Genomic DNA, 55,524 nt, shown 5'->3' with positions numbered 1-55,524 from the left:
GCGGCAGGTGCCGGCGCCGAAGGACCCCTACGAGTACTGAGGCGCGGGGTCCGGCGTGCAATGAAGGGGCCTTTCATAGCAAAATTTGCTATGAAAGGCCCCTTCATTGCATGGGGGTGCTGGCCATGACACTCGTCAGTGGTTCGAGCAGGTCCCGACGATCTCCACGGTGTGGCTGATGTCCGAAAACCCGTGCTCGGAAGCGATCTTCTCGGCCCAGCGCTCGACGGCGGGCCCCTCCACCTCGACGGTGCTCCCGCAGAGGCGGCACACCAGGTGATGGTGGTGGTGCGACGAGCAGCGCCGGTAGATGGCCTCGCCGGTGTCGGTGCGCAGGACGTCGATCTCGCCGGCCTCCGAGAGCGATTGCAGCGTCCGGTACACCGTGGTGAGCCCGATGCCGTCGCCGCGTTTGCGCAGCTCGTCGTGCAATTCCTGGGCGGAACGGAAGTCGTCGATCTCCTTGAGCAGCTCGACCACGGCGGCCCGCTGTTTCGTCGACCGGCGTCCCGGCACTGGCGCGGAACTGTTGACCGTCGTCGGACTCATGCTCACTTCCCCTCCTGAACGTGGGCTACGGCGTCCACCACGATATGCGCAAGGTGATCGTCGACCAGCCGGTACACCACCTCGCGGCCGCGTCGCTCACCCTGTACGACACCCGCCGTCTTGAGCACCCGCAGGTGCTGGCTGATCAGCGGCTGCGCGACATCGAGTGTGTCCACCAATTCGTGTACGCACCTGTCCGCGTTACGCAGCTGCAGGACGATGGCGATGCGCACGGGTGCGGCGAGGGCTCTGAGCAGGTCGCCGGCGTCCGCGAGAGCGGCGGCCGAGGCCGACGCGGCGGGTTCGGCCGGGGGACGGGCCGCCGAATGCGGGCCGGGGTCTTCCGTGAAGCCCGGGGCGGCAGAGTCCGGGGTCACCGTAGCCATCGCCGCCTCCAAGTCCATCATGATTTCCGAAGTCATTGCCAGTAACAGTCCAGCCCATCTTAGTGTTCCCGCCCGACGTGGTCTGTTCGCCGACCGGGCGACCACTTGGCGGCCACGTTACTGCTCCATTCGGGTGACTTAGCGAATAAATGACCATTCCACTTCGCATGTTGTCGCCAACGGTGCAAGGTTGTCGCGAGGGTCGAGGGAGGCAGTGGGGAGAAATGACTCGTTTCGTGACGAAGCTGGCCGCCGCCACGGCGGCCGTCGCTTTGGCGTCGATCCCGGGGCTCGCCTCGGCGCAGACGACGCAGGCCGTCGATGAGAAGACCGGTCCCGTGTCGTTCGCGAACGTGGCCTCGGTACGCATCGGGAACCCGGGATCGCTGATCACCGAGACCCAGCGCTCGCCGCTGACGCCCGGCCAGTCCAAACTCTCCCCGGACCGCACCGTCGTCCCCCGTGACGACGGCGAACGGAACACCTTCGGCAAGAAATGGGACATCAACCTGGGCCGCTACGGCGGCCAGAGCCCGTACCCGCCCGGTATCGCCAGCCGCGACCACAACGTGATCGCGGCGTTGCAGCAGACCACCGTCCCGACAGCGGTCGCGGAGAGCAACTACGCCCTGATCGACAACGGACGCGGCGGCGCGAAGCCCGCCGACAACACCGTGCTGGTGCTCGAAGGCGCGAAGAGCGCTGTCGACTGTAGTGCGCCCGGTAAGGCGACGTCGTCGACGAGCGTGGAGAAGGTCTGGGTGCGGGACGAGAAGGGCGCGCTGAAGCCGTCCGGCGCCTCGGGAATCGACGTCAAGGGGCTCAAACTGGGCCCGCCGTCGACCGGTGAGATCGACAAAACGGCCAGCAAGGACAAGACCACCTCCGACCTGACCGTCTCCCGGGTGACCGCCTTCGACCAGCTGATCCGCCAGGACGGCTGGCGCAGCGGCGACGTGACCGCGGTGGCGGGCTGGAAACTGGACATCGTCACGCACGTGCGCGACGAGGCGGGCAAGGACCTGCGCGAGGCCCGCACGACGATCGTGCTCGGCGGCGTGAGCTGCGCGATCCCGAAGAACTTCGTGGCGAAGCCCGCCGGTGGCACCGGACCGGGCGCGGCACCCGAGCAGCCCGCGGTGCCGGGAACGGTCCCCGCGGGCGGTATCCCGCCGCAGGCAGGCGACTCGACGAGGACCGTGGTCGGGCTCGGGCTGCTGGGCGGCGGCATCGTGATCGGCGCCGCGACCATGCTGCTCCTCCGTCGTCGCAAGCCCGTCCCGGTGCGGGAGAAGTAGCGGCCCCGTGCGGACCTGGCTGGCGGGGCTTTCCGCCGTCGTCTCCGCGCTCGCCATCTCCGCGGGCGTGATCGTGCTGACCTGGATCCCGCCGGAACCGTCCGCCCCGACGGCCGAGCCCGCGATCATGCCGGGGGAGGACGGCGCACCCCTGGTGCTGCCCGCCGACGCCGCGAAGCGCGGTCAGCGACCCGGCACGATCCGTCTTCCCGAAGGCGGATCGGCGAAGCTCGTCCGCGCCGAGGTCAACTCCGACGGCACCCTCCCGATCCCGCGCGGGCTCGGAGACGCGGCCTGGTGGGGTGCGCGGCTCGGCGCCGAAGCGGGTACGGCGCTGATCTCCGGGCACGTCAACTGGGGCGGCGTCAAAGGACCGTTCGACGAGCTGTGGCGGATGCGGGAGGGCCAGGAGGTCGCCGTCAGCGACGCGGCGGGCGGGATCTGGGTCTACCGCGTGCGCGAGGTCGTCACCGTGCACAAGAACGACCTGCCCGCGCAGGCGGCGAAGCTGTTCGCGCAGAGCGGTCCGCACCGGCTGGTGCTGGTCACCTGCGGCGGCGATTACCTCGGCGGGACGGACGGCTACCGCGATAACCGGGTCGTAGTCGCGACTCCCGTCTCCGGGCCGCCCGCCTGAAGTCGATGCAACCCCTCTCGGCTCGCGTCGCGTGTCTAGCGACACCGGCCGCTCCGGCGGCTTGACGCGAGCAAGGAGTAATACCCGATGGTGGGACAGTTCGACGACGGCGAGCCGAGCGAGGAGCAGCCGAAGAAGCGCTCCAATCTGGGGTGGATCCTCGCCTCCGCCGCGATCTTCGTGGTGGCGGCCGTGGTCGCCGTCCTGGTATTCACCGGAAAGAATGATTCTGTCGTCGCGGCCGCGCAGGATCAGGTGAACACGTCCGCGGGGCAGACGTCCGGAGAAGCCCCGGTCGAGACGGGACAGGCGCCCGGCACGGTCAAACTCCCCGGTGGCGGCACGGCGAAACTGATCCGCAAGGAACTGACCGCCGACGGGACCCTCCCCATCCCCGAGGGCCTCGACGAAGCCACCTGGTGGGGCGCGAAACTGGGCGCTGAGCAGGGAGCTTCGCTGCTTTCCGGGCATGTGAACTGGAAGGGCAAGAAGGGCCCGTTCGACGAACTGTGGCGGCTCAAGACCGGCCAGGAGGTCGATCTCGTCGACACCGACGGCGGCAAGTGGGTCTACAAGATCAGCGAGATCGTCACCGTGCACAAGACGAAGCTGGCCGAGCAGTCGGAAAAGCTGTTCGGACCGGACGGTCCGCACCGGCTCGTCCTGGTCACCTGCGGTGGCGAGTATGTCGGCGGGACCGACGGTTACGAGGACAACCGCATCGTCACCGCGTCGTTGGTCACCCGCCCCTGAGCCGTCCGACCTCGCCGGAGGCCGCGCGGGGACGGGCAGTTAGGCTTGTCCTTCTAACCCATACCCGTCCCCGCATGCTTCGGAGCGTGGAGTGCCCGCCAACACCATTGAGACCGTCGTCAGCCTGTGCAAGCGTCGAGGCTTCGTTTTCCCGTGTGGAGAGATCTACGGCGGTACCAAGTCGGCGTGGGACTACGGGCCCCTCGGTGTCGAACTCAAGGACAACATCAAGCGCCAGTGGTGGAAGACCGTCGTGCAGAGCCGGGACGACGTCGTCGGCCTCGACTCCTCGGTCATCCTGCCGCGCCAGGTCTGGAGCGCGTCGGGTCACCTCGACGTCTTCACCGACCCGCTGATCGAATGTCTGTCCTGCCACAAGCGTTTCCGCGCCGACCAGCTGGCCGAGGACTTCTCCGCCCGTTCGGGCAAGGAGGTGTCCGAGGACGACCTGTCCGAGGTCCCGTGCCCGAACTGCGGCACCCGCGGGCAGTACACCGCGCCGCGTGACTTCAACATGATGCTGAAGACCTACCTCGGCCCGGTCGAGTCCGAGGAAGGCGTGCACTACCTCCGCCCGGAGACCGCGCAGGGCATCTTCATCAACTTCCTCAACGTGCAGACCGCGGCGCGCAAGAAGCCGCCGTTCGGCATCGGCCAGATCGGCAAGTCGTTCCGGAACGAGATCACGCCGGGCAACTTCATCTTCCGCACGCGCGAGTTCGAGCAGATGGAGATGGAGTTCTTCGTCGAGCCGGGCGAGGACGAGACCTGGCACCAGTACTGGATCGACGCGCGCACCGAGTGGTACAAGGACCTCGGCATCAAGGCGGACAACCTCCGCCTCTACGAGCACCCGAAGGAAAAGCTCTCCCACTACTCGAAGCGCACCGTCGACATCGAGTACCGCTTCGCGTTCAACGCGGGTCAGGAGTGGGGCGAGCTCGAAGGCATCGCGAACCGCACCGACTTCGACCTCACGACGCACTCGAACCACTCCGGCGTCGACCTGTCGTTCTTCGACCAGGCCACGAAGCAGCGGTTCCGCCCGTTCGTCATCGAGCCCGCGGCCGGTGTCGGCCGGTCGATGATGGCGTTCCTGGTCGACGCCTACCACGAGGAAGAGGTGCCGAACGCCAAGGGCAGCACCGACACCCGCGCGGTGCTCAAGCTGGACTACCGGCTCGCGCCGTTCAAGGTCGCCGTCCTCCCGCTGTCCCGCAACGCCGACCTCACGCCGAAGGCGCGCGACGTCGCGGCGGCGCTGCGCAAGCACTGGAACGCCGACTTCGACGACGCCGGCGCGATCGGCCGCCGCTACCGGCGCCAGGACGAGATCGGGACGCCGTACTGCGTCACCGTCGACTTCGACTCGCTCAACGACCACGCGGTGACCGTGCGGGAGCGCGACACCATGGCTCAGGAGCGGGTCGCGATCGACAAGCTGGAGTCTTACCTGGCGGGTCGTCTGATCGGCGCCTGATACGCACTTGGGCCCAGGACATGACATGAAAGGCCCCTTCATTGCAAATTTTGCAATGAAGGGGCCTTTCATTGCACAGGGGAAGCGTTAGTGGCAGCCCCACCCCTGACAACTGTCACGCCCACGTCGTGACGCGCGGCCCATGGCCGGACCGCCTGAGCGCGACAAGCTCTAGGCATGCGAGAACAAGACATCACCGCGGGGGCGGCGGTACGACTTTCCGGCCTGCGCAAGCACTATGGCGACGTCCAGGCCGTCGACGGCCTGGACCTGACGATCGCGCCGGGCGAGGTGGTCGCCCTCCTCGGCCCCAACGGCGCGGGCAAATCCACCACGGTCGACATGATTCTGGGCCTGTCCGTGCCCGACAGCGGCACCGTGACCGTCTTCGGGCGGAAGCCGGGCGACGCGGTCGGCGACGGGATGATCGGCGCGATGCTGCAGGGCGGCGCGCTCGTCGAGGATCTCACGGTCGCCGAGACCGTCGGCATGGTCGCCGCGCTGCACCGCAAGCCGATGCCGGTACGCGAGGCGCTGCGCCGCGCCGGGATCGAGGACATCGCGAACCGGCGCTCCACCAAGCTTTCCGGCGGGCAGAAGCAGCGCGTGCGGTTCGCGGTCGCGCTGGTGAGCGACCCGGATCTGCTGATCCTCGACGAGCCCACCGCCGCGATGGACGTCGGCACGCGCCGCGAGTTCTGGAAGTCCATGTACGAGTACACGGACTCCGGTCGCACGGTCCTGTTCGCGACCCACTACCTCGAAGAGGCCGAAGAGTTCGCCGACCGTGTCGTGCTGATGCGGTCGGGACGGATCGTCGCGGACGGTTCGGTCGCGCAGGTGCGTGCGCTCGCAGGGGGACGCACGATCCGCGCGGCGGTGCCCGCGGCGGCGGAGCCGGTGATCGCGGGGCTGCCCGCGGTCACCGGGTTCGAACTCCGGGGCGGCCGCGTCGCGATCTCCAGCTCCGATTCCGACGCCACGCTGCGCGCGCTGATGACCGAAGTCCCCGAAGCGCGTGACATCGAGATCAGCGCCGTCGGCCTCGAAGGCGCGTTCCTTTCCCTGACCACCGACACGGAAAACACCGAGGAAGCCGTCCGATGAACCCGACCTATCTCAAGACCGAGATCGTCCGCACCTTCCGTTCGACGCGGTTCGTGCTCTTCGCCGTCGCCTTCCCGGTGCTGATGTTCCTGTTGCAGGCCAACGTTTTCGGCTCCGCCGAGATGAACATCGCCGGGGTGATCATGGTCAACATGATGGCTTTCGGCACCTTCTCCGCCGCGATGACGAGCGGCGCGAAACTGGCGATCGAAAGGTCCACGGGCTGGCAGCGCCAGCTGCGGCTGACCCCGCTGACCGGCGCCGGTTACCTCGGCGGCAAGGCCCTGTCGGCGATGCTCGTCGCGCTTCCGTCGCTGCTCATCGTTCCGCTGATCGGCGTCCTCTTCCAGGGTGTCCACCTCGACGCCGCGGGCTGGCTGCGGCTGGTGCTCGGTGTCTGGCTCGGCGCGATCCCGCTGGTGCTGCTGGGCCTGCTATTGGGCCAGTTCGGCACCCCGGAGTCGATGCAGCCGATGAACATGATCGTCATGATGGGCATGGGCTTCCTGGGCGGCCTGTGGATCCCCATCGACGGGATGCCGTCGTGGATGGCCGACCTCGCCCAGGTCACGCCGACGTACTGGCTGATCCAGCTGGTCCGCCCGGTCGTCACCGACCATCTGACGGTGAGCCTCCCGGCCGCGCTCGGCGTGCTGGCGGCGTGGACCGTGGTCCTCGGGGCGCTGGTGGTCAGGCGTTACCGTAAAGACAGTGCGCGGGTCTGAGAAAAGGGTGAACTGGTGAACGACTACCCGGGCAGGGTGAAAACGGGCTTGAACAGCCGTGAGAACTGGTGGTCGGACATGCCGCCGCGGACCGGCCGGGGACCCCGGCCGGGGCGGTGGGCGATCCTCGGCATCGCCTTCATCCTGCCCAGCATGGTCCCCGCCGCGGTGGACCTGTTCACCGACGGGGCGACAGCCAAGGAGCTGGTGATCGCCGCTCTCCTGGTCGTCTACGGCTCCTGCTACGTGCTGTTCCCGCTCAGCCTGCGGCCCACCCACCGGAAGACGACCTATGTCGCCTCGGTGGTGATGCTGCTGATCGGCCTCGCCCTGGTCTTCCTGCACGACACCAACCCGTACGTGCTGATCTACGCGACAGCGGTACTCGCTTTCACGCTGCCACCGGCGTGGGCGGTGATCTTGGACGGCGGGGCCCTCCTGCTGGTGCTGGGCGTCCACCTGGCCCTCGGGAGGGACGACTTCGGGGATCTCATCGCGGTCACCTCGATCACGGCGGCGATGTTCTTCATGGCGAACCTGGTCCGCGCGGTGCGGAAACTGGAGGCGGCGAACCGGGAGATCGCGACACTCGCGGTCGCGGGGGAACGCGAGCGCCTGGCGCGGGATCTGCACGACATCCTCGGCCACAGCCTCACCACCATCACGGTCAAGGCCGGGCTCGCCCGGCGGATCCTGGAGAGCGGCAAGGACGATCCCCGCGCGCTGCAGGAGATCAGCGACGTCGAGAACCTGACCCGCAGCGCGCTCTCGGACATCCGCGCCACGGTCTCCGAGTATCGCGAGGTGTCGCTTTCGGCCGAGGTCGCCGGGGCACGGGCGGCGCTGCGGGCGGCCGAGATCGACGCGGACCTGCCGCACGCGGTGGACAACGTCGACCCGTCGTTGCAGCGGACTTTCGGTTACGTGCTGCGGGAAGCGGTGACCAACGTCCTCCGGCACTCCGGGGCGAAGCGGGTCAAGGTCCGCTTCGGCAAGACCTGGCTGGAGATCGAGGACGACGGTGACGGCGGCGAGGTCGAGGAGGGGAACGGGCTGCGGGGGCTCACCGAACGGCTGGCCGCGGTCGGCGGAACCTTGACGGCCACCGCGCCTTCTGCGGGAGGATGGCTCGTCCGCGCGGAGGTACCGGAATCGGCCGTGCGGAGCGGCGCGCGGACGCCGCTCACCGAACCGGCTGGAGGCTGCGCGTGATCCGGGTCCTGCTCGCCGACGACCAGGCCATGGTGCGTGGTGCGTTGGCCACCGTGCTCGGCCTCGAAACCGACATCGAGGTGGTCGCCCAGGTCGGCTCGGGCGACGAGGTGCTCCAGCGGGCGAAGGAAACCGCCCCGGACATCGCGCTGCTCGACGTCCAGATGCCGGGCAAAGACGGTCTCGAAGCCGCCGCCGAGCTGCGCGGCGCGCTGCCGTCGTGCCGGATCATCATCTGCACCACCTTCGGCAGACCGGGTTACCTCTCGCGGGCGATGGCGGCGGGCGCGGCGGGGTTCGTGGTCAAGGACGCCCCGCCGGAGCAGCTCGTCGACGCCGTCCGAAGAGTCCACAGTGGACTTCGGGTGGTCGATCCCGCGCTCGCCGCCGAATCGCTCGCCACCGGCGCGAGCCCGCTGACCGGACGCGAGCACGACGTCCTCGAAGCGGCCAAGGACGGCAGCACGGTGGCCGACATCGCCGGTGCGCTGCACCTTTCCGAAGGCACCGTGCGCAACCATCTTTCGGCCGCGATCGGCAAGACCGGGGCGAGGACGCGGGCCGAAGCGGTGCGGCTCGCGGAAGAGCACGGCTGGCTCTGAGATCGACTCGCGGCTCTGCGAGAATCTCCTTGTGAGTACCGCCGTACGGACCAAGCCCACCCGCGCGAACTGGGTGCGCCGGACCCTGGCGGGGTTCCTGCTGATCGTCGTCGCGGTGATCGGCGGGACGGCGTTCCGCGTCTGGCAGGTCGCGCGGGACGACGTGCGTGACCGCGCCGACGTGATCGTGGTGCTCGGCGCGGCCCAGTACAACGGCAGGCCGTCGGAGATCTTCCAGTCACGGCTGGCCAAGGCGAAGACGCTGTACGACCAGGGCGTCGCGAAGGTCATCGTCACCGCGGGCGGCAAGCGGGCCGACGACAACTACACCGAGGCGCAGGCGGGCGCGCAGTGGCTGCGCAAACGCGGGGTGCCGGAGTCGGCGACGCTGCCGGTCGGCGAGGGCAGCGACACCCTGCGCAGCCTCCGCGCCGTCGCCGATCAGGTGCAGAAGCGGGGCTGGAAGACGGCCGTACTGGTCAGTGACCCGTGGCATTCGTTCCGCGCGCGCGTGATGGCCGACGATCTCGGGCTGGACGCCTGGACGTCGCCCACCCATCGTGGCCCGGTCGTGCAGACCCGCGAGACGCAGGCGCGCTACATCGTCCGCGAGACCGGTGCGCTGCTGTACTACCGTCTCACGAGGTTCCCGGCGGAAGTCTGAGCCCGATAAGTGTCGGTGATCGCGTTTAAGCTGGTCGCGTGGACACCTACACCGAGGCCGACAGGGCGCGTCTGCTGCCCGAGCGGCCCAAGGGCGCGGCGCTGGAGGGCGCGGAGGACGGGCGGAGCGCCTTCGCCCGTGATCGCGCGCGGGTGCTGCACTCGGCGGCCCTGCGGCGGCTGGCCGGCAAGACCCAGGTGGTCGGCCCCGGTGAAGGCGCCGAGGTCAGCGGCGTACCCCGCACCCGGCTGACGCATTCGCTGGAGGTCGCGCAGATCGGCCGCGGCATCGCGGACGAGCTGGGCGCGGACCCGGATCTGGTGGACACCGCCGGGCTCGCGCACGACATCGGGCATCCGCCGTTCGGGCACAACGGCGAGCGCGCGCTGAACGAGGTCGCGCGGTCGTGCGGCGGTTTCGAGGGCAACGCGCAGACGCTGCGGATCCTGACCAGGCTGGAGCCCAAGGTCCTGCTCGAAGGCGGCGCCGTCGGCGGGCTGAACCTCACCCGTGCCTGTCTCGACGCCTCGACGAAGTACCCGTGGCCCCGTGAAGACGGCAATCCGAAGTACGGCGTGTACGCCGACGACGCCGAGGTGTTCGCGTGGGTCCGCGAGGGTGCGCCGGACCGCGCGACCTGTCTTGAAGCGCAGATCATGGACTGGTCCGACGACGTCGCGTACTCCGTGCACGACGTCGAGGACGGGGTGCTGGCCGGCCGGATCTCGTTGTGGGTACTGGCCGACGCCGAGGAGCGCGCGGCGGTGGCCGAGGCCGCGCGCCGGTTCTCGGACCAGTCCCAGTCCACTTTGGAGGGAGCGGCGAAGGAACTGCTCGACCTGCCCGTGGTCGCGGAACTCACCGAGCCGGGGCTCGACGGCTCGCTCAAGGCGCAGGTCGCCCTGAAGCGGCTGACGAGTGAGCTGGTCGGCCGGTTCGCGACGGCGGTCGTCGGCGCGACACGGGAGGTGTACGGCGAGGGGCCGCTGAGCCGCTACGGCGCGCGGCTGGTCGTCCCGGAGCAGGTCGCGGCCGAGGTCGCGTTGTTCAAGGCGCTCGCGCTGCGGTACGTGATGAGCGACAAACGACGTCTCGCGATGCAGGACGGTCAGCGTCAGACGCTCGCCGAGCTGGTCGGGGCGCTGTGCCGCCGCGCGCCGGACGCGCTGGACGGCCTGTTCCTGCCCGCCTGGGAGGCCGCCCCGGACGACGCGGCCCGCCTGCGGGTGGTCGTCGACCAGGTGGCCTCGCTCACGGACGCGCAGGCGTACGCGTGGCACGCCTGGCACACGGGCCGCCACGGCTGAGGACCGAGCCGGGACTGGAGTGACCAGGTACCGCACTCGCGCGATCAGGTACGGATCTCACGGGCTGGAGGGACGGCACGCGTGATCAGACGGACGACACGTGTGTCCGGACGGACGGCGCACGTGATCAGACGGACGACACGTGTGTCCGGACGGACGGCGCACGTGATCAGACGGACGACACGTGTGTCCGGACGGACGACTCGCGGCGGACCCCGGCCGCGAGCCTGTCGTCCGTCTGATCACGCGAGTTACGTGTCTGATCACGCGAGTTCGCCGTCTGATCACATGAGTCACGCCCTCCGGCCCTGTACCGGCGCCACTTGCCTGCCCTGAAGGTAGTGAAGGCCTCCTTCCCTACCTTCAGGGTAGGGAAGGGGGCCTTCACGGACTTGGTGATCGTCACGGTCGTCCCAGAGGCACCAGCAGTCACAGCGGCCGCACGTGAAGGGGGCCTTCATGTACCGCGAGCGGGAAGCACGGCACACCACCGTCGCGTCGGCCCTCGACCAAGAGGGGAACTTTCGGACAGGAGACGGACGGGCGCGTGCACGGTACGGTCTGCGGCATGGGAGCTGTCGAAAGCCACCTCCGGTTTGGTCTGGACCTCTATCGGGTGCTGGCGAGCCGCACGGAGAACGCGTGTTTCTCGCCGTACTCGATCGCGAGCGCGCTCGGCCTGGTGACGCAGGCCGCCAAGGGGAAGACCAGAGAGGAACTGATCGCGCTGCTCGGCGACCCGGACGAGCTCGCCGACCTGCTGGGCAAGGCCTCGTCGCTGCTCGACGACGGTCCCGAACTCGCGGTCGCGAACACGCTCTGGGCCTGGGACGGGCTCCCGCTCGAGAAGTCCTTCCGCGAGGAAATCGCCACGTGGCCGGGCGGCAAGGTCGAGAGCGCCCCGTTCGGCGAAGACCCGGAGGAAGCGCGGCGGCTGATCAACGCCGATGTCGCGGAGGCCACCCGCGAACTGATCCCCGAACTGCTCAAGCCGGGGACGGTCGCGCCGGACACCGTCGCGGCCATCGTCAACGCGTTGTATCTCAAAACCGCTTGGCAGAATCCGTTCTCGCGTGACAACACCGCGCCCGCGGACTTCCACGCGCCGTCCGGCACCCGTACGGTGCCGACGATGTGGCTCGAAAAACAGCTCGACCACACCCACGAGGACGGCTGGCAGGTCGTCCGCCTCGGCGCCGAGGGCGGGGTGGAGGCGATCATCCTGCTGCCGGACGGCGAACTCGACGACGCCGAGCTCGACGCGGGCAAGCTGTCGGGACTGCTGGAGAACACGCGGTCCAAGACGCTCGCCCTGTCACTGCCGAAACTGGACCTGGACGTCGACAGCCCGCTCACGGCGAAACTGAAGGAACTCGGCGTGCGGACGATGTTCACCGGCGACGCCGATCTCACCGGGCTCGCCGACGACGACCGGCTCGAAGTGTCCGACGTCCTCCATCAGTCCGTGTTGCGCATCGACGAACAGGGCCTCGAAGGGGCCGCCGCGACGGCGGTGCTGATGCGGCTGACGTCGATCATGGTCGAGGAGCCCTTGGAAGTCGCCGTCGATCGTCCCTTCCTTCTGCTCGTCAGGCATGCCTCGACGGGTGTGATCTACTTTCTCGCCCGCGTTGTCGAGCCGTGAGGACGGTCAGTGAGTCTTTTCCAGGCTGAGGCGGTCGTGGAGGCCGACGAGACTCCCACGAGACCCCGCAGGTTCGCGGCCGCCGACGCCGCCATCATGGGCGCCTTCGTGCTGTTCGCCTTCCTGCTCTACAACGGGCTTTGGCTCGATCTCGAAGAGGGCTACCTCTGGAACAGCGCGTCGGACCAGAACCTGTGGGAGTGGTTCTTCTCCGTCACCGCGGACAACGTGCTGCACCTGAGGAACCCGCTCAGCTCGCACTTCCAGAACCATCCGCTCGGCGTGAACCTGATGGCCAACACGGCCATGCTCGGCATCGGCATCCCGCTTTCGCCGATCACGCTCACCTTCGGCCCGACGCTCACCTGGGCCATCGCGCTCACCGGCGGTCTCGCCGGCACGGCCGCCGCCTGGTACTGGGTCTTCTCGCGGCATCTGGTCACCCACCGGGTCGGCGCGGCCATCGGCGGCGCGTTCGTCGGGTTCGCCCCGCCGATGATCTCGCACGGCAACGCGCACCCGAACTTCGTCGCGTGGTTCGTGCTGCCGTTCATCGCGTTGCTGATCTTCAAGATCGCCCGCGGTGAGCGCCCGGTCCGCAACGGGATCTTCCTGGGCCTGCTGGCGGCGTACCAGATCTTCCTCGGTGAAGAACCGCTGCTGATCTTCGCGATGGCGTTCGCGATCTTCGCCATCGCCTATTTCGCGACGAACCACCGCGAGTTCCGGCCGATGGCGAAACCGCTCGGGATCGGCGTCGGCATCGGTGTCCTCGTGGCGCTCGTGCTGTGCGCGTATCCGCTGTGGTGGCAATTCTTCGGCCCGCAGAGCTATCAGGCGATCGAACACGGCCCCGTCGGGAACGACACGGCCGCCTTCACCCGTTTCGCGACGCAGTCGGTCGCCGGGCAGCCGCAGGCCGCCGCGGACGTGTCGATGAACCGCACCGAGGAGAACGCGTTCTTCGGCTGGCCGCTGATCGTGCTGATGGTGGTCATCACCGTCTGGCTGTGGCGCGAGGTGTTCGCGCGGGCGCTGGCGATCTCGATGTTCGTGATGGCCTGGCTCTCACTCGGTGTACAGCTCGTGGTCGTGCACGAGGAGAGCGGGATCCCGGGGCCGTGGAAGCTCCTGTCGGAACTGCCGCTGTTCGAATCGCTGCTGGAATCCCGGCTCGCGATGGGGTGTATCCCGCTGATCGGCGCGCTGCTGGCCTTGGCGACCGAACGCGTCTACGAGGTCGCGTCGAAGCTGCCGGAAGTGCCGGGGGAGCGGCGGTTCCCGTTGCGGCTGGTGTGGATCGGCGTCGTCATCGCGGTCCTGCTGCCGATCGCGCCGACCCAGCTGATCGTGAAGGAACGGCCGCCGACGCCGAAGTTCCTCGCCGACGGCACTTGGCGGTCCTACGTCGCGCCCGGCGGGACAGTGGTGCCCGTGCCGCTGCCGAGTTCCGGCGAATCCGAGCCGCTGCACTGGCAGATCGACGCGGGACTCGGTTATTCGATGCCGGAAGGCTATTTCGTCGGGCCGAGCGGCCCGGACGACAAACGTGGCCGCTACGGCGCCATCCAGCGGCCGACGTCGGTCATCTTCGACCAGATCAAGCAGACCGGGGTGCCCGCGACGATCACCGAATCGCAGCGCGTGCAGGCGCTGGAGGATCTGCGGTACTGGAACGCCGACGTCCTCGTGCTGATCCCGCGCGAACACCAGGACGCTTTCCGGGCCACGGTGGATCTGCTGCTGCGCAAGCCCGCCGAGTTCGTCGACGGCGTCTGGGTCTGGGACGTCCGGACGATCACGCCCTGACTTCCCGCATTTCGTCCTCTGAATGCGGTAGTTGGTAAAGCGAACTACCGCATTCAGAGGACGAAATGCGAAGGACGTCAGGTCCAGGGGGCGAGCGGGTACCACGGCAGGATGCCCCGGAACTGGAGCATCCGCACGTTCCAGTAGAACAGCGTGAACACGCCGGTGAAGATCAGCGCGCCCGCGGTCAGCGCCACGATCCGCCCCGGCCTCGCCGCCAGCCATCGCCGCAACCCGCCGCCCGCGACGTTGACCAGGATCAGCAGGATCGCCATCACCAGGATGTTCCCCACCGATTGCAGCGTGAACGCCGCCGCGCCGTAGAGCGGGTTCCCGCTTTCCGCGGCGTCGCGGAAGATCTGCCGGAACAGCACCCACGGCCGCCCGATCAGGAACGCGCCGATCAACGCGCCCAGGAACACCGTGCGAGCACGCGCGGAGAACGGATCGCGGACGTAGCCGAGCTGCGCGAGTCCCAGGTACGTCAGCGAAATCCCGATGAGACCGAACACCAGCATCGACTGGACGTTGCGCGCCGTCAGCTCGCCCAGCGGCGCCTGATCGCCGGTGAACTGCGGCATCTTCGTGCCCACCAGGCTGACGACGACGCCGTAGAGCGCGGACACGGCGATCATCCCGGCGGCCAGCAGCCGCAGCGGGGCGAGGGTCGCGCGGAACCGGGCCCAGCGGCCGCCGTCGGTGCCCAGCATCGGTGACATGGCCCCGAAAACCGCGACGTTGCAGCCGGTGAAGGTCCCCGCGAGACCGGATACGAACGCGTACACCACTCCCGTGACGACGCCGTCGATCGGCGATTGCGCGGGCTTGCCCAGCACGGCTTCGGTGACGCCGCCGCCGATCACCGTGTCGACGAACTGCGCGGACCACACGGTGGTCAGCACGAAGCCCGCGAGAGCGCTGACGAGCACCACGCGCCGCCGGTTCACCTCGGTTTCGAGCGCGGTCATCGCGCACCCGCCGGGCGGTGCACGACGAACGGTTCCGTGTTGCCCTCGATGCCCCAGACGCCACCGGAAACGCCGAGCCCGCTCCATTTCGAGCCCGCGAACGGCTCGTCGAGGGACATGGCCAGATGCTCGTTGACCCAGACCGTCCCGCCTTCGAGCCGCATCGCGACGTCGGCGGCGCGCTCTTCGTCCGTGCCCCACACCGATCCGCACAAGCCGAACTTCGTGGCGTTCGCGAGCCCGACGGCTTCGTCCACTGTGGAGCATCGAACGATCGGCAGTACCGGGCCGAACTGCTCCTCGGTCACCACCCGCATGCCGTCGTGCGCCTCGGCGAGGATCGCCGGGGCGAAGAAGTACCCGGGCCCGTCGAGCCGTCCGCCGGTGACGAGCCGCGCGCCGTCCGACCGCGCTTCCTCGGTGAGACCGATGACGCGGTCGTACTGCGGCCGGTTGTTCACCGGGCCGATCCGCGTCCCGGGCGTCCGCCCGTCGCCCACCACGACCTCCGTCGCCAAAGCGGCCAGCGCCTCGACGACGCCGTCGTACGCGGAACCGACGGCGTAGACCCGTTTGATCGCCATGCAGATCTGCCCGCAGTTGGCGAAAGCGCTCCAGAACAGCTTTTCCGCGAGGAGAGCCGTGTCGGCGCAGGGAAGGATGATCGCCGGATCGTTTCCGCCCAGCTCCAGCGTCAGCCGCTTCAGATCGGCCGCGGCCGCCGCGGCCACGTGCTTCCCCGTGGCGACGGAACCGGTGAAGTTGATCTTCCGGATCCCGGGATGCGTCACCAGATGCTCGCCGAGCGGGTCCTGCCCGGTGAGCACGGTCAGCACGCCCGGCGGCAGTACCTCCGCCAGCATCCGGCCCAGGTGCAGGGTGGTGAGAGGGGTGTGCGGCGACGGTTTGAGCACCACCGTGTTCCCCGCGGCGAACGCCGGCGCGAGTTTCGCGACGGCCAGTTGCACGGGGAAGTTCCACGGCGTGATCGCGGCCACCGGCCCCAGCGGACGCCGGTGCACCTCGGCCTGGCCGACGACCCGGGGTTCGATCCGCAGACCGGCGAAGTACCGGAACCGTGCCGCCGCCCTGGTGAACTCGGCTTCGGCTTCCCGAAGCGGTTTTCCTTGTTCCTCGGTCAGTACGGGGGCCAGCACGGGCGCGGCCTCCTCGACGACGGCGGCGCACGACATCAGCGCCGCGTGCCGGTCCGTGACCCGCCACGCCGGCCAGGCGCCGACGGCGGCGCGGACCGCTTTGTCGACGTCGGCCGGTCCGGCGTCCGGGACGGTCGTGATCCGCTGCCCGTTCGCGGGATTCTCGACGGCGAGCATCAGTCCTCCGCGCCGAGCAGTTTGGACGGGTTCACCGAACTCGTCGTGTGGACCTCGTCCTTGGTGAGCCCGAAGGCCTCCATATGCGCGCGCAGCAGCCGCAGCGCCTCGACCGTGTTGGGGAACAACGGTTCCCCGGCGTCGCTGGACAGCGTGACGTACTCGGTGCCGAGCGCTTGGATGGTCCGGCACATCTCGGCCGGGTCGACGCCGAGCAGCGGCGAGATCTCGTCGTAGGTGAAGTTCAGGTAGATACCGGCGGAAGTGAGTTCCCGCATCTGCGCCGGCGAGAGATCGATGAACGGGCTGAACGGATGGTCGATGACCGCCTTCGTGATGCCGAGGTCGCGGACCTGCTCGGCCATCTCCCAGATCTCGGCGTGGGTGGCGTGCGCGAACGAGATCATCACGTCGTGGTCCGCGACCATCTTGAACACCTCGCGGTACTCGGGTTTGAGTTTCCCGTGCTCGTCGAGGGTGTACGTGCCGACGCGCAGCGCCTTGTCCCACGGCAGCGGATCGGTCCACACACTGGGTTCCTCGCCCCACCAGCCGCTCATACCGCCGACCTTGCTCAAGGTGTTGGCGCTGCGGAACACCGGCATCCACACCGCCGAGACGCCGTCGGCCAGCTGCCTGCGCGCCTGTTCCGGGATGGACAGGCCCATGGTGTCGGTGGTGATCCAGCCGGACCACAGCCGCGACGGCGGCACGTCTGCCTCGTCGCACCACTTGCGCAGTTCGCCTTCGACCTCGCGGACGACACCGGCGGGACCGGCGACGTCGGTGCGGGCCCGCCAGACGATGCTCTTGAACAGCAACCCTTTCACGCCGCTGGCGGACGCGAGTTTCGCGATCGACAGGCCATCCTGTTGCCCTTCGTGACCGTGGCAGTGGATGTCGACGGCGCCTTCGACGCCGAACACCGCGGGCGGCACGAGAACGTCGCCCCGGTAGCCCATCCGGGCCCGGTAGGAGGACAGGAACCGGTCGTGCGGGGCGTTGTTCCGCCGCCGCAGCTTCGCCTCCGCCAGGTATTCCTTCTCGTCGTCCATTTCGGCCGCGTCGTTCATCCCCGCACCCGTCCTTCCGCGTCGTGGGTCGCGAAATACCTTTGGGCAAGCCGTTTCCGGCGCGCGTCGAGCACCATGTAGGTGCCGAGCACCAGCTGGACGACGTCGCGCCGGACCTCCCCGGCGCGGTCACGCACCCGGAGATACCGCAACAGCCGCCGATCCGATCCGGGGTCGTCCACCGGCCGCAGCACGCACGGCCCCCGGTTGGGGATCGAGCGGACGTGGGTCGCCGTGGAACTCAGGAGGTACCGCGACAGCACGGCTTTCGCGACCGCGCGCATCGTCGGCGGCACTATTCCCTTGGCGGGGCAAGGCCGGTTCGCGGTGACACCGAACGGGATGTGGTTCGCCCGCGACGCGGTGTGGCGCTCCCAGCGATCCGGGTCGAACCGCTCCGGATCGGCGAACCCGCTCGCGTGGAAGTCCGCGTAGTTGAAGCACAGCACCGAACCGGCGGGCAACGTCGTGTGCTCGTCGACGGTGATCTCACCCGAGCTGATCCGGTGCGCGATCCCGAACAGCGGGTACCGGCGGAAGGATTCGGACAGCACGCGGTCGAGGTAGGCATCGCCGGATTCGGTCCGCAGGCGTGCCTGCACCTCCGGATGGTGCGCGATGGCCAGCAGCAGATGGGTCATCGCCTCCGAGGACTGCACGACGGCGGTGTTGAAGAAGGTGCCCTGCAGGTACAGGACCTGTTCTTCGGGGGAAAGCCGTCGCGGGAGCGGCAAAGGACGCTCGCTCAGCTTTTCCGTCAGGTACCGGGTGAGCGCCGCCCGCCGGTTCATGTGCCGCAGTCCCAGGCATTTCAGCGCGGTGACGACGTCGGTCGCGTTGGCCACGATCAGGTCCCGCGCCCGCCGGGGGCACGGTTCGCCGAACACCAGCTCGTAGTAGAACTCCGCCCAGATCGGCATCATCTCGTCGCGCAGGCGGACAAGCCGGACGCGTTTCGGTTTCTCGTCCAGTACCCGTTCCGCGGCCCGCGTGGCGCGTTCGGCGCTTTCGGCGTGCGGGCGCGCGAGGAAGCGCCGGGTGGTGCGGGCGACGTCGTCGTAGCGCTCACCGGGTTCGAGATGTTCTTGGTGGACTTGGGGTCCCGGGGCCAGCCAGTACCAGAAGAGGTCGGACAGGACGGCGCCCTCGCTGCGGCCGTCGGCGTTCGGATGCGCGTAGACCTCGCGGAAATGCTCGACGCCGACGGTGTCCCCGGGGATCGGCACCGCCTCCTGGCCGTTGACCCTGGCGAAGACCCAGTTCCGGAGCGCGGTCAGCGCCATGACACCTCCTCCACCAGGTCGCGGCGGACGGCGGCGGGGTCGGCGTACCCGCACAAGGCCAGTGCGTTGACGATTTCCCGGCGCAGCAGGTCCAGGACCTTCGTGACGCCGGCTTCCCCGTCGTAGGCGAGACCCCAGACGACCGGTCGGCCGATCGCCACCGCCCGCGCCCCCAGCGCGAGCGCCTTGACGACGTCCGTGCCGCGGCGGACGCCGCCGTCGAGCAGGACCGGCACGCGGCCTTCGACGGCGTCGGCGATCCGGGGGAGCAGGCGGATCGACGGCGGGGTGGTGTCGAGCTGCCGCCCGCCGTGATTGGACACGATCACGCCGTCGGCGCCGTGATCGGCGGCGAGCCGGGCGTCGTCGGGGTGGAGCACGCCTTTGACCAGGATCGGCAGCGACGTGGTCTCGCGCAGCCACTCGAGGTGCCGCCACGAGATCTCGGGCGAGAGCACGACGTTGCGGACCTCGCCTGCCTGCTCGCGCAGGTTCGGGCAGTTCATCCCGGGCGGAAGATCGTGGAAGTCGTTGCGGTCGTTGCGTTCGTGCCTGCCGAGCGCGGGGGAGTCGGCGGTGACCACCAGCGCGCGGCAGCCCGCGGCCTCCGCCCGCCGGACGATCGCTTCGGTGAAACCCAGGTCGGGCTGAAGGTAGAGCTGGAACCAGATCGGCGGTTCGTGCTCGGAGGACACTTTGCGGGCTTCGGCGGCGATGTCCTCGATGGCCACCGTCGACAGCATCGCCGAGATCAGGATCGTGCCCGCGGCCGCCGCCGCGCGGGCGGTGGCGCGTTCGCCCTCGGGATGCGCGAGTTCGTGGAACGCCGTCGGCGCCAGCAGGACCGGCATCGACACGCGTTCCCCGAGGACGGTGACTTCCGGCGACGGGTCGCCCGCGCCGGTCAGGACCCGGGGGAGGAGCGCCAGCCGGGCGAACGCGGATTCGTTGCCCCGCACGGTGACCTCGTCCTGCGCGCCGCCGGCGAAGTAGTCGTCGCGGACCCTGTCGAGCAAGGCCCGCGCGGCCTGCTCGACCTCGCGGAGGTTGACCGGCCCGGTCACCGGACGGCCACCATCTCGCGGACCGGCGCGCGGTAGTCGGCCTCGCCCGTCCAGTCGTTGGCGACGTCCTCGGGCAGATGCCGGGTCTCGACGAGTTCGCCGTCGACGTACCGGCGCAGCACGGGATGCATGTAGAGCGACTCGGTCGCGGGGTCGTCCTCCCAGGCGCGCCCGGCGGTGACGTCGAAGGGGTCGATTTCGGGATAGCCCGAGCCGTACTCCAGGGTGATCGTGACGAAACGCCTGCCGGGCCGCTCCGCGAGGGCGAGACCGGCCGGGACCTCCTCCAGCAGCCGGGACGTGCCGTCTTCGTTCAGCACCAGCACGTCGGCGAGGAAACCGAACTGGTTCCACAGCCCGGAACTGCGGTTCACCCGCGCCAGGATCGCGCCCGCCACGACGTCCGGATCGGCGGGCAGGTCCTCGCCCGGCCAAGCGGTGCCCTCGTAGCGTTGTTCGAGCACGTGGTGCAGGGCGCGGACGCCGTAGCGGAAGCCGTGCAGGACGCTGCTGGTGAACTTGCGGCGGTCGAGGACCTGGGTCAGCGTGCCCGCGAAGTACAGGCCCGGCACGGTCGTCGATTCCCAGGCCTGGGTCAGTTCGGCGAACCGGTCGTTCATCGTCAGGCGCGGTCGCACCCGGTCGGTGAAGATGCCGGTGTCCATCCGGAACCCGGTGCAGGTGATCGCCCGGTCGTAGACCAGCGTCACGGTCTTCGGCCTGCGGGAATAACGGAGGGTCACATGGTATTCCGCGTCGCGGAGTTCGATCTTTTCCACGGTGGCGTCGAGGACCAGGTTCTGCGATTTCAACTGATAGGTGTCGAGGAAGTTGTTGTTCACCGCGCGCAGATCGCCGGAGAAATGCGTGCGCCAGGCGAACCGGAGCGACTCCGGGCCGAGAACGTGGATCAGTGCCGCGTTCGCGACGAGATTGTCGGCGGTTTCGAACGCCGAGTTCCCCTTGCCCAGGATCAGCACCCGTTGATCGGTGAAATCCCGGGGATCGACCGAAACATCGTTGTACGATTCCGTCGTTTCGATTCCGGGGACGGCGGGGACGTACGGGCGGGCGAGTCCGGTCGCGACGATGACCCGTTTCGCGGAGTAGGTCCGGCCGACGTCGGTGGTGACCCGGAATTCGGTGTCCCGGTCGATCGAGGTCACCCGTGTCCCGTATTCGACCTGAACGCCCGTTTTCGCCGCGTAGTCGGCGAAGTAGTCGACAAGGAGGTCCGCCGAGGGGAAGTATTCCTCGGTGTACCGGGTGAACCGCAGGTCCGGATCGTCGGACAGCAGCGAGTTCCAGTCCATCCGCAGATTCAGTTCGGGATCGGCCCAGCCGGTGTGCGGTTTGTTGATCGAGATCAGTTTCCGGTGCCGCGGAAATGTGCGGAAGTACGAGCCGGGTGCGTCTTCCGCTTCCAGTACGACATGATCTCTTCCGGCTCGCTGGAGGAAATGTCCGAGTTGAAGGCCGGCCGGGCCCGCGCCGATGACGAGGTAGTCCATGTGTTTCCTCCGATGGGAGAGAGCGGAGGGATCGCCGAATAAACCGATGTGGCGGCACCGGTTCTTCGAGGGGATTGCTGATCGTCAGCGTACCTTCGATGATCGAATGGGGGTTCCGGCGAAAAGGCTAATCGTCACCTACCCAGGCGGGCGATGACTAAAGTAGGTTCGACAGCATACCGACAGTAAGTTCTTCAATTCGTCCCGTTCCCCGGGAATCGTAATGGGCCGATCCGACGGTTCCCGATCCCGCTCCGTGATCGGGAAGGGCGAGTGGCCCACGTCACCCGGGAGCGGCTGTCACGTCCTCGCGGGCCATCTCGTCCACCTGGTGATCGCAACCGCACGAGGAGGACATCATGCCGCGTATTCCCGCCGTCAAGACCGCCGAAGCCGGCTTCCTGCTGAAGCTGATCTACAAATTCGCCGGGAAGCGCTTCGGTGCCGTACCCGAGCCGATGGCCGTCTACGCGCACCACCCGGCGCTGCTGCGCGCGAACGGTGTGCACGAGATGCTGGCGGAAAAGGCCAGCAAGACACTGCCGTCGAACGTGCGCGAGCTGGCCGTGTACCGCGTCGCGACCCAGCTGGGCTGCTCGTGGTGCATCGATTTCGGGACCATGCTGCAACTGCACGAAGGGCTCGACATCGAACGGCTGAAGAACATCGACGACTACGCGAAGTCGCCCGCCTTCACCGCGCAGGAACGGCTCGCGCTCGCGTACGCCGACGCGATGACCGCGAGCCCGGTGACCGTCACCGACGAACAGGTCGCCGAACTGGAACGAGAGTTCGGCCGCAAGGGCGTCATCGAGCTGACCTACCAGATCGGGCTGGAGAACATGCGTGCCCGGATGAACAGCGCGCTCGACATCACCGCGCAGGGTTTCACCTCGGGCGACGCCTGCAAGATCCCGCTGCCCTGACTCCCCGCGTTTAGTCCTCTGAATGCGCTCAGAGCGCATTCAGAGGACTAAACGCGGTCAGGATCCGACGCGGGTGCGGGCGGTGGTGAGCTTGTCCGGGTTCGCCATGTCGTAGATCTCCACGATCTTCCCGTCGCGGATGACGAAGGCGTCGACGTGCTCGTCGAGCGCCCGGTACCCCTCCGAAGCGGCCTGCGGCGGGATGTAGAGCCCGAGGTCGCCGTTGACCAGCGCGAGCCTCGCCTGCTCGATCCCGGCTGGGTCGTACATCCGCATGAGCCCCTGGAACAGCCGGGTGACCTTGTCGAAGCCGGCGACCGTGTGGACCGCCGTGCGCGCCTTGCCGCCGCCGTCGCCGACGAGGACGACGTCCGGGTGCAGCACCTCGGCCACCGCCTGGATGTCGCCGGTGAGCATCGCGGTCATGAACTTCTCGATGATCTGCTGCTGCTCGGCGAGCGCCGTCCGGGGCGGCGGATCCGCGTCGGCGACCGCGCGGCGGCCGCGTGAACCGTGCTGGCGCGCGGTCTCCACCGTGCAGCCCAGGATCTCGGCGATCTCACCGAACGGCACCGAAAACGCGTCGTGCAGGACGAACGCGACGCGCTGCTCGGCGGTCAGTCGGTCGAGGACCACCATCGCCGCCATCCGCATGCCGTCGTCGCGGACCGCGACGGTCAGCGGGTCCTCCGACGACGGCGTGCCCAGCGGGCCGAGCACCGGCTCGGGCAGCCACTCGCCGACGTACCGCTCGCGGCGCACCGCCGCCGACCGCAGCCTGTCGAGGCAGATCCGGCTGACGACGGTGGTCAGCCAGCCCTTGTGGTCCTCGATGGCCGCGCGGCGGCGCTCGTCGAGGCCGCTCAGCCGCAGCCAGGACTCCTGGACCGCGTCCTCGGCGTCGGACAGCGCGCCGGTGAGCCGGTAGGCGACCGACACCAGATGGGGGCGCAGCGCGGCGAAGTTCCCGGCGAGTTCGTCCAGGGCGGTGCTCATTCCCCGAGTGTGCCGCACAGTGCCCGGAGAGGAAGAACTAGAGTGATGAGCGTGGCAGGACGGATTCGGGAGAGCGACATCGCGGAGGTGCGCGAGCGCAACCGGATCGACGAGGTCATCGGTGACTACGTGGCGCTGCGCAGCGCCGGCGGCGGCAGCCTGAAGGGGCTTTGCCCGTTCCACAACGAGAAGACCCCGTCGTTCAACGTGCGCCCGTCCCACGGCACCTTCCACTGCTTCGGCTGTGGCGAAGGCGGTGACGTGATCAAGTTCATCCAGAAGATGGACCTGATCTCGTTCGTCGAGGCCGTCGAGCGGCTCGCGGACCGCGCGGGCTTCCGGCTGACCTACGAAGGCGGCGGCGGAAGCGTCCAGCGCGATCGCGGCACCCGTGCCCGGTTGATCGAGGCGCACCGCGCGGCCCAGGAGTTCTACGCCGAGCAGCTGCTCACCCCGGACGCGCGCGCGGCGCGGGACTTCCTGTCCGAACGGGGTTTCGACGCGGCCGCGGCGCAGACGTTCGGCTGTGGGTACGCCCCGGCGGGCTGGGACAAGCTCACGAAGCATCTGCTCAACCGCGGGTTCGAGGTCAAGGAACTGCTCACGGCCGGGCTCGCCAAGGAAGGGCAGCGCGGGCCGATGGACCGGTTCAACCGGCGGCTGCTCTGGCCGATCCGCGACGTCGGCAACGAGGTCGTGGGGTTCGGCGCGCGGCGCCTGTTCGACGACGACCGCGTCTCGGCGAAGTACCTGAACACCGCGGAATCGCCGATCTACAAGAAGTCTCAGGTGATGTTCGGCCTCGACCTGGCCAAACGCGAGATCGCGAAGCGGCATCAGGTCGTCGTGGTCGAGGGCTACACCGACGTGATGGCGATGCACGCCGCCGGAGTCCCGACGGCCGTCGCGTCGTCGGGGACGGCGTTCGGCGAGGACCACATGAAGGTCCTCCGGCGGCTGATGATGGACGACGACGCCTTCCGCGGCGAAGTGATCTTCACCTTCGACGGTGACGAAGCCGGCCAGAAGGCGGCGTTGAAGGCCTTCGAGGGTGACCAGACCTTCGCCGGGCAGACCTACATCGCTGTCGCCCCCGACGGCATGGACCCCTGCGAACTGCGGCTGGCCAAGGGCGACACCGCGGTGCGCGACCTGGTCGCGCGGCGGATCCCGTTGTTCGAGTTCGCGATCAAGAGCATGCTCAAGGCGTTCGACCTCGACTCCGTCGACGGTCAGGTCGCGGCGTTGCAGAAGACCGTGCCGATGGTCGCCGGGATCAAGGACCGCGCCAGCCGCGACGGCTACGCGTCGAAACTCGCCTGGTGGGTCGGCTGGCAGGACGCGGCGCAGGTGGTGAACCGGGTCCGCGGCAGCGCGGGCGCCACGGCGAAACGCTCCGCCACCGTCGAAGCCCGGCGGCCCGCTCAGGCGGCCACCGCCACCACCGCCGAGGAGGACCTGCCGAGGCCCTCACCCGGCGATCCGCGGTTCATCGCGCAGCGCGAGGCACTCAAAGCGGCGTTGCAGCAGCCGATGATCGCCGGGACGGAGTACGACGCGCTCCCCGAAGACGCGTTCACCCATCCGGTGTACGTCGCCATCCACAAGGCGCTGCTGTCCGCCGGGGGAGCGGGTTCCGGGCTGACCGGGCCCGCCCTGCTCGACGCGGCCGCCCCGCACTGTCCGCAGGGGACGGTGCGGCGGGTGCTCAGCGAGCTTTCGGTGGAACCGTTGCGCGCCAAGGGCGAAGTCGACTCGCGCTACATCTCCGCGCAGCTCGCGGCGGTGCAGGAAAGCCTGGTCGGCCGCCAGATCAACGAGATCAAGTCGAAGCTCCAGCGGCTTTCTCCCGTCGAGGCGCCGGACGACTACCGCGCGCTCTTCGGCGACCTCGTCGCGCTCGAGCAGTACCGGAAGGCGCTGAAGGAACAGGCCATCGGCGGATTGGACTGAGCATGGGCTGGCTGCGTCACCTGCTGGGTGAGCGTGTCCCGGCGGATTTCGACGGCACGCTGGACGACGGTGAGCACGTCGTCGGGAGCGCGGCGGTCGAGGGCGGCGGATACCTGCTGGTCACGGCGCTGGGACTGTGGATCCCGGGCCCGCGCCGGGTCGGCTGGCACCTGGTCGGCAAGGCCGCCTGGTCCGACGGTGTGCTCACGCTGACCGAATCCGAGGAGACCGGGACCGCGGGGCAGGCCGTGCTGCTGGCCGACAAGACCCCGGTCCGGTTCCGGCTCGCTCAGCCGGGCAAGGTCCCGATGCTGCTGCGGCAGCGGGTCGACGGCTCGGTCCGGGGCAGGCATCGCAAGGACCTCGGCACCGGGGGAGCGTGGTTCGTCGAGCGCAAGGCCCCCGGCCAGGACGGCACGGTGCTGCAGGTACGGCCGGATCCGGGTACGGACATCGACGTGATCAAGGCGATCGCCGAGGAGGCGGCCGGGAAACTGGCCAAGCCGCACGGCTAGCAGTACGCTCGTACTGTATCGCTGGGAGGCGCCATGTGGGATCCGGTCAAATACCTCGACTACGCCGACCTGCGGGCCCGGCCGTTCTACGACCTCCTCGGGCGGATACCGGCCGAGAAGCCCCGCCGGGTCGCAGACCTCGGCTGCGGCCCCGGGAACCTGACCGCCGACCTGGCGGAACGCTGGCCGGACGCGATCATCGAGGCCGGCGACAGTTCACCCGAAATGGTCGAGGCCGCCCGCTCCCGGGGCGTCGACGCGCGAGTGCTCGACGTCAACGACTGGTCGCCCGAACCGGACACCGACGTCGTCATCTCGAACGCCGTGCTCCAGTGGGTCCCGGAACATCGCGTCCTGCTTCGCCGATGGGTGGACCTCCTGCCGTCCGGGGCGACGCTCGCGTTCCAGGTCCCGGGCAACTTCGACGCGCCGTCGCACGCTCTGGTCCGCGCCCTCGCGCGCACTGAGGAATGGGCTCCGCGTCTCGCCGACGTCGTCCTGCGGGAGAACGAGGCCGTCGACAGCCCGCTCGGCTACGGGAACCTGCTCGCCGACGTGGGCTGCGCCGTCGATGCCTGGGAGACGACGTACCTGCAGCGGCTGACCGGGGAGGACGCCGTGCTCGAATGGATCACCGGCACCTCGCTGCGGCCGGTCAAGGAGGCCCTCCCCGGAGCCGACTGGGACCACTTCCGCGCGCAGATCGCCCGCAAACTGGACGAGGCCTACCCGCCGCGCCCCGACGGGACCACGTGGTTCGAGTTCCGGCGCGTCTTCGTGGTCGCCGTCGTACCGTGAAAGGGCCCTCCATCCGCAGGTGAAGGGCCCTTTCGGCTCGTCTCGAGCGGGGTCAGCGCTCCGGCCGACCGAACCTCTCGCCGACCTTGGCGCGAGCGACCCCGGCGGCGCCCTGCACCATGGGGTGGTCAGCGACCTTGCGGTACGTCCGCACGATCTGCTCGTACCGTCCCCGGCCGGCCTTCGCGCCCAACACGTAGCCCGCGGCCGCACCCAGCAGGAACATCTTCATCCGAGTCCACGCCTCCGTTCGATCTTGCTCCGGCTGTCATTGTCCCTCAAAACGCGAGCTTGACGAGGTGACGTCGAAAGTGGGGGGTGGGTGCGCGGCCGTCGGCGGGCATGGGCTAAAGTTCTCTCATCGGTCGGAGCGATCCGGCTGGTACGGAGCACAATCCCCTGTAGCTCAACTGGCAGAGCATTCGGCTGTTAACCGGAGGGTTCTTGGTTCGAGTCCAAGCGGGGGAGCTCAAGCCCAGGCCACGCGGCCTGGGCTTCTTCGTTTCTTGGGGCCGATCCGGTGTCGATTTCGACGCTCGTCCGGTGTTTGCCTGTCACGCCGCTTGCTAAAGCCGTCCCGGCGTTCGGGTCGGCCAGCGGGCGGTGATGTTCCCTACGGGGTGTGCGGGGCGCGGTGACGATCGTGGGTGCGGCAGCCCAGCCTGATGCTGCTCTCGGGTGGTGGGGCCGGGTCGCGGCAAGTTTGCCCGCAGCGGACCCCGTGTCGACCGCCCGAATGGTCGCCGAGGACGGAAGCAGCGGTTCGCCCTGCCCGTTTCTCCTCCTCGTCCGAAGGGACCGGCTTCGTCTAGCGCTGAGGTCGGGCGTGTGCGCAGGCTCCGTGACGGAAACGGCTCGGCCCAGCCGGGTATCCGCCTGGCTCAAGGGAATCTTGAGCGTGAAGACCATGGCATCCAGCACCGACAGGTCATGCCGGAGATCCGGGCCTCGAAGAACTTGACCCGCCATTCCTCGATTTCACTTGCTAAAACGAGTTGTATGTGGCGGCGAAGTGGGCAGTTGAACCGATCAGTGGGCCCGTGTGGTTCTGCCCGTTGGTGAAGAGCGCGAGCGGTGTGAATCCGGCGAGGCTGGCGTAGAGCTCTAGTTCGCGGGGGAACAGGATTCGGCGTTCGATGAGGTCGTGTTCGGTGGTGCCGTCGTCGAGCTGCCATGTCCGGTGGACGGTGGCGATCTGTGTGCGCGGGTTCCAGCTGTGTTCGGTGGTGACGTCGGCGCCGAGTCCTGCTGCGTCAACCCGGCCGCGGGCCGGCGTGGCGGCGACGGTGGGAGCGATCTGGGTGACGATGATCAGCAGCGATCCGGGATGCGCGTGGGCCGCGAAAGTCTGGAACGCCGCGCGGATGTCGTCGTTGTGGTGCAGGTAGGCGAGGGCGTTGCCGAGGCAGGTGATGGTGTCGAAGGTGTCGTTCAGCCGGACGGTGCGCACGTCTCCGGCCCGGAGGTCCAGAGCCGGATATCGCTGTTGTGCGTGTCTGATGAGGGCGGGCTGAAGGTCGACGCCGACGCAGTGGTGGCTGTTGGCGAGTGCGGCGAGGTCGCGGGCTGTGCCGCAGCCGAGGTCGAGGACGCTTCCGGCGGGGGCGGTGCCGTAATGGTTGATGAGGTGTTGGCAGGTCGCGGCGGCGGTGCTGTCTTGTGTCAGCGCGTCGTAGAGGTCGGGGTGGCGGTAGGCGATGTTGTTGTCGGCCAGGTTCATGTAGCTGGGGTGGTGTCCGGGGCCAGTAGTGAGCGGAGGCCGATTTCGAGGACGAGGGTGTCGCACAGCACGGACGGCGCGGTAGCGCCTGGCGTTCATCGCCGTCTACGAACGCGAGTTCGCCGACGCCGTCCCGCTGCTCGATCTGGCCGCCACACTGACATCCCAGGGTGATACCGACTTGTCGACCCGGCACGGGGCGGCTGCCGTCCAAGCGGAAGCCTTGGCAGGCCTCGGTGACCTCTACGCCTGCCAGCGCGCACTCGATACCGCGGCGGAAGTCCAGGATCTGACCGGGCAAGTGCACAACGGTGGCTGGCTCCGCTTCGACGGCTCCCGCTCTTGGACGACGAGTAGCTGGTGAAGAACACAACGCCGCGCGTCACGACGGGACGTCCGGCCGAGCGTCCTCGGCACCGAGGAAGTCGACTCGCATAGGCTTCGAAATCGATCCTGGTTCCGGTTATGATCGACTCGTGGTGCGATTCCACGGTGCGGCCGTATAGTCGGCCGGTTCCGCCGAGTGGGTGGAACGACCCGGTGCGATTCCGGGACCAGGCGGTGACACCCCGCGTCCCCCTTCGTCCGGCCGTAGCCGGACTTCCTGGGGTACGACGTCAAATGGGGTGATGATTCATGTTCACTGGGCGAATCGGCGAGTTGGGTGCCGTCGAACAGATCGAGGGCGACGTGCTGCGGGTGCGGGCGCCGAAGAGCGCGAGCCGGGTCCACGACGGCGGATCGGCGTGCGTCAATGGGGTACGGCTCACCGTGCGGCCGGTCGACGATGTCCTGGAGGCGGTGCTCTCCGCCGAAACCCGGCGCCGGTCGACGTTCGACACGCTCGGGGCCGGGGACGCCGTCAATGTCGAGACGCCGCTTCAGGTCGGCGACCCGCTGGACGGCCACCTGGTCCAGGGCTATGTCGACGCTGTCGGCAAGGTGATCCGGATCGACGACGAAGGCGGTTCCCGCCGGATCTGGCTCCGGCCGCCGCAGCGTTTGCTGGACAGGCTGCTCGCGAAGTCCCCGATCGCCCTCGACGGTGTCAGTGTGACCATCGCCGAGGTCCTGCGTGACCGGATTTCGGTCGTGCTGCTCCCGATGACCCGCTCGGTCACCACACTCGGTGGCCTGGAGGCCGGGGACCGGGTGAACCTGGAACTCGACCTGGTCGGCCGTTTGGTCGAGAAGGCACCACCTTCTGCTGTGGGCAAGGCGTTGCCCCAGCTGCCGTGGGCCGGTCGTGTCGACGGACGTGCCGGCGTGGAGAAGGTGCTGCGCCAGCTCGCAGCCGGTGGCGGTGTCATCGTCTGGGATCCGGAAACCGAAGGCGAGGGCGACGTCATCTTCGCCGGTACCAGGCTCCGCCCCGAATCGTTCACTTTCCTGCTGACCCAGGTCTGCGGCTTCCCGGCGGTGCCGTGCGCGCCGGAAGTGCTGCGACGCCTCGAAATCGCGCAGATGCCCGGGGAAGGCGACCGGCAGGGAACGGCCTGGTCGATACCCGTCGACCTGTCGGCGGGCACGGGCACCGGCGTGTCCGCGGCCGAACGCGCCGCCACCGTGCGGAAACTGGCCGATCCGAACGCGACAGCCGGGGACTTCCTGCGTCCAGGGCACGTGTTCCCGCTCGCCGCTCGGCCGGGTCTGCTCGCCGAGCGGTCCGGGCACACCGAAGCGACCGTCGCCCTGTGTGTTGCCGCAGGCCTTCCCCCGGTCGGCGTCTGCTGCGAAGTGATGAACCCTGACGGCACGATGGCGGGCAGCGCCGACCTCGAAGTGGCGGCGTTGCGCTGGGGAATGCCCATGGTGGATTTGGCTGATCTGAAAGCGTGGCTCTGATGACCGCACTGACCCTCGAAGACGCCCGGACGGGTCTCGCCGCGCAACCGTTCAGCGTCTTGCTCGGCGCGCGCGTGACCGCGTTCGGGAACGGCGCGGCGACCCTGGAACTCGACATCCGCGAAGACCTGTTGCAACAGAACGGCTATCTCCACGGCGGCGTACTCGCTTATGCGGCGGACAACGCGATCACCTTCGCCGCCGGGACGACGCTGGGGCCGTCCATTCTCACCAGTGGGTTCAGCATCGACTATCTGCGGCCTGCAAAGGGAATCCGGCTCGCGGCGGAGGCGCAGGTCCTCTACAGCGGCCGTCGGCGAGCCACCTGCCGCTGTGAACTCCACGTGATCGGCCAGGACGGGGCCACGACGCTCAGTGCCGTGGCACAAGGAAGCGTGATGACCAGGAACGGCCCGACCGCCTGATGCACCGGTGGCGGGGAGAACCATCGGCGACGCGAGCCGCGGATCCTGCATCCACGGCAGGGAATCGTGCCGGCACTCGCCCGAGGTGTTCGGAAACGATCCGCTGAGCTGGTTTCAGCACGACCGGCTGAACGTCGACGGACCCCGTCAGCGCATCGGCTGGCGGGGCCCCTCGACCTTCACCGGGTTCGGGTTCTAGTCGTCGATCTTCTTCTTCGTTTTCCGGCCGCTCCTGCGGAGAGCGATCAGGAGCGGGGAGAGCAGCCCGGCCACGACCAGCGGTGTGGCGGTGGGCATCTTGACCGCGAGGAACACCAGCGCGCACACGATGCCGAGCAGCAGCAGCGTGACCGGGATCAGCAGCATGACCGCGTGCCGGGTCCGGCGTTCGTCACCCAGGACGTAGTGCAGCAGCTCGGTCCAGCTGGTGTTCCTGCGCGCATACGGTGGCTTGGGTATCGTGCCTGCCCTGCTGAGATACCGCAGCGGAGAGGCTTCCTCGTCGAGGTACGGACCGTACCCCTGTTCGTATCCATACCCGTATCCGTAGGTGTTCGAGTAACCGCCGCCGTCGAGGAAGTCGGCGCCGGCGGCGTAGAGCCCGCCCGCCGGGGGCGCGGGCTCGGCGCTGACCGGCTTGTCGCTGCCGGCGCGGGTGTTTTCGGCTTCCCGGTGCAGCTTGTGCCAGAGGTCTTTCACGAGATCGATCTGGATGGGGGTCAGGCCACAGGCCTTGACGAAGGCTTCGACCTGGTCGGGGTTGCTCGGGAGACCGGGTCGTTTGGTGTCGGGCAGGCTGTAGGCGGTGGAGCGAGGCATGCCGGTCTTGATGGAGATCTGGCCGCAGCTCAACGGAGACGTGTCGAGGATCCGCCCCATCAGGGCCCGGAATTCGGTCGCGTCGCCTGCTTCGAAGACGAGCTGCTGCTCGCCTGGGCTGGTCACGGTCATCGCCCGCCCTCCCGCTCCTGGTGCAGGCGGGCCAGTTCGTCCGCCGCCGAGCGCAGGAAGCGCAGGTTCTTCGCGATCTCGCCGATGCCGCGCGGGACCGCGAGGACGGCGACGAACACCACCATCACGCCCGCCGCGATGCCCGCGGCCGCGACGATCGGGGTGTGGTCGTGCACGTTGAGGAAGATGGTCAGGCCGACGGCCAACGTGATCACGAAGGCCTCCGGCCAGGTCAGTCTGACCGCGGCCGGGACGGCGCCGCCTCTGGAGGGCGGTCTCACCGTTGTCAACGCCATGTTGTTGTGCCCCTCTGCGAGGAAACGCGCCTGCCCGCCCCGATCTTGAGAAGGGGCGGGCGAGGATGGTGCGTTTCGTGGTTGCGGATTTACGAGCACTCACCGGTCGGGCTGATGCGGCTGGAACCACGGCCCTGTCGGCGACATCCCGGGGTGGGACCGGAACGTGAAAATCGTCCCGCACGCGCACGCACATGAGAAGACCCCGCGACTCAAACGATGTCTACGCCCACTCGGCGGAGTCCCCATAGACACGACGAAGGCCTCGAGCGAAAACTACGCTCGAGGCCTCGCCTGAGTGTGCGGGCTAGTTCCAGCTAGACCGCAAGTCCCTGTGCTCCACCGCAACCACGCAGAAGGGCTTCAGGACCCTCACCGCCCCCACTCACGGGCGGAGAAGACACGACACGGCACCGGACCGAGGCATGCGACAACGCGCGCCGCGTGACGACGTACCTGGTCATGATGCCTCCAACCCCCGCTACCGTTAAATCCCCCGTAACTGCGAGAACCAGAATGAGCCCCCGCAAGCCACGGCGAGTCCACTGGTGGACACCAGACACCCGGCTTCCGGACTCACGCAGGTCAGCACCACTATAGAGCCGTCCACAGAGATCGCGTGGACACCCGTGGGCACGCATCGGTGAACGCCCGCCCCCATCTCGACGCGCATCTCACCGATCAGGTCGCCCGCCCTCGGGATGGCGACCAGCGGTGCCCGCGCCGCTGTTTTCCGAGGCTCTTCGGCACACCTTTGCCGCGGGTTCCGCAACGCCCGGAGCTCCTGCGGTCTGGTTCTTCGGCAGGCAGGCCGCACAGATCGGCGAGGCGATGTCCGCGCCGCCGGCAACGAGGGCCCGGAACCCCGCTCCGGTCGTCCCGTGACCCTCGGCGCTAATGAACCGAGGGCCGGGTCTGGGTGCGGGGTATGCGGAGCCGTTTACCCACCCGTCGTGCCCGGGCGATCCAGGCGCCGCGGCCTGCCTTGAGCATCTGCTCGGTCCGGTAGTCGACCTCGGCCAGCACGCCGGTGAGAAGAACGTCGTTGCTGTGCATCATGGTGGCTCTCCTTCAGGAACTCACTGCCTCGTTGGTAGTGATCAGAGTCGTCCTGAGGGATGCCACCTGGCATCGGGTGATCACCTGCACTCGCACCTGATCCGCCCCCTTACCCTCGTCGATTCACTGCTCAGGCGAGGTAAGGGGTCCGTCATCGGGTTCGCGGACCTCATCAGCCCGGACGCTGTCGAAGTCGCGGTCCAGGGTGAGGGGGTGTGTGGAAATAGGGACGTTCAACGTCCCTATTTCCACACACCCTCCTGCCTCCGACTGTCGCGACCGGACCGGTCACGCGGGACTGTGTGGATTTCGGGTCACCTAACGCAACGAAATCCACACGGTCACCGCTATGGCGGCGGGCGTTACACAGGGCCGCGCGGCCTGGGCTTCTTGTGTCCAGAGGCCGGGTTCGCCGGTGATCAGCGGGCGACGGACAGGACCAGCTCGACGTAGTTGCGCGAAGCCTGCTCGAAGGATTCCAGTTCCAGCTTTTCGTTCGCCGCGTGCATCTGCCGGGGATCTCCCGGGCCCCAGATCACGATCGGGGCTCCGGTCACCGACCCGGCCAAAGCCGAAGCGTCGGTGAAATAGGTGGCGGCGGGCGCGGTGACCTGGCCGGATAGCGGCTCGGGCAGGTGCGCGGTCCGGACGGCGGGCAGATCGAGATCCACTTCCGCGGTGATGGCCGGATCGAGCGAGGAAGCCCAGGCGATCGCTTCGGCTCCACCGTCCACAGTGCGCACGTCCAGCGTCAGGACAGCCGACGCGGGCACGATGTTCGTTGCGGTCCCGCCCTCGAAGGTGCCGACGTTGACGGTTTCCTCGCCCAGATAATCGTCCGCGGCCAAGGAGAGGGAGTCGAGGGCGCCGAGGGCGCGGTCGGCGAGCAACCGGATCGCGTTGCGGCCGAGCTGGGGCGTGGAGCCGTGGGCCGCCTTCCCTCGCGCGGTGAGCCGCAGCCAGGTCGCTCCGCGATGTCCGAGCGAGACGCGGTTCCGGGTCGCTTCCGGCACCACCACGATCCGCGGCGACAGATCCAGCGAGGCCGAAGCTTCGATCGCGCCGCGGCAGCCGATCTCTTCGTCGCTGGTGATGAGGACCTGCGCGTCGGCACCGGCTTCCGCGGCGTTGCGCAACGCCGCCAGGGCGGCGACCAGCCCGCCCTTCATGTCGACGCTGCCGCGGCCGTGCAGGAACTCCTCGTCGACGTCCGCGGAGAACGGGTCGCGGTCCCAGAGCGCGGGGGAGCCGACGGGGACGGTGTCGATGTGACACACGAACAACACCCCGTCACCGGAGCCGGTGCCGACCAGTACCCACGGTCGCCCGGTGCTGGAGCGTCGCAGCACGCGAACGCCCGCGGTGGCGGTGGCGTAGGAGACGGCCAGTTCCTGCGCGGCGGCCTGCGCGGCGCTGTCGCCGGAGGTGGTGTCCCGGCGGACCAGGTCGCGCAGCAACGCGAGGGCTTCGTCGGTCATGAGGGGTACTCCAGGGTCGATTCGCGGACGACGAGTCGCATGGAGAGCACGTGGTCGGCCGGGGCGTGGCCGGCCGCGAGGCGGGTGATCTCGTCGACCGCCTTGCGGGCCATCTGCTCCGTCGGCTGGGCGACGGTGGTCAGCCTCGGCGACGTCCATTCACCGAGGGTGATTCCGTCGCAGCCGATCACCGAAAGGTCGCCCGGCACCGTCACCCCGGCGCGGCGGGCCGCTTCGAGCAGGCCTACCGCGGCGATGTCGCTGGCGGTGAACACGGCCGTCGGCGCCGCGCCGGCCCGCGCCATGTGCGCGAAGAAGTTCATGCCGAACGCCGAGCTGAAGGCGCCGCGCACGATCATCGACTCGTCGACGTCGACCCCGTGTGTCTTCAGGGCGGCCCGGTATCCGGCCTCGCGCTGGTCGGCCGTGCGCAGCCCGGCCGGTCCGCCGACATGGGCGATCCGCCGGTGGCCCTGGGAGATCAGGTGGGTGGTCGCCTGATAGGCCCCACCGAAACCGTTCGCGGTGACGTGCGCGATCCGCGGTCCGGTGGCTTCGACGTACTCGTCGAGGAAGACCACCGGGACATCGCCCGCGAGGCGGCTCGCGAAGGCTTCGTTGGTGTTGTTCATCCCCAGGTAGACCAGCCCGCCCACGTCCGGCACCCGCGTCAGGCGTTCGACGGCGGCGCGCTCCCGTGAGGGCGACGACCCGGTGAGCGCGGTGAGCACGTCGATGCCGTCCGTCGCGGCGGCGTCGACCACCGCGTCCGCCAGCGTGGAGAAGTACGGGTTGTCCAGCGACGGGACCACCAGGCCGAGGCTGAGGCCGGTCACCTGTTTCCGCACGGGCGGATGCCCTTGGGCCGACAGGGCGGCGTCGATGCGCCGGGCCGTCTCGGAGGCGACGTTGAGCTCCCCCTTGACGTACCTCGACACCGTCGACACGGCCACTCCGGCCTCTCGGGCCACCTTCGCCAGCGACATCCGGCTCCTCCCCGTTGAGCGTTGACGGCGACTGCGACCGCATCTTATATTGACGGCGTTGCGCTATGTTGCGCAACAAACGCTAACGCTTTTCGCTCGAAGGAGTCGTCGATGGTCAAGGTCCTGCTAGCCGGGGAGTCGTGGGTCAGTGCGACGATCGACCACAAGGGATACGACCCGTTCGCGCACACGCAGGTGGAGATCGGGTGCGACCGGCTGCTGGCGGCGCTCGCCGCGGAAGGGGTCGAGGTGACACACCTGCGTTCGCACGACGTGGCCGAGAAATTCCCGCAGACGCTGGAGGAACTCGATGCCTACGACGTCGTCCTGCTCTCCGACGTCGGCTCCAACACGCTGCTGCTGCACCCGGACACCTTCACTCGTGGCCGTCCGACGCCCAACCGCCTCAAACTGCTGCGCGAGTGGGTGACGAACGGCGGCGGCCTGATGATGGCGGGCGGCTACCTGAGCTTCCAGGGCTTCGAGGGCAAGGCCAACTACCATCGGACACCGATCGAGGAGATCCTCCCGGTCGACATCGACCCGTACGACGACCGCGTCGAGACGCCGGAGGGCGTCCGTGCCCACGTCGTGCGGTCCGGTCACCCGGTGGTCGCCGGCCTCGATCAGGACTGGCCGATCCTGCTGGGATACCAGCACACCACGCTGAAGCCGGACGCGGAGTTGCTCGCCACCGTCGAGGGCGACGTCATGCTGGCCGCGCGTCAGGTCGGCCGCGGCCGCACCCTCGCGTTCACCTCGGACATCTCCCCGCACTGGGCTCCGGAGGAGTTCATGAGCTGGGACGGCTACCGCAAGCTTTTCGCGCAGGCGATGACCTGGCTCGCCGGACGCGAAATCTGAGCCGCGCGCACTCGGGATCAAGGAGGATTCGATGAGTACGTCACCCACCGGCCGCGCGGCTTCGGCCGTCGTCCTGACCATCGCGACCGTCTTCGCCGGGATGCTCGGCCCGTTGCAGTCGCTCGTCAACGGACATCTCGGCACCGCGCTCGCCGACGGGCACGCCGCCGCGCTGGTGTCCTTCGGCACTGGCCTGGTGCTGATGCTGATCATCGTGCTGGCGCGCGCCCGGACGCGGGACGCGTTCCTCCGGCTGCCCGGTCAGCTGGTGCGCGGCGAGATCCCGCGGTGGAACTTCTTCGCCGGGCTGTGCGGCGCGGTGATCGTGCTCTCCGAAGGCGTCACGGTGGGTTTCCTCGGGGTGGCGATCTTCCAGACTTCGCTGATCTCCGGCATGGTCATCTCCGGTGTGGTGTGCGACCGCCTCGGTATCGGCGTCCCGTTCAAACAGGCGATGAGCGCGCCGCGCGTGGCCGGGGCGATCCTGGCCATCTGCGCCACGGTGCTGGTGGTGTCCCCGAACTGGTCGGCACCGCACATGATCGCGCTGGCGATCATGCCGTTCGTCGGTGGCCTGCTCGCCGGCTGGCAGCCCGCCGGCAACTCCGAGATCGGCCTGCTGTCCGGCTCGATGTTCATTTCCATCACCTGGAACTTCCTCATCGGCTTCGTGGCGCTCGGCCTGGTGTACCTGGTGCGGATGGCGGTCGCGGGCGCGCATTTCGCGTTGCCGGGCACCTGGTGGATGTACTTCGGCGGGCCGCTCGGCCTCCTGTCGATCGCGCTGATGGCCTTGCTGGTGCGCGGTCTGGGACTCCTGCTGCTGGGGCTCGCTTCCACGGCCGGTCAGCTCATCGGCTCGCTGCTGCTCGAAATCGTCGCTCCCGCGGCGGGGTCCAGCCTGCATCTGGTCACCGTCATCGGCGCGGTCGTGGCACTGGCGGCCGCGGCGATCGCGATGATCCCCTCCCGGCACACGGCCGAACCGGCTGTCCTCGCCCAGCCCGCCGAGGTGCGCCGTGGCTGAGGTGCGTGGCGTTCTCGGCGCGGTCGACGCGGCCGACCTCGGGCTCGTGCTGCCGCACGAGCATCTCTTCAACGATCTGTCCTCCGCGGTCGCCGAACCCTCCTATGCCGCCACGCGGCGGCTCGTCGAGGCGGAAGTGGGGCCGGGCTTGCAGTTCCTGCTTCGGCAGGATCCCTACTGCTGCAACGACAACGTGGCTGCCAAGGATCACGCGAGCGTCGTGCGCGAGGTGACCGCGTTCGCCGCGGCGGGCGGCGGCACGGTGGTCGACGCGACCGGAAGCGCGGCGATCGGCCGGGATCCGCTCGCCTTGGCGGCGGTGGCCGAGGCCACCGGGGTCACCGTCGTCATGGGCACCGGCGCGTATCTGGAGAAGTTCGAGGGGAAGCGCATCACCGCGGTCACCGTCGACGCGCAGACCGAGCGCATCCTCGCCGAACTGGACGACGGTGTCGGCGACACGGGGATCCGGGCCGGTGTCATCGGCGAGGTCGGTGTTTCGCCGCTCTTCACCGACGGGGAGCGGGCCTCCTTGCGGGCCGCGGCGCTCGCGCAGGCGGAGCGGCCCGCCGTGGGGTTGAACATCCACATGCCGGGTTGGCAGCGCCGCGGGCACGAGGTGCTCGACCTCGTGCTGGAGGAATGCGGTGCGCTTCCGGCCAAAGTGGCCTTGGCGCACAGCGATCCGTCCGGCGACGACCCGGGATACCAACGTGGGCTTCTCGAACGCGGCGTGCTGCTGGAGTTCGACATGATCGGCCTCGACATCTCGTTCCCCGGCGAAGGCGTCGCGCCGACGGTTTCGCAGACCGCTCGCGCCGTGGCGAGGTGGGTGCACGAGGGCTTCGGGGACCAAATCATGTTGTCGCACGACCTGTTCCTGAAGCAGATGTGGACGCACAACGGCGGGAACGGGCTCGTGTTCGTGCCGACGATCTTCGCCGATCTGCTCGAAGCCGAAGGCGTGGCGGCCGAAGCCGTGACCCGGCTGATGAAAGACGTCCCGGCCCGGTGGCTGACCGCATGAGCCGCGCGGTGGCGGTGGTCGCGTCGCTCAACGTCGATCACCTCGTCCAGGCGCCGCGCATCCCGGAGCCGGGGGAGACCCTGATGGGGTTTTCCGCGAGCCGGGAGCTGGGCGGGAAGGGTGGCAACCAGGCGGTCGCCGCCGCCCGGCTCGGCGCGGAAGTGGCCGTGATCGGCTGCGTCGGCGAGGACGAGGACGGCGACGAGTACCTGGAAGCGCTGCGCGCCGAGGGTGCCGACGTGACCCACGTGGGAAGGTCCGCGTCGCCCACCGGGAGGGCGGCGATCACCGTCGACGAGGAGGGCGTCAACTCGATCGTCGTCGTGTCCGGGGCGAACGCCGACATCCCGGCGGTGGTGGCCGAAGCGGCGATCCGCGAACTGCCGGGGCTCCGGGTCGTCGCGGGCCAGCTGGAGGCTGCGGCGGACGCGACGGAACGCGCTTTCGCGGCTGCTCGCTCGCGCGGCGTGCTGACCGTGCTCAACACCGCGCCCGCCGGCGACGTGGCCTGGAAATTGCTGCCGGTCAGCGATGTGGTGGTGGCGAACGAAATCGAGTTCCGTCAGCTCACCGGCCAGGATCCGTTCGACGACAACGGTTTGCGGCGCGGTGGTGCCGAACTGTTCGCCGCGGGATGCCGGTGGGTGATCGTGACGCTGGGGGCCGGGGGCTGCGCCGTCCTCGACGCGTCGTCGTCCGCGCACGTCCCGGCCGTCGCGGTACGGGCGGTGGACACCACCGCCGCGGGAGATTCGTTCGTCGGAGCGCTCGCTGCCCGGCTCGCGGGAATTCCCGGTGAGCCGACGACCGCGGAGGTGGTGGCGGCTTGCGGTTTCGCGGCGAAAGTGGCCGCTGTCGTCGTGACGCGGCACGGAGCGCATCCCTCACTGCCGACCTTGGCCGAGGTACCCGGCGCTTGACTCCCGGCAAGCGCTGTCTACGCGCGGGTGGGCGGATCCAGGCCGACCAGATCCGGCCGCTTCTCAGGAGAACCCCAATCCAGAATCTCACGAAGCTTTCGAGAGAGGTTTTCCTCGTCCACCCGTGATTCGGTCAGGTTCACTTCGACGGGCGTCGAGATCTCGAGGATCTCCGCATCCTCGGCGGAGAATTCGAGCGTGAGAACCATTCCGGAGAGCCGGACACCGCGCAGGCAGCCGTAGACGGTCAAGCCTCGCTCGGTGGAAACGTTGTAGGAATCCATTCCGGACCGGATTTCCTGCTCATCCGGCTCGTACGTGGATCGCTGAAAGGAGAACGATCTCGGCGTACCGGACTCGTCCACCCCGGCAACGCCCACTTCAAGGGCCTCTTCGTCTTCGTGATCTTCGAAGAACCCGATCTCCGCGGCGGCCAATCTCATCGTCAGCGCTTCCTTTTCGGTTGCCCGATCCGACCGGAGGATGGGATGATCACGTGGTCAGCCTTTCGACGAGAGGAGGTGCGGTCGAGATGTTCCCACACGAGAAGCCCGCGCCTCACCGTCGGCACCGCTGACCTGCCGTGACTTTGGGGCGCATTCATCCACTTTGGAGAGTGCGATGGTCGCGAGTATTCACAACATCACCTTCGATACCACTGGTGATCCGTACGAGCTGGCACAGTTCTGGTCGCTGGCGGTCGGCCGCCCGATGCGCGTCGAGGACGAGCCTGGCGATCCCGAGGTGTCGCTGATCGCCGAGGGGCAGCCGACGATGCTGTTCATCCGGGTGCCCGAGGGCAAGGCGGTGAAGAACCGCGTACACCTCGATCTGCAACCTCGGGATCGCACCCGCGACGAAGAGGTCGACAGGCTGATCGGTGCCGGCGCGAAGCTCTTCGAGGACCACCGCCGGCCGGACGGCACCGGCTGGGTCACGCTCACGGACCCGGAAGGCAACGAGTTCTGCGTGGAACGCAGCGCCGCCGAGCGAGCCGCCTCGTAGCACCGGTCCAAGCGGGGGAGCAAGAAGGCCCAGGTCACCCGGCCTGGGCCTTCTTCGTGTCTCGGTTCCTAGCGGCGACCTTCGGGCGTCAGAGGTCCTCCATGTACGGCCGGTCGAACCAGTCGTCGTCCTCGTCGCGACGTTCGTCCGGCCGGGATTCCCGCGGCGGCCCGGACGCGGCACGCAGTTCCGCCTCGGCGGCTTCGATGTCCAGGCTTGCCAGTTCTTCGACCTCGCGACGCACCGCGTCCTGGGCAAGCGCGCGCAACTCCCGGACTTCGGCCGGTGGGATCTTGTCGAGCAGCCGCCGGAAGGCCGCGCCCTGCTCGGCGAGTTCGTCGGTGACGGGCCCGTGCGCCAGCAGTTCGTGTGGTCGCCGGGTCCCGGCCAGGACGTCCTTGGCGAAATCGGCCCCGGCCCCCGTGCCGGAAGCGGCCAGCAGCCGCAACATGTTGTGCCGGGCTGTGGGCCAGCCGGGGTTGTCCGCGGGATCGAGGTGTGTCATAGCCGGGCCCCCTGTCCGCAGTTCGCGTGCGGATGGTCGTAGGTGAAGGGCCAGCTGGGGAGTTCGGTGTCGCGCGCGGTGGCGCGGGTCGCGTCGACGATGCCCCAGCCGAGTTCGAATTGGTGTGCCAGCGCCAAGATGGCGCTGATGGTGGTGCGAATGACGCCTGTTTGGTCTATGGCGGCCGAGATGAGTGCGAGAAGTTGCTTGACGTCGCCGCCGAAGAGCCCGAACAGCTTTTTGCCCTCGGCGAGGGCGTCGATGACGTCGAGAATGAACCCGACGACTTTCTGGCCGGATTTCGCGGCCGCTATCGCGCCTTTGGTGTAGATCAGCAGCAGGATCTCGATCAGGACACCCAGGCCGTGCTTGAGATCCTGCATCAGGTGGTACGCCGCTCTGGCCAGGCCCTCGATGGCGTCGCCGGCCGCTCCGCAGTAGCCGGACAGGTCCAGGCAGGCCTCGTGATACTTGTCGAGCCAGTCCTTGGCGGCGTCGGCCGCCCGGCCGATCCATTGGTCCTGAATGCCGTAGCGGCCCTGGTTGATGTTGGCGGCGATACCGGCGAACCCGGATTCGGTGTCGCGAAAGAGGACCGCCTGCTCCTGTAACGCTTTCCAGTCGCCGATCACGGCGCGGGCGGCCAGGCCGAAGATGTCCACGCCGGTGATGTCTTCGACGAACCCCGCCACGTCGCCCAAGGTGCCGCCGAGGTCGAGGATCTCCTCGGCCGCTTCCTGAGCCTTGACCGGCCACCAATCCGGGTTGTCGATCTTCTCCGGGCTCGGGCCCGGGTAGTCCACGGGTGCCACTTCCCGGAACGTTCCCGCGGAGGACGGATCGCGGACCTCGTCCCGGCCGACGCGTTCGACCTTGATCTCCTGGAGTTTCCGGTCCAGTTCTTCCGCCGTGGCGCGTTCGGTGTCGCGGTACCAGACGGCCGTGCAGTGGAGGGTGTCGCCGGCGGAGACGCCCGAGCCGAACGCGATACCGAGGTGATTCCTCGTGTCGTGCTGCCAGCCGTCCAGCTTCGGCCAGATCCGCGCGAGCAGCCCCTCGCCGTCGTCATTGGTGCGGCCGCCGTGGACGATGGTGTTGCGGAACGCCTGGCGGAAGTCGCCGGCCCCGTCCCCTTGTCTGCGCACGAGGCCGGCGAGGCCGTCCACCGCTTCCGGTCGCACGAAGAACCCCGGCCCGGTTGGCACCATCGATCCGCCCCCTTGATTCCCGGACACTTGTCGCCCGAGTGGATGTGGCACTTTGGGTTAGGATGTCACATAAGCCGGATCGGTTCCATCGGATCGCGGAGAACGACTCTTCGGACGGCAAGTCCCGGACAGCCACGTGGTCTCGGCGGCGGTGTTCCCAATGTCGCATTTGTGTCGCTGAGCGTCTCGAATGCGACATTGGGAACAGCGGCCAGAGAAGTCGACCCGCGGATCGCGAACGCCCCCGGGCGCCGGGGCCACACCCGGCGGAAGGCGATGACGTGCACCAGTCCGTGAAGGCCTCTTTCCCTACCCTGAAAGTAGGGAAAGAGGCCTTCACGGACTTCGCCTCCGACCTGACACCCTTTCGGCCCGGTATTTCCACCTGACGGCCAGGACGTCTGGCTCGGCCTGATCGATCCCGCGCTGGCCACGCGGCCGCCCGATCGGGGCAGCCTGCCACCGGAAGGGGTCGTCTTCCAGCGCGGAGCGGGGAGCTCGATGCCATCGGACCCGCGCTCGAACGGATCCTCGACCGGCTCCCCGACGACGGATGACGATCCCGGCGCCGAGGCTGTTTCTTTTTCTCCCCGAAGAAACGCGGATCGGTGTCCCGGCCGACATCGCCGGGTGACCGCATCGTTGCCGGTCTTCATCCTGCTGGCCGTGTCCGGACGCGACGGATCTGCGGAATCGTGAACGCGTTCGAAGGGGAGGCGGGGAGCATGGAACTACGTCATTTCAGGTATTTCACGGCCGTCGCCGAGCAGGGTGGGTTCACCAAGGCGGCGAACATGCTGTTCGTCTCGCAGCCGACGTTGAGCCAGCAGATCCGTGCGCTGGAGCGGGAACTCGGCGTCCCCCTGTTCCTGCGCGCGCCGGACGGGGTCCGGCTGACCGCCGCCGGTGAGGTGTTCCACGGGCACGCCGAAGCCGTGCTGCGGATGGTGGACGAGGCCACCCGCGCGACCCGGCGCGCCGGGTCGGAGCCGGACACGCTGCGGATCGGCTGGGCTCCGCCGATTCCGCGCGCTCTGCACGTACCGATCGCGAGCGCTTTTTCGACGGCGTACCCGCACGTGCGGTTGGCGTGGCAGGAGACCACGTTGCCCGACCCGGAAGGGCCGCTGCTCGACGGCGACGTCGATGTCTCACTGCTGCGGCTCCCGGTGGACGTCGAGCGGGTGCTGTGGGAGCCGATCGCCGACGAGCCCTGCGGTCTGGCGGTGCCGATCGGGCATCCCTTGGCGGAGCTCGATTCCGTCGGTGTCCCCGACATCCTCGACGAGCCGATGCCGAACGTCGGGGACGCCGTGCCCGAGGCCATGAAGCGGTGGTGGCTGCTGCCGGATTCGCGCAACGGCGAGTATCCGAAGGCGGTGGGCGAGCCGGTCAGCACCGTGACGGAGCTGGCGCTGTCGGTCGTCTTGAACGGCGTGGTCTGCCCTGCCCCGTACCTGTACGTCAAAACCGCCGCCGTGCACGGGTTCCGCGCACTGGAGTTGCGTGAAGGTCCGTGCTCGTCCACCGGTGTCGCCCGCCGCCGGGACGATCGGCGCGCGCTGCCGCGTCTGTTCTGCGAGCTGGCGACCCGGGTCACGGCCGAGCTGCAGCCATAGCCCCGGCCGATCGCCGGATAGGCACAACGACTTCGACCCGGACCGGGGTGCTGGCCGATCCTCGAGTGCAGCGGGGAAGGCTTCACGACGGGAGTTCGCCGACCATGACCGGAATCCGGTACACGACGCTGATCGCGGCGACGGTGGCCGCGCTCGCCCTGCTCCAGCCGGCTCCCGCCCAGGCGGGAACGGAGCTGTCGCAGAGACTGTGCCGGGGCGACCAGATCGGCGTGATCCGGGATACGCCCTTGGCCATCGTGAACGGCCAGCCGGTGAGTTTCGGCTACCAGGACCGGACCTTCACCGGCCCCGGCATCCCGCTCCAGGACGGGGACGTCGTACGCGTCCGGGCGACCGGTTCGATCAAGATCGACTCGTGGCCGTGGGGGCCGTCGTACTCGCCGGCGGGCCATCCGACCGAGCGGACGAGAACGGTCTGGGGCGGGATTTCGGCGCCGTCGTACGGCCTCTACGGATTCTTCAACTCGACGGGAAGCGCGTTCGCGGTCGGGGCCGACAGCGGATGCGTGGTCTACCGCGGACCGCGGACCTGGCTGTGGCTGGCGCAGAACGACGACAGGACCGTCGACAACAGCGGGCGGTGGGATCTCACCGTGCGGATCTGGACTTTCTAGCGCACCGTGAACCGCATCCTGGCGTTGTTGATCGCCGGACCGGGCCTGTTGCTGGGCCTGGCCGCGGCGCCGCCGACGGCGGTGGACGACCGCTTCGTCTATTCCGGCAACCAGGCGGCCAGCGGCTGGTTCACGGTCGACGTCCTGGCCAACGACACCCCGCGAGGCGCTCAGGTCCGCGCCGTCGAGCTGGTGTCCGGCCCGACGGACGGCGTGGTGGAGCCGACCACCAGCCCGGTCGGATTCCGTTGGCGCAGAGGATCTTCGCTGACCGCGCGGTGGAGCTACCGGATCGTCGACACGGCGGGGGCCCGGAGCAACACGGCGGCGGTGTCCGTGGGGGTCCGGGTCGGCCCACTTCCGCGTGACGACGACTACCAGGCGACGTCGGGCGTGCTGCTGAAGGTCCCCGCGCCCGGCGTGCTGGCGGGAGACAGTCACCCCGATGGGGAGCGGCTGACGGCGGAAAGCAAGGCACGCAACGGTTTCACCGCGCGAGGTGGGCGGGTGGTGCTGCGGCCGGACGGCTCGTTCGACTACGCGCCGCCACTCGGCTTCACCGGAACGGACTCCTTCGGCTATCGAGCGGTGGACCCGCAGAACGACGCGGCGGACGCGACAGTCACCATCGCGGTCCAGCCGAGGCCGTCCACGTCCACGACCACGCCTCCGCCGTCCGGCGACCAGTCGTCGGGCAGGGCCGAGGTCACCGTCCACCTGCACGGTTACCCGGCGGACTGCCGGGCGAGCCCCATCGTCCTCGGCGGCCGGAGGCTGGACACCTGGCTCGACGAGGCGCGGCACGGGCAGGGGGACAACTGGGAGTTCATCGACCTGCACGCGTTCATCCCGGACGGCCTGACGGCGGGCGTCCGTACCGTGGAGTTCCGGTGCGCCGGGGCCGTCCACACCGCGGGCACGATGAAGCTGCCGACCGGTCCGGTCCTGACGACCTTCGAGCTGACCTGGAAACCGAACCCGGGCTCCACCACCTCGATCCCGCAGCCGACGGAGCCACCGAGTCCGCCGCCGGCCCCGCCGGAACCACCTCGCGCGAAACCGCCCGGGATCACCGACATCCCCGTCTTGAGCGAGGTCCTGACCGATCTCCGGTCCCTGGCGGTGAGCGCGGCGACGGCGGCGGCGATCATCGCGGTCGTGCTGCTGCTGGAGACGGCCTTCCCGGCGGACCTGGTCAACAAGATCCTCGAAGTGCTGCGGACCCCGGCCATCCGGGAGCGGATGGACCCGGCGAATCCTCGTGGTCACGCCTGGCCGCGGACGCTCGGCTACGCGCTGCTCGGCGGGGGACTGCTGGTCTGGGCCGACGCCGAGATCAACGCCGAAACGTTCGACTGGGGCATCGTCGCGCTGAAAACGGCGGCGGGCGCGGTCGCCTTGTCACTGGTCGTCGCCGCCTACGAGAAACCCAAGGACTCGCTGCTCACCGCGAGCCGCGGCCGTGGCGAACTCCGGGCCGTCTGGCTGGGTTTCCTCGTGGCCGCGGCGATGGCGACGCTGTCCCGGTTGCTCGACTCGCCCGTGCCCTACGTCTACGGACTGGTCGTCACCTTCATCGCCATCGGCGAGGCGTCGAAGCGGGCCCAAGGACGGGCGACCTTGGGCGGTGGGATCGCCGTCCTCGTGACCTGCGTCGGGCTCTGGGCGGCGCTCGGCCCGCTGATCGTCGCCGGCCGGGAAGCCTCTCCGAAATCGCCTGCCTACGCGCTCGCCTTCGCGATCTGTGTCGTCCTGGCCGCGGGGATCCAGGTCGTCGTCTTCGGACTGCTCCCGATCAAGCCGCTGGACGGTCACGCGCTGAAGGACTGGAGCAAAGCCGCGTGGTGGGCGCTCTACCTGCCCGCGGTCTTCTTCTACGTCCACGTGGTGCTCACCAGCGTGCATCCCGCCCTCGACGACACCTCCGCCGGGGAAAAGATCTTCGTGGCGTCCTCTCTGTTCGTGCTGGCCAGTGTGGCGAGCTTCCTCCTGCGACGGCTCAAGAAGGTGTCCGGGCACTGACGAGACGGTCGCGCCCGGCGCCGTATCCCGTACCGGCCATGAGCAGGCTCAACGCGATCAGGAGCAGGAGGGCGCCGCTCCAGCTGCCGGTGGTGTCGTGGAGGACACCCAGCAGCAACGGCCCGATCGCCGCGACGAGATAGCCGATGGACTGGGCCATCCCGGCCAGGGCCGTGGTCTCGCCCGGCCCACTGGCGCGCTGACTCTGGAAACTCAGGGCGAGCACGAGACAAGCGCCGGTCCCCAAACCGAGAAGAGTGCACGCCACGAGCGCCAGCGCGGGGACGAGAAGCAGGATCGCGAAACCGGCGGCGACGATCACCGAGGCCGAAGCGGCGGTGAAGCGCTGGTCGTGACGGCCTCGGGTGAGCAACGGCAGCGCCATCCCGGTGACCAGTCCGATCACCTGGTAGTAGAACAGCGTCCAGCCGCCCGCCGCGGTGCTCATGCCCTGGTCGGCGAGGATGCTGGGCAGCCAGGCGATGGCGGTGTAGAAGACGAGGGATTGCAGGCCCATGAAGAAGGAAACCTGCCACGCCTGCCAGGATCCCCAGGGAGTCCGAGCGTGCTTTCCGCGTGTCCGGACGCCGGCGTCCGGCCGTGGCTCGCGCAGCCGGGGAAGCCACGCGACGAGAGCGGCGAGGGCGATCACCACTGCCCAGGCGAGCGCGGAACGCCAGCCGCCGGGGAGTGCCTTGGCGAGCGGAACGGAAATCCCGGAAGACACGGCGGCGACCAGGCCCATGGCGGTGACGTAGAGGGCGTTGACGGTGTGTGCCTTCGGACCGGGGACGTGGGTGCGGATCATCGTCGGCAGCAGGACATTGCCGATCGCGATCGCCGCCGAGAGGATCACGGTCCCGGCGAACAGGCACACCAGCGACGGCAGGGACCGGAGCACGGTGGCCGCCGTCAGCACCGCGAGGGCGGCCACGAGCAGACGGGTGGTGCCGAACCGGTGCGACAGACGTCCGACGAAGGGCGAAGTCACCGCGAACATGAGCAGTGGCACCGTGTTCAGGACGCCACTCGCCGACGCCGTCAGCCCGGTGGCCTGCTGGATGGACGGCAGCAGCGTGCCCACGCCGGTCAAGGTCGCGCGCAGATTGGCCGCCACCAGGAGAATCGCGATCACGAGACCGGCCGAGAGGGCGGGTGTGGTGCGGGCCGGATCGTTTCTGGTCGTCGTGGGAGAGGTCATTTCCGGCGGTCCGTTCCGGTCTCGGTGAGCTTCACGATCTCGGCGGCGCGGTAGCGGGCGCCGACCTCGTCGCGGGCGGCGATCGCCTCGACGAGACTCCGGTGCAGATCGGCATGCTCGGCGGCGGTCGCGGCGGGCCACAGCGTGTCGCCGATCTGCTCGGCGACCGCCGTGCTGAGGACGTCGTAAACCTCGGTGAGCAAAGGGTTCCCGCCGGCCTTCACCACGGCCTGATGGAAGCGCACGTCGGCCTCCGCGGCGAGGGTCACCTCCTGGGAGCCCGCGATCGTCTCGGCCTCGTCGAGGAGCCGCCGGAGACGGACCAGGTCTTCCTCGGTGCGCCGCGCCGCGGCCAGGCCCGAGGCGTACTCCTCCAGCACCGCGCGAAGTTCCAGCACGTCGCTTTGCCGGGAAGCGTCGGCGCGCCTCAACAGGACCGAGTGCATTTCGCTCGACGCCCGGACGTAGGTTCCGTCGCCCCGCCGGGCTTCCAGCAAACCCAGATGCGCCAGCGCGCCGAGCGCCTCGCGCACCGTCGTGCGCCCGACGCCGAGCTGCTCGACCAGATCGTGTTCGGGCGGGATCCGCGTCCCCACGGGCCAGGCGCCGGAGGCGATCTTCTCGCGGAGGGTGTCCACCAATTGCGCCGACAAGCTCGCGACCCGGCGCGGCGCACGCAGTTCGTTCATAAGGGGACCCTAACACCGAATGTCTGACATTTAATGTGACGCCGACGACTGGGCGACGGCTTCGGCGAGTCAGCCAAGCCCCTCCGGGGTGACCAGGCAGAACGGATGCCCGACCGGATCGGCGTAGACGCGGTATCCGATGGGCTTGTCGGAACCGTCGAGCAGGCGCCCGCCGAGGGTGAGCACCTCCTGCTCGGCTTCGTCCAGGTCGGCCACGAGGAGATCGAGGTGCAGCTGCTGCGCGGGCTCGCCCCGCTTCCAGTCCGGGCGGACGTGATGATCGGTGCGATGGAGGGCGAGATCCGGCTGGCCGTCGCCCAGTGCCAGCCGCACATGGTCCGCGCCGTCCCTTGCGCGGCTCACGCCTAGAAGCGCTTCGTAGAAGGGTGCGAGGGCTTGCGGGTCGGGGCAGTCCACCACCACGACGGCGATTCGCGGCCGACGGCTTTGCATATGACGCATATCACATCCTTTTTGTCCGATTGCCGGGGTCTCCCGCGCCGCCATGCTGCGAAGGCACGAATGCCGACACCGGGAGGATTCCATGACAGACGACAAAACGGTGCCCCAGTTCCCGATGGCTCGCGCGGCCGGTTGCCCGCTCGCGCCGCCGCCGGAACTGACCCGGCTGGCCGAGTTCGATCCGGTGTCCCGGGTGCGGTTGTGGGACGGCAGCACGCCGTGGCTGGTCACTCGGCACGAGGATGTGCGTGCGGTGCTGGCCGACCCGCGCGTCAGTGTCGACGCCACGCGACCCGCCTTCCCGCACACCAATCCGGTGAGCAAGGCCCGCGACACCAGGATGAAAACGTTGATGCAGATGGACGCGCCGGAACACACCGTGCAGCGGCGGCTGCTGACGCCGGAGTTCACGATCAAGAAGATGGAGGCTCTGCGGCCCGCGATCCAGCGGATCGTCGACGACCTCGTCGACGAAATGCTCGCCGGTCCGCGGCTGGTGGATCTGGTCGAGGCTTTCGCGTTACCGGCCCCGTCACAGGTGATCTGCGAACTGCTGGGCGTGCCCTACGCCGACCGCGACTACTTCCAAGGAGTCGCCCGGACACTCGTCATGGACGAAGGCGATCCCGGGAAAGCGCTGGCCGCCAGCGAACAGCTGAACACCTACCTGGAGAACCTGGTGCTGGAACGGGACGCCGAGCCGGGCGAAGACCTGCTCAGTGCCTTGACCGTGGGGCAATTCCGGACCGGCGCGATGACGCCACACGAGATCGCGACACTGGGCCAGCTGCTTCTGGTGGCAGGGCACGACACGACCGCGAGCATGATCACTTTGGGCACAGTCGCGCTGCTGACCCATCCGGATCAGCTGCGCGCCGTCCGGGACAGCGAAGATCCCGCGGTGGTGGCCGATGCCGTGGAAGAACTCTTGCGCCATCTGTCCGTCACCCACACCGAAGCCCGCCGTGTCGCGCGAGAAGACCTGAAGATCGGCGGCCGGCTCATCCGCGCCGGCGAAGGCATCATCGCGGTGAAAAGCACCGCCAACTGGGATCACTCCGTCTTCCCGGACCCCGGCCTGCTCGACGTCCGCCGCAAACCCCGGCACCATCTCGCGTTCGGTTACGGCAGGCATCTGTGCCTGGGCGCTCCGCTGGCGCGAGTGGAGCTTCAGGTCGTCTTCGGCACGCTCTTCCGGCGCGTGCCGACCCTGACCCTGGCGAAACCCTTGCGCGAACTGGAATTCGACGAGAACGCGATCTTTTACACGGTGCGGGAGCTGCCCGTCACCTGGTGATGCCGAAGGGGGGCGGCACGCCGTCGCGTGCCGCCCTCCTCTGCTGCCCTCGCCGACGTTCTCGTCGTTGTCGTGCAGGGACGGATTGTTGAAGTTCTGGCTGCCGGTGAAGACGACCTTGGTCTCCGGCTTTGAAGCCGCGAAGCCGGATTCGATCGGGCTTCCCCTGCAGCAGAGTCGTGCATGAACCTTCGATCATCCGCAAGGCGACGATGTCCACCGAGCAGCGGTGCCGTGCTCGGCCGCTCGTGTATCTGGTGGGTTCGCGATGTTGGGTCCTGCTGGGCGTGTCGGGTCAGGGTGGTCGTGAGTGTGCGGCACGGCCTGAACTGGTCTGGGGGGAGCCGATCGCGACCTCGACCGTCCACAAGAGACACTCTTTCCGGTCGGCACGCCCGTTTTGGGCACTTTACGAAGGGGTCGTGAGTGGTAAGGAGGGTTCTAACCCTCCTTACCACTCACGACCCCCTGTAGAACGGGCCATACAGGCATAAACCGGACGCTCAATCGCCCTCAAGTGTCCCATGTGGACACTCGGGCCGCGAACGGCCCGCTGGCCGGTTCGGAACCCTGCCCTCAAGGCGGCAAAGAAGGCCTGCTCGGCGGTCAGGGCAGGACGCCCGACGCGGGGAGGCACGGCGGCCGAGTACGCCACATTCGCTCACGAGTCGAGTTGTTCGGAGACGGCGCGCATGGCGCGCCCGATCGCCCGCAGGTCTTCGGGTTCGATCACGTCGACGAAGTGCGCGCGGACGGTGCGGAGGTTGTCCGGAGCCGCGCGAAGCAGGGTTTCGCGCCCTTCGTCGGTGAGCCGCGCGCGCACGCCGCGGCCGTCGTCGGCGGTCGTCTCCCGTCGGACCAGGCCGCGGACCTCCAGGCCGTTGACGCGGTGCGAGAGCCGGCTGCGCGAGTAGTACGCCGACTTCGCGAGGTCCGCCATGCGCATCGAGCCGTCGTCGGCTTCGGACAGTCGCACCAGGAGTTCGTACTCCGCCAAGGAAAGCCCGTGCTGCTCGCGTAGCCGACGGTCGAGCAGGTCGACGAACCGGACGGATCCTTCGATGAACGCACGCCAGTCACGCTGCTGGTCGGTGTCGAGCCAGTTGGTCACGGTGTCCACGGTAACAGTTGACGCCTTCAATCACTTCGGTCTAGCTTTGGTTGAAGACTTCAACTAGATGGGGGTTGCGATGGCACGCGAAGCTTGGGTGTTGCAGGAGAAGGACGCGGAGGTCATCGAGAAGCCCGCGCTGTGGTTGCTTGCCGATGGCGAGCACACAGGCGGGCTCCTCGGCGCGAACCGGCTTTCCTTGCGGGCTGGGGAAGCCGGTACGAAACCGCACTACCACAAGAAATCCGCGGAGGCCTTTTACGTCCTCGGCGGGGCGCTGCGGATGCTGGTGGGCAGCGAAATGGTCACTGTCGAGCGAGGCGGCTACGTCGTGATCCCACCGGGTGTCCGGCACGCTTTCGCGGCGCCGCCGGAGCTGGCCGCGGACGTCCTCATCACGTTGGCGCCCGGCGTCGAACGGTTCGAATATTTCCGCGCGCTGCCCGGCATTCTTCGCGGAGACGTCGAGCCGGCGGAGATCGAGCGAATCCACGAACGGTACGACGTCCACTTCGTCGACGCGCCGGAATGGGACGAGCGGGGATGACCGAACCCGGCTATTCGGGGGGAGCGTCCCGAATCGTTCGCAGGCTGAGCCGGCAGGCGGAGGTGGCGGGGTGCTGGGCGCCGAGGACTTGTTCGCACAGTTCCAGGGTGGAGCGTTGTTCTCGTTCGGCGGCTTCCAGCCGGCCGAGGTGGTAGAGCATTACCCCGTGGTTCACGCGTCGGCCGAGAGTGATGGGGTCGCGCTCGCCGAGAGCGGTTTCCGACGCCTCGATCAGCGCGCGTTGCTGCTGAGCCGCTTCGGACACGTTGCCGGAGTCGAGCAGGAGATACGCCAGGAGACTGTGGCCGAACAGGGTTTCCGAATCGGTCGCACCGAGAACGCGGGAACAGTCGTCCTTCGCGGCACGTAGCTCACGTTCGGCTTCTTCCACTCTGCCAGCGCGGTGCAGGGCGAAGCCGAGCAGGTTCCGGGTTTTCAAGGTCTCCCGGTGGTCGGCGCCGAACCGGTCCGTGGCGAGTGCGACGGCGGCCTGACGGGCCGGGATCGAATCGTTTTCCGACATGTTTCCTCCCCTTGGTCGAAATTCCGCTCGATTCGAGAGTACCCACATCGTCGACTCTATGATTTCGTCGTGTCCCTCACTTGATTTCGTAGATCTCCGGAGTGAGCACGGTGCGTTTGGTCGCCTTGCGTCGTTCGTGCATGGATTCCAGCGCGTGGACCACACTTTCGGCCAGGCTGTGGGAATCCTGGACGACGGTGGCCCGCAAGGGGCTCGTTCCGGTGTCGATCAGGGTGCGTGCCTCGGTGGTTCCGTCCACACCGATGACCACGGTGTCCGCCGTGACCGGGGAGGTCGTCGCCCGAAGCGCGTCGACGGCCCCCAGCGCCATCTCGTCGTTGGTGCAGAAAACGGCGTCCAGGTGTCCTTGCTTCGCGGCCAGCAGGCGAATGTGGGACTGCACGGCGTCGTAGGCGCGGGGCCGCTGAAAGGCGCAGCTGTCGTCGATGGTGATCGAAACGTCGGTCAACTCCGTCCGGAGAACGCTCGCGCAATGGTCTTGCCGCGCTGGATGCTGTTGGCTGGCCACGATCAGCACGTGTGGCCGTCGCGTGTTCCGTTGCCGGAAATGCGTGACCAGCCACCGACCAGCGAGGTTTCCGAGATCGCGACTGAGATAGCCGACGAAGGTGGTGTTGGCGGGGTAGTCGGTTTCGTCGTCGAAAGGTTCGATGTCGGTGAAAACCACCGGCAGGGCCAATTCGGAGCAGAATTCGACCAGATCCGGACGTAGCCGGTGCACTTCGGTCGCGACGATGATCCCGCCGAGATAACCGCGGCGCGCGGCCAGGATCCTGCGCAGGTGGTGTGCCTGCGCGGCGGCGTCGTAATCCCGGTCGGGCACCTTCAGCACCAGGTCGATACCGCTGCGGTCCAGCGCGACGTGCACGCGTTGCACGAAACCGGCGACCCAGTACTTCTGGCTGAAGGCCGAGGTTACCAGGAACGCCTGGCGCGGCCGCCTGGTCCACGGCGCTCGGCGCAGCATCAGGGGGATCGCGGCCAGCGAGCCCGCGGCCAGAACGGTCCAGGCGGGCACTTTCGCGATCAGCGCGTCGCCGCGGAGCAACGCGAGGATCCCGGCGAGCACCAGTCCACCGGTCACCGAGGTCAGGACGGTGAACCGTACCGGAGTGCGATCGCGGTCCAGTGTTTTCACGGTGACGGCCTCCCGGGTGGACGGACACAAGGACCACGGGCAGCGATTATGGGGCCGGTCGGCAGCCGGATGCCATAGCCCGCTCGCACTACCGCCGCTTGAACCGGGCGGAGGTGCCGGAGAACGCGGAAACCGGATAAGTGAAAAGTCGGAAAAGTTCCGACAATGGGTGATCGGATCCTTCCCGGGGTGAATCCGCGATTAGGAATCGGCCGGGTAACCTCCACTCGGAGGATTCGGTTTTGGGTGGGGGATGTTCGGCATGAAAAAGAACTCGCGGCTCTTCGCCGCGCTTTCGTTGTCGGTGATGGCCTTCTGTTGCTCTTGTGCGGCAGGCGAAGGGAATGTGGTTTCCGCGTCTTCCCCGAGTCCGGCGGCGGCCCCTTCTTCGACTTGGGCTCCGGCGACCTCGCCTGAGGTCGTTTCGGCGGCATGCGTGTTCCTCGGCGTCGAAGAACTTCAAGGGGCGTTGCGCTCGAAGGCCGTCTATCGGTCGGCGGAACAGGAAGTCATGCGAGGGCAGAAGAGCGTCAACTACGCCTGTGACTTCAGCCGTGTCGACGACGGTTCCGATGTCGGCAGCCTCATGGTGACCGCCGCGCCCGGGAACACGGCGCCGGAGGCCTTGCTCGGCGTCGCCGAGGACCAATGCCTTGGCGAGGGGCAGGCGAAGCCCTTGCCGGACGCCGGGGACGGGGCGTTTTGGTGCATGAGTGAGGACCTCGACACGCTGGTGGCCACCGTGAAACGGAGCCGGGGCGAGGCCCGGATCGCGTACTTGACGCTCGCGGGCAGTCCGCTGAGCGCCAACATCCCCGGCTACGGCGAGCTGGCGAAGCTCCTCGGCGGCAGGCTCTAGACCTGGGCCGGGGACTCACCGAGATCAGGCATGTCCCTGAGCTGCCTGCGCGAGGTGATGCCGAGTTTGCGGAAGATGTTGCGGAGGTGGGCGTCCACCGTCCGAGGACTGACGAACAGGCGCGTCGCCACCTCTTTCGACGTCGCGCCCGCCGCGACCTGGCGCGCGATGTGCATCTCCTGCATGGTCAGGTGGTCGTAGGAGCGTTCGGAGCGGCCGCGCGCCACTTCCCCGGTCGCGCGCAGCTCGTCGGCGGCCCGCCGGGTGAACGCCTCCAGCCCGATCTTCGACAGCTGTTCGTGCGCGGTGCGCAGGTGTTCGCGTGCGTCACGACGGCGGCCCGCGCGGCGCAGCCATTCCCCGTACCGCAGGTGCGCCCGCGCGAGGTGCGCCGGGAGCGGACTGTTCGTCAGCTGCTCGAGAGACTCCAGGTAGTCGTCTTCCGCGTCGCTGAGCAGCGCCCGCGCGCCCGCCTCCACCCCGAGGGCGAACGCGGTTCCCGCGGGTTCTGTGCGCTGTGTCAAGGATTCCAGCGCCGATCGCGCGACGGCCTCCTCACCGCATCGGACCGCGGCTTCCACCAGTTCGGGCAGCGCGATGCCGGTGAGGAACAGATCGCCGCTCGCCACGGCCCGTTTCGCCGCCTCCAACGCGGCCGGGTATTCGGCGAGGCCGTTGTACAGCACGGCCGTCGCCCAGTGGGCGTTCGCGGTCAGCTGGCCGTTGCCCCGCTTCGTCGCCTCGACGGACAGGTGGAGCACTTCTTGACGGCGGCCGCGCAGCGCCGCGAGATGCACCCTCGGGTAGAGCTGCGGCGGATCGCCGACGGCGTCGGCGATCGCCTCCTCCTCGGCGATCGCGGCCATCGCCCGCCCGAAATCCCCGGTGAGCACCGCGTGCAGCGCCACCTGGGACAGGCCGAGCCGGATGGTCATCGGCGCGCCCGTGTCCCGTCCGGTCCGCACCAGCCAGTCGACGATCGTCGCGTGCAGGCCGATGTCCCACAGTTCGCCCGCGAGCACGGTGGCCAAGGCCGGTGTCCGCGTCCAGCCGGCGTCGTCGCCGGTGAGGGCCTGGCGAAGCGCCGGTAAGCCGGTGTGATGCCCCTCGGTGTCCAACCGCACGAGCGCGTCGAGGAGATCCGGCGTCCGCGACGCCGCCGGTGCCGAGCGGGCCGCGTCGAGTACCCGGTCCAGCACGCCCGCGGCCCTGCCGACGACGAGCCCCATCTCCAGCGCCGCGATGAAGCACTCGCGTGACCGTTCCGGGTCGACGGTGGCGAGCCGTCGCGCGGCCCCCAGGATGAGTTCCGGCCCCCGGACGGCCCCGTCCGCGCCCTGGACGAAGGCGATCCGCCCGCGCAGCAGGTCGACGGAAGCGTGCTGGGGGACTTCCAGTTTGTCGGTGTCGATGCTGGCCAGCAGATCCGCCGCCGCTTCCGTCCCGCCCGCTTCGAGCGTCGTCCGCGCGGCCGCGAGCGTGCGTTCGA

Annotated in this window: 57 protein-coding genes and 1 tRNA gene (1 of these 58 only partly in view); 32 read left to right on the top strand and 26 right to left on the bottom strand. The window is 68.6% G+C overall.

From position 1 onward, the window contains the following. A protein-coding gene (locus CFP71_RS19440; RefSeq protein ID WP_093935288.1) for a TIGR03943 family putative permease subunit crosses the window boundary here: on the top strand, positions 1-40 show its end. It extends 686 nt beyond the left edge of the window; 40 of the gene's 726 nt are visible here — the last part of the coding sequence; the start codon falls outside the window, past its left edge; the stop codon is at positions 38-40. Positions 41-135: 95 nt separating this feature from the next. Here CFP71_RS19440 and CFP71_RS19435 read toward each other — a convergent pair whose 3' ends face one another. Both CFP71_RS19435 and CFP71_RS19430 read right to left on the bottom strand, forming a co-directional pair. Continuing rightward, entirely contained in the window at positions 136-549 is a 414-nt protein-coding gene (locus CFP71_RS19435) for a Fur family transcriptional regulator (RefSeq protein WP_093935287.1), read from the bottom strand. Positions 550-551: 2 nt separating this feature from the next. Then, complete coding sequence (locus CFP71_RS19430; protein WP_093935309.1) at positions 552-935, bottom strand: ArsR/SmtB family transcription factor; 384 nt, start codon at positions 933-935, stop codon at positions 552-554. Between the two features lie 224 nt (positions 936-1,159). Between CFP71_RS19430 and CFP71_RS19425 the strand changes: the two genes are divergently transcribed. The 12 genes from CFP71_RS19425 (at position 1,160) to CFP71_RS19370 (ending at position 14,174) form a co-directional block, all read left to right on the top strand. Further along, positions 1,160-2,233, top strand: coding sequence for a hypothetical protein (locus tag CFP71_RS19425; protein ID WP_093935286.1), 1,074 nt, complete (start codon positions 1,160-1,162; stop codon positions 2,231-2,233). Between the two features lie 7 nt (positions 2,234-2,240). After that, positions 2,241-2,870, top strand: a complete 630-nt coding sequence (locus CFP71_RS19420; protein WP_093935285.1) for a class F sortase — start codon at positions 2,241-2,243, stop codon at positions 2,868-2,870. Positions 2,871-2,957: 87 nt separating this feature from the next. After that, positions 2,958-3,623, top strand: a complete 666-nt coding sequence (locus CFP71_RS19415) for a class F sortase (RefSeq protein ID WP_093935284.1) — start codon at positions 2,958-2,960, stop codon at positions 3,621-3,623. 91 nt (positions 3,624-3,714) lie between these two features. Then, positions 3,715-5,103 carry a glycine--tRNA ligase gene (locus tag CFP71_RS19410; RefSeq protein WP_093935283.1) on the top strand — a complete coding sequence of 463 codons (1,389 nt, stop codon included), beginning with the start codon at positions 3,715-3,717 and terminating at the stop codon, positions 5,101-5,103. 177 nt (positions 5,104-5,280) lie between these two features. Then, positions 5,281-6,210 carry an ABC transporter ATP-binding protein gene (locus tag CFP71_RS19405; RefSeq protein WP_167406188.1) on the top strand — a complete coding sequence of 310 codons (930 nt, stop codon included), beginning with the start codon at positions 5,281-5,283 and terminating at the stop codon, positions 6,208-6,210. Next, positions 6,207-6,935 (top strand): ABC transporter permease, encoded by a 729-nt coding sequence (locus CFP71_RS19400; RefSeq protein WP_093935282.1) that lies wholly within the window; start codon positions 6,207-6,209, stop codon positions 6,933-6,935. Before CFP71_RS19405 ends, CFP71_RS19400 begins: the two co-directional genes overlap by 4 nt. Positions 6,936-6,950: 15 nt before the next feature. Then, positions 6,951-8,147 carry a sensor histidine kinase gene (locus CFP71_RS19395; protein WP_093935281.1) on the top strand — a complete coding sequence of 399 codons (1,197 nt, stop codon included), beginning with the start codon at positions 6,951-6,953 and terminating at the stop codon, positions 8,145-8,147. After that, the gene (locus CFP71_RS19390; protein WP_093935280.1) at positions 8,144-8,749 is read left to right on the top strand and encodes a response regulator transcription factor; all 606 of its coding nucleotides are present in this window, start codon (positions 8,144-8,146) and stop codon (positions 8,747-8,749) included. Before CFP71_RS19395 ends, CFP71_RS19390 begins: the two co-directional genes overlap by 4 nt. A gap of 31 nt (positions 8,750-8,780) precedes the next feature. Further along, positions 8,781-9,413, top strand: coding sequence for a YdcF family protein (locus tag CFP71_RS19385; protein ID WP_093935279.1), 633 nt, complete (start codon positions 8,781-8,783; stop codon positions 9,411-9,413). A 38-nt stretch (positions 9,414-9,451) separates the two neighbouring features. Beyond that, positions 9,452-10,720 carry a deoxyguanosinetriphosphate triphosphohydrolase gene (locus CFP71_RS19380; RefSeq protein ID WP_093935278.1) on the top strand — a complete coding sequence of 423 codons (1,269 nt, stop codon included), beginning with the start codon at positions 9,452-9,454 and terminating at the stop codon, positions 10,718-10,720. A gap of 568 nt (positions 10,721-11,288) precedes the next feature. Continuing rightward, complete coding sequence (locus CFP71_RS19375) at positions 11,289-12,365, top strand: serpin family protein (RefSeq protein ID WP_093935277.1); 1,077 nt, start codon at positions 11,289-11,291, stop codon at positions 12,363-12,365. Positions 12,366-12,374: 9 nt separating this feature from the next. After that, positions 12,375-14,174 (top strand): DUF6541 family protein, encoded by a 1,800-nt coding sequence (locus CFP71_RS19370; RefSeq protein ID WP_093935276.1) that lies wholly within the window; start codon positions 12,375-12,377, stop codon positions 14,172-14,174. A 77-nt stretch (positions 14,175-14,251) separates the two neighbouring features. Here the strand turns inward: CFP71_RS19370 and CFP71_RS19365 are convergent, their stop codons facing one another. Genes CFP71_RS19365 through CFP71_RS19340 form a run of 6 tightly spaced genes read right to left on the bottom strand, consistent with a single transcriptional unit; the run spans position 14,252 to position 21,407 of the window. Further along, entirely contained in the window at positions 14,252-15,142 is an 891-nt protein-coding gene (locus tag CFP71_RS19365) for a hypothetical protein (RefSeq protein WP_093935275.1), read from the bottom strand. Beyond that, positions 15,139-16,476 (bottom strand): aldehyde dehydrogenase family protein, encoded by a 1,338-nt coding sequence (locus CFP71_RS19360; RefSeq protein WP_093935274.1) that lies wholly within the window; start codon positions 16,474-16,476, stop codon positions 15,139-15,141. Before CFP71_RS19360 ends, CFP71_RS19365 begins: the two co-directional genes overlap by 4 nt. Beyond that, a complete protein-coding gene (locus CFP71_RS19355; protein ID WP_093935273.1) occupies positions 16,476-17,549 on the bottom strand; it encodes a DUF6282 family protein in 1,074 nt (357 codons plus the stop codon). The genes CFP71_RS19360 and CFP71_RS19355 overlap by 1 nt, the downstream gene beginning before the upstream one ends. Then, the gene (locus tag CFP71_RS19350) at positions 17,546-18,832 is read right to left on the bottom strand and encodes a cytochrome P450 (protein WP_093935272.1); all 1,287 of its coding nucleotides are present in this window, start codon (positions 18,830-18,832) and stop codon (positions 17,546-17,548) included. The genes CFP71_RS19355 and CFP71_RS19350 overlap by 4 nt, the downstream gene beginning before the upstream one ends. After that, on the bottom strand, positions 18,823-19,896 hold the full coding sequence (locus CFP71_RS19345; protein WP_093935271.1) for an alpha-hydroxy acid oxidase: 1,074 nt from the start codon (positions 19,894-19,896) through the stop codon (positions 18,823-18,825). Before CFP71_RS19345 ends, CFP71_RS19350 begins: the two co-directional genes overlap by 10 nt. Further along, positions 19,893-21,407: an FAD-dependent oxidoreductase gene (locus CFP71_RS19340; RefSeq protein ID WP_093935270.1), complete on the bottom strand. Its 1,515-nt coding sequence runs from the start codon at positions 21,405-21,407 to the stop codon at positions 19,893-19,895. The genes CFP71_RS19345 and CFP71_RS19340 overlap by 4 nt, the downstream gene beginning before the upstream one ends. A 359-nt stretch (positions 21,408-21,766) precedes the next feature. Between CFP71_RS19340 and CFP71_RS19335 the strand changes: the two genes are divergently transcribed. Then, entirely contained in the window at positions 21,767-22,333 is a 567-nt protein-coding gene (locus CFP71_RS19335; protein WP_093935269.1) for a carboxymuconolactone decarboxylase family protein, read from the top strand. 57 nt (positions 22,334-22,390) lie between these two features. Here CFP71_RS19335 and CFP71_RS19330 read toward each other — a convergent pair whose 3' ends face one another. Further along, on the bottom strand, positions 22,391-23,329 hold the full coding sequence (locus CFP71_RS19330; RefSeq protein ID WP_093935268.1) for a sigma-70 family RNA polymerase sigma factor: 939 nt from the start codon (positions 23,327-23,329) through the stop codon (positions 22,391-22,393). A 45-nt stretch (positions 23,330-23,374) separates the two neighbouring features. On the opposite strand from CFP71_RS19330, the gene dnaG reads away from it, so the two are divergent. The 3 genes from dnaG to CFP71_RS19315 are packed head-to-tail and all read left to right on the top strand — an operon-like array spanning position 23,375 to position 26,595. Continuing rightward, on the top strand, positions 23,375-25,282 hold the full coding sequence (dnaG, locus tag CFP71_RS19325) for a DNA primase (RefSeq protein ID WP_208635987.1): 1,908 nt from the start codon (positions 23,375-23,377) through the stop codon (positions 25,280-25,282). A 2-nt stretch (positions 25,283-25,284) separates the two neighbouring features. Next, a complete protein-coding gene (locus CFP71_RS19320) occupies positions 25,285-25,797 on the top strand; it encodes a hypothetical protein (RefSeq protein WP_093935266.1) in 513 nt (170 codons plus the stop codon). Positions 25,798-25,830: 33 nt separating this feature from the next. Then, on the top strand, positions 25,831-26,595 hold the full coding sequence (locus tag CFP71_RS19315) for a trans-aconitate 2-methyltransferase (RefSeq protein WP_093935265.1): 765 nt from the start codon (positions 25,831-25,833) through the stop codon (positions 26,593-26,595). 52 nt (positions 26,596-26,647) lie between these two features. On the opposite strand, the gene CFP71_RS19310 is transcribed toward CFP71_RS19315, so the two are convergent. After that, positions 26,648-26,827 carry a hypothetical protein gene (locus tag CFP71_RS19310; protein WP_093935264.1) on the bottom strand — a complete coding sequence of 60 codons (180 nt, stop codon included), beginning with the start codon at positions 26,825-26,827 and terminating at the stop codon, positions 26,648-26,650. 163 nt (positions 26,828-26,990) lie between these two features. Between CFP71_RS19310 and CFP71_RS19305 the strand changes: the two genes are divergently transcribed. Then, positions 26,991-27,063: transfer RNA gene (locus CFP71_RS19305), tRNA-Asn, on the top strand. Between the two features lie 517 nt (positions 27,064-27,580). Here the strand turns inward: CFP71_RS19305 and CFP71_RS19300 are convergent. Next, positions 27,581-28,315, bottom strand: coding sequence for a class I SAM-dependent methyltransferase (locus CFP71_RS19300; RefSeq protein WP_167406187.1), 735 nt, complete (start codon positions 28,313-28,315; stop codon positions 27,581-27,583). A 181-nt stretch (positions 28,316-28,496) separates the two neighbouring features. On the opposite strand from CFP71_RS19300, the gene CFP71_RS44990 reads away from it, so the two are divergent. The 3 genes from CFP71_RS44990 (at position 28,497) to CFP71_RS19285 (ending at position 30,585) form a co-directional block, all read left to right on the top strand. Beyond that, positions 28,497-28,679, top strand: coding sequence for a hypothetical protein (locus tag CFP71_RS44990; RefSeq protein ID WP_244199742.1), 183 nt, complete (start codon positions 28,497-28,499; stop codon positions 28,677-28,679). 272 nt (positions 28,680-28,951) lie between these two features. Then, positions 28,952-30,160 (top strand): 3,4-dihydroxy-2-butanone-4-phosphate synthase, encoded by a 1,209-nt coding sequence (locus tag CFP71_RS19290; protein ID WP_093935262.1) that lies wholly within the window; start codon positions 28,952-28,954, stop codon positions 30,158-30,160. Continuing rightward, positions 30,160-30,585, top strand: coding sequence for a PaaI family thioesterase (locus CFP71_RS19285; protein WP_093935261.1), 426 nt, complete (start codon positions 30,160-30,162; stop codon positions 30,583-30,585). The genes CFP71_RS19290 and CFP71_RS19285 overlap by 1 nt, the downstream gene beginning before the upstream one ends. A gap of 195 nt (positions 30,586-30,780) precedes the next feature. Here CFP71_RS19285 and CFP71_RS19275 read toward each other — a convergent pair whose 3' ends face one another. From CFP71_RS19275 to CFP71_RS19260, 5 genes are all read right to left on the bottom strand, one after another. Continuing rightward, positions 30,781-31,536: a hypothetical protein gene (locus tag CFP71_RS19275; protein WP_093935259.1), complete on the bottom strand. Its 756-nt coding sequence runs from the start codon at positions 31,534-31,536 to the stop codon at positions 30,781-30,783. After that, on the bottom strand, positions 31,533-31,751 hold the full coding sequence (locus tag CFP71_RS19270; protein WP_143267122.1) for a hypothetical protein: 219 nt from the start codon (positions 31,749-31,751) through the stop codon (positions 31,533-31,535). Before CFP71_RS19270 ends, CFP71_RS19275 begins: the two co-directional genes overlap by 4 nt. A gap of 975 nt (positions 31,752-32,726) precedes the next feature. Further along, positions 32,727-32,891 (bottom strand): hypothetical protein, encoded by a 165-nt coding sequence (locus tag CFP71_RS44220; RefSeq protein WP_167406185.1) that lies wholly within the window; start codon positions 32,889-32,891, stop codon positions 32,727-32,729. A 419-nt stretch (positions 32,892-33,310) separates the two neighbouring features. Further along, complete coding sequence (locus CFP71_RS19265) at positions 33,311-34,369, bottom strand: M20 family metallopeptidase (protein WP_093935257.1); 1,059 nt, start codon at positions 34,367-34,369, stop codon at positions 33,311-33,313. Further along, positions 34,366-35,355 carry a LacI family DNA-binding transcriptional regulator gene (locus tag CFP71_RS19260; protein WP_093935256.1) on the bottom strand — a complete coding sequence of 330 codons (990 nt, stop codon included), beginning with the start codon at positions 35,353-35,355 and terminating at the stop codon, positions 34,366-34,368. Before CFP71_RS19260 ends, CFP71_RS19265 begins: the two co-directional genes overlap by 4 nt. Before the next feature lie 111 nt (positions 35,356-35,466). Here CFP71_RS19260 and CFP71_RS19255 point away from each other — a divergent pair, with 111 nt between their 5' ends. From CFP71_RS19255 to CFP71_RS19240, 4 genes are read left to right on the top strand one after another with little or no spacing between them, the layout of a single operon-like run. Continuing rightward, a complete protein-coding gene (locus CFP71_RS19255) occupies positions 35,467-36,219 on the top strand; it encodes a glutamine amidotransferase (RefSeq protein ID WP_093935255.1) in 753 nt (250 codons plus the stop codon). Positions 36,220-36,250: 31 nt separating this feature from the next. Further along, positions 36,251-37,246 (top strand): DMT family transporter, encoded by a 996-nt coding sequence (locus CFP71_RS19250; RefSeq protein WP_093935254.1) that lies wholly within the window; start codon positions 36,251-36,253, stop codon positions 37,244-37,246. Further along, positions 37,239-38,273, top strand: a complete 1,035-nt coding sequence (locus CFP71_RS19245) for a phosphotriesterase family protein (RefSeq protein ID WP_093935253.1) — start codon at positions 37,239-37,241, stop codon at positions 38,271-38,273. Before CFP71_RS19250 ends, CFP71_RS19245 begins: the two co-directional genes overlap by 8 nt. Next, positions 38,270-39,193: a ribokinase gene (locus CFP71_RS19240; RefSeq protein WP_093935252.1), complete on the top strand. Its 924-nt coding sequence runs from the start codon at positions 38,270-38,272 to the stop codon at positions 39,191-39,193. The genes CFP71_RS19245 and CFP71_RS19240 overlap by 4 nt, the downstream gene beginning before the upstream one ends. 17 nt (positions 39,194-39,210) lie before the next feature. Here the strand turns inward: CFP71_RS19240 and CFP71_RS19235 are convergent, their stop codons facing one another. Then, positions 39,211-39,630, bottom strand: coding sequence for an Imm10 family immunity protein (locus CFP71_RS19235; protein ID WP_208635986.1), 420 nt, complete (start codon positions 39,628-39,630; stop codon positions 39,211-39,213). Between the two features lie 184 nt (positions 39,631-39,814). On the opposite strand from CFP71_RS19235, the gene CFP71_RS44215 reads away from it, so the two are divergent. Next, positions 39,815-40,198 carry a VOC family protein gene (locus CFP71_RS44215; protein ID WP_093935250.1) on the top strand — a complete coding sequence of 128 codons (384 nt, stop codon included), beginning with the start codon at positions 39,815-39,817 and terminating at the stop codon, positions 40,196-40,198. 88 nt (positions 40,199-40,286) lie between these two features. On the opposite strand, the gene CFP71_RS19225 is transcribed toward CFP71_RS44215, so the two are convergent. Together CFP71_RS19225 and CFP71_RS19220 are read right to left on the bottom strand one after the other, a co-directional pair. Continuing rightward, complete coding sequence (locus CFP71_RS19225; protein WP_244199741.1) at positions 40,287-40,703, bottom strand: hypothetical protein; 417 nt, start codon at positions 40,701-40,703, stop codon at positions 40,287-40,289. Beyond that, positions 40,700-41,911 (bottom strand): hypothetical protein, encoded by a 1,212-nt coding sequence (locus tag CFP71_RS19220; RefSeq protein WP_093935249.1) that lies wholly within the window; start codon positions 41,909-41,911, stop codon positions 40,700-40,702. The genes CFP71_RS19225 and CFP71_RS19220 overlap by 4 nt, the downstream gene beginning before the upstream one ends. Positions 41,912-42,636: 725 nt before the next feature. On the opposite strand from CFP71_RS19220, the gene CFP71_RS19215 reads away from it, so the two are divergent. The 3 genes from CFP71_RS19215 (at position 42,637) to CFP71_RS19205 (ending at position 46,187) form a co-directional block, all read left to right on the top strand. After that, the gene (locus tag CFP71_RS19215; protein WP_143267120.1) at positions 42,637-43,530 is read left to right on the top strand and encodes a LysR family transcriptional regulator; all 894 of its coding nucleotides are present in this window, start codon (positions 42,637-42,639) and stop codon (positions 43,528-43,530) included. A 104-nt stretch (positions 43,531-43,634) separates the two neighbouring features. Then, entirely contained in the window at positions 43,635-44,165 is a 531-nt protein-coding gene (locus CFP71_RS19210; RefSeq protein WP_093935247.1) for a hypothetical protein, read from the top strand. 6 nt (positions 44,166-44,171) lie between these two features. After that, complete coding sequence (locus CFP71_RS19205) at positions 44,172-46,187, top strand: FGLLP motif-containing membrane protein (protein WP_093935246.1); 2,016 nt, start codon at positions 44,172-44,174, stop codon at positions 46,185-46,187. On the opposite strand, the gene CFP71_RS19200 is transcribed toward CFP71_RS19205, so the two are convergent. The 3 genes from CFP71_RS19200 to CFP71_RS19190 form a co-directional block, all read right to left on the bottom strand. Then, a complete protein-coding gene (locus CFP71_RS19200) occupies positions 46,165-47,388 on the bottom strand; it encodes a CynX/NimT family MFS transporter (RefSeq protein ID WP_093935245.1) in 1,224 nt (407 codons plus the stop codon). The two genes, CFP71_RS19205 and CFP71_RS19200, sit on opposite strands and share 23 nt — an antisense overlap. After that, positions 47,385-48,077 (bottom strand): FadR/GntR family transcriptional regulator, encoded by a 693-nt coding sequence (locus CFP71_RS19195; protein ID WP_093935244.1) that lies wholly within the window; start codon positions 48,075-48,077, stop codon positions 47,385-47,387. The genes CFP71_RS19200 and CFP71_RS19195 overlap by 4 nt, the downstream gene beginning before the upstream one ends. A gap of 69 nt (positions 48,078-48,146) precedes the next feature. Continuing rightward, positions 48,147-48,539: a VOC family protein gene (locus tag CFP71_RS19190; protein WP_244199740.1), complete on the bottom strand. Its 393-nt coding sequence runs from the start codon at positions 48,537-48,539 to the stop codon at positions 48,147-48,149. Positions 48,540-48,621: 82 nt separating this feature from the next. On the opposite strand from CFP71_RS19190, the gene CFP71_RS19185 reads away from it, so the two are divergent. Then, a complete protein-coding gene (locus CFP71_RS19185; RefSeq protein ID WP_093935243.1) occupies positions 48,622-49,836 on the top strand; it encodes a cytochrome P450 in 1,215 nt (404 codons plus the stop codon). A 661-nt stretch (positions 49,837-50,497) separates the two neighbouring features. On the opposite strand, the gene CFP71_RS19180 is transcribed toward CFP71_RS19185, so the two are convergent. Continuing rightward, the gene (locus tag CFP71_RS19180) at positions 50,498-50,947 is read right to left on the bottom strand and encodes a MarR family winged helix-turn-helix transcriptional regulator (protein ID WP_244199739.1); all 450 of its coding nucleotides are present in this window, start codon (positions 50,945-50,947) and stop codon (positions 50,498-50,500) included. 79 nt (positions 50,948-51,026) lie between these two features. Here CFP71_RS19180 and CFP71_RS19175 point away from each other — a divergent pair, with 79 nt between their 5' ends. Continuing rightward, complete coding sequence (locus CFP71_RS19175) at positions 51,027-51,494, top strand: cupin domain-containing protein (RefSeq protein WP_093935241.1); 468 nt, start codon at positions 51,027-51,029, stop codon at positions 51,492-51,494. A gap of 10 nt (positions 51,495-51,504) precedes the next feature. Here the strand turns inward: CFP71_RS19175 and CFP71_RS19170 are convergent, their stop codons facing one another. Together CFP71_RS19170 and CFP71_RS19165 are read right to left on the bottom strand one after the other, a co-directional pair. Further along, a complete protein-coding gene (locus CFP71_RS19170) occupies positions 51,505-52,017 on the bottom strand; it encodes a tetratricopeptide repeat protein (RefSeq protein WP_093935240.1) in 513 nt (170 codons plus the stop codon). Between the two features lie 76 nt (positions 52,018-52,093). After that, positions 52,094-53,176, bottom strand: a complete 1,083-nt coding sequence (locus CFP71_RS19165; protein ID WP_244199738.1) for a sugar ABC transporter substrate-binding protein — start codon at positions 53,174-53,176, stop codon at positions 52,094-52,096. Between the two features lie 511 nt (positions 53,177-53,687). On the opposite strand from CFP71_RS19165, the gene CFP71_RS19160 reads away from it, so the two are divergent. After that, entirely contained in the window at positions 53,688-54,035 is a 348-nt protein-coding gene (locus CFP71_RS19160) for a hypothetical protein (RefSeq protein WP_143267119.1), read from the top strand. On the opposite strand, the gene CFP71_RS19155 is transcribed toward CFP71_RS19160, so the two are convergent. After that, positions 54,032-55,524: helix-turn-helix transcriptional regulator (locus CFP71_RS19155; protein ID WP_244199737.1), on the bottom strand; the 1,493-nt coding region annotated here is incomplete at its 5' end. The genes CFP71_RS19160 and CFP71_RS19155 overlap by 4 nt on opposite strands.

The organism is Amycolatopsis thailandensis, from assembly GCF_002234405.1.
In the GTDB taxonomy this organism is placed as follows: domain Bacteria; phylum Actinomycetota; class Actinomycetes; order Mycobacteriales; family Pseudonocardiaceae; genus Amycolatopsis; species Amycolatopsis thailandensis.
The sequence above is the reverse complement of the archived record's forward strand: the minus strand, read 5'-3'. Positions and strand labels throughout refer to the sequence as shown.

Coding starts and splice junctions, on each gene's coding strand:
- CFP71_RS19220 (WP_093935249.1), bottom strand. CDS start 41,911: ATGGTGCCAACCGGGCCGGGGTTCTTCGTGCGACCGGAAGCGGTGGAC.
- CFP71_RS19310 (WP_093935264.1), bottom strand. CDS start 26,827: ATGAAGATGTTCCTGCTGGGTGCGGCCGCGGGCTACGTGTTGGGCGCG.
- CFP71_RS19335 (WP_093935269.1), top strand. CDS start 21,767: ATGCCGCGTATTCCCGCCGTCAAGACCGCCGAAGCCGGCTTCCTGCTG.
- CFP71_RS19160 (WP_143267119.1), top strand. CDS start 53,688: ATGCGAGGGCAGAAGAGCGTCAACTACGCCTGTGACTTCAGCCGTGTC.
- CFP71_RS19290 (WP_093935262.1), top strand. CDS start 28,952: ATGTTCACTGGGCGAATCGGCGAGTTGGGTGCCGTCGAACAGATCGAG.
- CFP71_RS19250 (WP_093935254.1), top strand. CDS start 36,251: ATGAGTACGTCACCCACCGGCCGCGCGGCTTCGGCCGTCGTCCTGACC.
- CFP71_RS19215 (WP_143267120.1), top strand. CDS start 42,637: ATGGAACTACGTCATTTCAGGTATTTCACGGCCGTCGCCGAGCAGGGT.
- CFP71_RS19225 (WP_244199741.1), bottom strand. CDS start 40,703: ATGACACACCTCGATCCCGCGGACAACCCCGGCTGGCCCACAGCCCGG.
- CFP71_RS19350 (WP_093935272.1), bottom strand. CDS start 18,832: ATGGCGCTGACCGCGCTCCGGAACTGGGTCTTCGCCAGGGTCAACGGC.
- CFP71_RS19170 (WP_093935240.1), bottom strand. CDS start 52,017: ATGTCGGAAAACGATTCGATCCCGGCCCGTCAGGCCGCCGTCGCACTC.
- CFP71_RS19175 (WP_093935241.1), top strand. CDS start 51,027: ATGGCACGCGAAGCTTGGGTGTTGCAGGAGAAGGACGCGGAGGTCATC.
- CFP71_RS19265 (WP_093935257.1), bottom strand. CDS start 34,369: ATGACCGACGAAGCCCTCGCGTTGCTGCGCGACCTGGTCCGCCGGGAC.
- CFP71_RS19275 (WP_093935259.1), bottom strand. CDS start 31,536: ATGACCGTGACCAGCCCAGGCGAGCAGCAGCTCGTCTTCGAAGCAGGC.
- CFP71_RS19405 (WP_167406188.1), top strand. CDS start 5,281: ATGCGAGAACAAGACATCACCGCGGGGGCGGCGGTACGACTTTCCGGC.
- CFP71_RS19430 (WP_093935309.1), bottom strand. CDS start 935: ATGGCTACGGTGACCCCGGACTCTGCCGCCCCGGGCTTCACGGAAGAC.
- CFP71_RS19330 (WP_093935268.1), bottom strand. CDS start 23,329: ATGAGCACCGCCCTGGACGAACTCGCCGGGAACTTCGCCGCGCTGCGC.
- CFP71_RS19360 (WP_093935274.1), bottom strand. CDS start 16,476: ATGCTCGCCGTCGAGAATCCCGCGAACGGGCAGCGGATCACGACCGTC.
- dnaG (WP_208635987.1), top strand. CDS start 23,375: ATGAGCGTGGCAGGACGGATTCGGGAGAGCGACATCGCGGAGGTGCGC.
- CFP71_RS19300 (WP_167406187.1), bottom strand. CDS start 28,315: ATGAACCTGGCCGACAACAACATCGCCTACCGCCACCCCGACCTCTAC.
- CFP71_RS19355 (WP_093935273.1), bottom strand. CDS start 17,549: ATGAACGACGCGGCCGAAATGGACGACGAGAAGGAATACCTGGCGGAG.
- CFP71_RS19210 (WP_093935247.1), top strand. CDS start 43,635: ATGACCGGAATCCGGTACACGACGCTGATCGCGGCGACGGTGGCCGCG.
- CFP71_RS19320 (WP_093935266.1), top strand. CDS start 25,285: ATGGGCTGGCTGCGTCACCTGCTGGGTGAGCGTGTCCCGGCGGATTTC.
- CFP71_RS19200 (WP_093935245.1), bottom strand. CDS start 47,388: ATGACCTCTCCCACGACGACCAGAAACGATCCGGCCCGCACCACACCC.
- CFP71_RS44215 (WP_093935250.1), top strand. CDS start 39,815: ATGGTCGCGAGTATTCACAACATCACCTTCGATACCACTGGTGATCCG.
- CFP71_RS19195 (WP_093935244.1), bottom strand. CDS start 48,077: ATGAACGAACTGCGTGCGCCGCGCCGGGTCGCGAGCTTGTCGGCGCAA.
- CFP71_RS19315 (WP_093935265.1), top strand. CDS start 25,831: ATGTGGGATCCGGTCAAATACCTCGACTACGCCGACCTGCGGGCCCGG.
- CFP71_RS19365 (WP_093935275.1), bottom strand. CDS start 15,142: ATGACCGCGCTCGAAACCGAGGTGAACCGGCGGCGCGTGGTGCTCGTC.
- CFP71_RS19400 (WP_093935282.1), top strand. CDS start 6,207: ATGAACCCGACCTATCTCAAGACCGAGATCGTCCGCACCTTCCGTTCG.
- CFP71_RS19415 (WP_093935284.1), top strand. CDS start 2,958: ATGGTGGGACAGTTCGACGACGGCGAGCCGAGCGAGGAGCAGCCGAAG.
- CFP71_RS19425 (WP_093935286.1), top strand. CDS start 1,160: ATGACTCGTTTCGTGACGAAGCTGGCCGCCGCCACGGCGGCCGTCGCT.
- CFP71_RS19190 (WP_244199740.1), bottom strand. CDS start 48,539: ATGCGTCATATGCAAAGCCGTCGGCCGCGAATCGCCGTCGTGGTGGTG.
- CFP71_RS44220 (WP_167406185.1), bottom strand. CDS start 32,891: ATGATGCACAGCAACGACGTTCTTCTCACCGGCGTGCTGGCCGAGGTC.
- CFP71_RS19435 (WP_093935287.1), bottom strand. CDS start 549: ATGAGTCCGACGACGGTCAACAGTTCCGCGCCAGTGCCGGGACGCCGG.
- CFP71_RS19185 (WP_093935243.1), top strand. CDS start 48,622: ATGACAGACGACAAAACGGTGCCCCAGTTCCCGATGGCTCGCGCGGCC.
- CFP71_RS19255 (WP_093935255.1), top strand. CDS start 35,467: ATGGTCAAGGTCCTGCTAGCCGGGGAGTCGTGGGTCAGTGCGACGATC.
- CFP71_RS19260 (WP_093935256.1), bottom strand. CDS start 35,355: ATGTCGCTGGCGAAGGTGGCCCGAGAGGCCGGAGTGGCCGTGTCGACG.
- CFP71_RS19375 (WP_093935277.1), top strand. CDS start 11,289: ATGGGAGCTGTCGAAAGCCACCTCCGGTTTGGTCTGGACCTCTATCGG.
- CFP71_RS19240 (WP_093935252.1), top strand. CDS start 38,270: ATGAGCCGCGCGGTGGCGGTGGTCGCGTCGCTCAACGTCGATCACCTC.
- CFP71_RS19285 (WP_093935261.1), top strand. CDS start 30,160: ATGACCGCACTGACCCTCGAAGACGCCCGGACGGGTCTCGCCGCGCAA.
- CFP71_RS19340 (WP_093935270.1), bottom strand. CDS start 21,407: ATGGACTACCTCGTCATCGGCGCGGGCCCGGCCGGCCTTCAACTCGGA.